At 47.1% G+C, this 57,671-nt stretch carries 55 protein-coding genes and 2 tRNA genes (1 of these 57 running past the window's edge); 44 read left to right on the plus strand and 13 right to left on the minus strand.

Features of this window, described 5'->3' with window-relative positions; genetic code table 11:
- Positions 1-126 precede the first annotated feature (126 nt).
- Entirely contained in the window at positions 127-1,023 is an 897-nt protein-coding gene (locus ABOC97_RS07930; protein ID WP_349596072.1) for an N-acetylmuramic acid 6-phosphate etherase, read from the minus strand.
- Positions 1,024-1,191: 168 nt separating this feature from the next.
- Here ABOC97_RS07930 and ABOC97_RS07935 point away from each other — a divergent pair, with 168 nt between their 5' ends.
- Together ABOC97_RS07935 and dcuR are read left to right on the plus strand one after the other, a co-directional pair.
- On the plus strand, positions 1,192-2,814 hold the full coding sequence (locus ABOC97_RS07935) for a sensor histidine kinase (RefSeq protein WP_349596075.1): 1,623 nt from the start codon (positions 1,192-1,194) through the stop codon (positions 2,812-2,814).
- Positions 2,807-3,526, plus strand: coding sequence for a two-component system response regulator DcuR (gene dcuR, locus ABOC97_RS07940; RefSeq protein WP_349596078.1), 720 nt, complete (start codon positions 2,807-2,809; stop codon positions 3,524-3,526). The genes ABOC97_RS07935 and dcuR overlap by 8 nt, the downstream gene beginning before the upstream one ends.
- Here dcuR and ABOC97_RS07945 read toward each other — a convergent pair.
- Positions 3,507-4,472, minus strand: coding sequence for an FAD:protein FMN transferase (locus ABOC97_RS07945; protein WP_349596081.1), 966 nt, complete (start codon positions 4,470-4,472; stop codon positions 3,507-3,509). The two genes, dcuR and ABOC97_RS07945, sit on opposite strands and share 20 nt — an antisense overlap.
- 66 nt (positions 4,473-4,538) lie before the next feature.
- Positions 4,539-7,343, minus strand: coding sequence for a flavocytochrome c (locus ABOC97_RS07950; RefSeq protein WP_349596084.1), 2,805 nt, complete (start codon positions 7,341-7,343; stop codon positions 4,539-4,541).
- A gap of 627 nt (positions 7,344-7,970) precedes the next feature.
- Here ABOC97_RS07950 and ABOC97_RS07955 point away from each other — a divergent pair.
- From ABOC97_RS07955 to ABOC97_RS07985, 7 genes are all read left to right on the plus strand, one after another.
- A complete protein-coding gene (locus ABOC97_RS07955; protein ID WP_349596086.1) occupies positions 7,971-9,485 on the plus strand; it encodes an anion permease in 1,515 nt (504 codons plus the stop codon).
- Positions 9,486-9,541: 56 nt separating this feature from the next.
- On the plus strand, positions 9,542-11,191 hold the full coding sequence (fumA, locus tag ABOC97_RS07960) for a class I fumarate hydratase FumA (protein ID WP_349596089.1): 1,650 nt from the start codon (positions 9,542-9,544) through the stop codon (positions 11,189-11,191).
- A 605-nt stretch (positions 11,192-11,796) separates the two neighbouring features.
- Positions 11,797-14,229, plus strand: coding sequence for an autotransporter domain-containing protein (locus ABOC97_RS07965; RefSeq protein WP_349596092.1), 2,433 nt, complete (start codon positions 11,797-11,799; stop codon positions 14,227-14,229).
- Between the two features lie 222 nt (positions 14,230-14,451).
- Positions 14,452-15,012, plus strand: a complete 561-nt coding sequence (locus ABOC97_RS07970; RefSeq protein WP_349596095.1) for an Ail/Lom family outer membrane beta-barrel protein — start codon at positions 14,452-14,454, stop codon at positions 15,010-15,012.
- 195 nt (positions 15,013-15,207) lie between these two features.
- On the plus strand, positions 15,208-16,107 hold the full coding sequence (locus ABOC97_RS07975) for an ROK family protein (RefSeq protein ID WP_349596098.1): 900 nt from the start codon (positions 15,208-15,210) through the stop codon (positions 16,105-16,107).
- 19 nt (positions 16,108-16,126) lie between these two features.
- Entirely contained in the window at positions 16,127-17,113 is a 987-nt protein-coding gene (locus ABOC97_RS07980) for a LacI family DNA-binding transcriptional regulator (RefSeq protein WP_349596100.1), read from the plus strand.
- A 329-nt stretch (positions 17,114-17,442) separates the two neighbouring features.
- A complete protein-coding gene (locus ABOC97_RS07985) occupies positions 17,443-17,829 on the plus strand; it encodes a hypothetical protein (RefSeq protein WP_349596103.1) in 387 nt (128 codons plus the stop codon).
- Between the two features lie 48 nt (positions 17,830-17,877).
- Here the strand turns inward: ABOC97_RS07985 and ABOC97_RS07990 are convergent, their stop codons facing one another.
- The 3 genes from ABOC97_RS07990 to ABOC97_RS08000 form a co-directional block, all read right to left on the minus strand.
- Positions 17,878-18,459, minus strand: a complete 582-nt coding sequence (locus ABOC97_RS07990) for an outer membrane beta-barrel protein (RefSeq protein ID WP_349596106.1) — start codon at positions 18,457-18,459, stop codon at positions 17,878-17,880.
- Positions 18,460-18,584: 125 nt separating this feature from the next.
- Positions 18,585-19,214: a winged helix-turn-helix transcriptional regulator gene (locus ABOC97_RS07995; RefSeq protein ID WP_349596109.1), complete on the minus strand. Its 630-nt coding sequence runs from the start codon at positions 19,212-19,214 to the stop codon at positions 18,585-18,587.
- Between the two features lie 506 nt (positions 19,215-19,720).
- Positions 19,721-19,810, minus strand: a tRNA-Ser gene (locus ABOC97_RS08000).
- Between the two features lie 93 nt (positions 19,811-19,903).
- On the opposite strand from ABOC97_RS08000, the gene mtfA reads away from it, so the two are divergent.
- From mtfA to ABOC97_RS08025, 5 genes are all read left to right on the plus strand, one after another.
- Positions 19,904-20,698, plus strand: a complete 795-nt coding sequence (gene mtfA, locus ABOC97_RS08005; RefSeq protein ID WP_349596112.1) for a DgsA anti-repressor MtfA — start codon at positions 19,904-19,906, stop codon at positions 20,696-20,698.
- A 100-nt stretch (positions 20,699-20,798) separates the two neighbouring features.
- Positions 20,799-20,874, plus strand: a tRNA-Asn gene (locus tag ABOC97_RS08010).
- Positions 20,875-21,034: 160 nt separating this feature from the next.
- Entirely contained in the window at positions 21,035-22,306 is a 1,272-nt protein-coding gene (locus ABOC97_RS08015) for a tyrosine-type recombinase/integrase (protein WP_349596115.1), read from the plus strand.
- Between the two features lie 264 nt (positions 22,307-22,570).
- A complete protein-coding gene (locus tag ABOC97_RS08020) occupies positions 22,571-23,845 on the plus strand; it encodes a porin (RefSeq protein ID WP_349596118.1) in 1,275 nt (424 codons plus the stop codon).
- A gap of 255 nt (positions 23,846-24,100) precedes the next feature.
- Positions 24,101-24,361 carry a hypothetical protein gene (locus tag ABOC97_RS08025; RefSeq protein WP_349596121.1) on the plus strand — a complete coding sequence of 87 codons (261 nt, stop codon included), beginning with the start codon at positions 24,101-24,103 and terminating at the stop codon, positions 24,359-24,361.
- 332 nt (positions 24,362-24,693) lie between these two features.
- Here ABOC97_RS08025 and ABOC97_RS08030 read toward each other — a convergent pair whose 3' ends face one another.
- Complete coding sequence (locus ABOC97_RS08030; RefSeq protein ID WP_100194252.1) at positions 24,694-25,209, minus strand: GNAT family N-acetyltransferase; 516 nt, start codon at positions 25,207-25,209, stop codon at positions 24,694-24,696.
- 650 nt (positions 25,210-25,859) lie between these two features.
- Between ABOC97_RS08030 and ABOC97_RS08035 the strand changes: the two genes are divergently transcribed.
- Genes ABOC97_RS08035 through ABOC97_RS08065 form a run of 7 tightly spaced genes read left to right on the plus strand, consistent with a single transcriptional unit; the run spans position 25,860 to position 31,730 of the window.
- Positions 25,860-26,753: an AfsA-related hotdog domain-containing protein gene (locus tag ABOC97_RS08035; protein ID WP_057095138.1), complete on the plus strand. Its 894-nt coding sequence runs from the start codon at positions 25,860-25,862 to the stop codon at positions 26,751-26,753.
- Positions 26,746-26,985, plus strand: coding sequence for an acyl carrier protein (locus ABOC97_RS08040; protein ID WP_057069159.1), 240 nt, complete (start codon positions 26,746-26,748; stop codon positions 26,983-26,985). The genes ABOC97_RS08035 and ABOC97_RS08040 overlap by 8 nt, the downstream gene beginning before the upstream one ends.
- Before the next feature lie 2 nt (positions 26,986-26,987).
- Entirely contained in the window at positions 26,988-28,220 is a 1,233-nt protein-coding gene (locus ABOC97_RS08045; protein WP_057069160.1) for a beta-ketoacyl-[acyl-carrier-protein] synthase family protein, read from the plus strand.
- Entirely contained in the window at positions 28,217-28,912 is a 696-nt protein-coding gene (locus ABOC97_RS08050; RefSeq protein WP_057069162.1) for an HAD family hydrolase, read from the plus strand. The genes ABOC97_RS08045 and ABOC97_RS08050 overlap by 4 nt, the downstream gene beginning before the upstream one ends.
- Before the next feature lie 13 nt (positions 28,913-28,925).
- Positions 28,926-30,086, plus strand: coding sequence for an MFS transporter (locus tag ABOC97_RS08055; protein ID WP_349596127.1), 1,161 nt, complete (start codon positions 28,926-28,928; stop codon positions 30,084-30,086).
- Positions 30,073-30,804, plus strand: coding sequence for a thiamine pyrophosphate-dependent enzyme (locus tag ABOC97_RS08060; RefSeq protein WP_057069166.1), 732 nt, complete (start codon positions 30,073-30,075; stop codon positions 30,802-30,804). The genes ABOC97_RS08055 and ABOC97_RS08060 overlap by 14 nt, the downstream gene beginning before the upstream one ends.
- Positions 30,801-31,730, plus strand: a complete 930-nt coding sequence (locus tag ABOC97_RS08065) for a transketolase family protein (RefSeq protein WP_100194248.1) — start codon at positions 30,801-30,803, stop codon at positions 31,728-31,730. Before ABOC97_RS08060 ends, ABOC97_RS08065 begins: the two co-directional genes overlap by 4 nt.
- A gap of 26 nt (positions 31,731-31,756) precedes the next feature.
- Here ABOC97_RS08065 and ABOC97_RS08070 read toward each other — a convergent pair whose 3' ends face one another.
- The 5 genes from ABOC97_RS08070 to ABOC97_RS08090 all read right to left on the minus strand — a co-directional run bounded on the left by ABOC97_RS08070 (position 31,757) and on the right by ABOC97_RS08090 (position 36,897).
- Entirely contained in the window at positions 31,757-32,374 is a 618-nt protein-coding gene (locus tag ABOC97_RS08070; RefSeq protein WP_188093464.1) for a helix-turn-helix transcriptional regulator, read from the minus strand.
- 196 nt (positions 32,375-32,570) lie between these two features.
- Positions 32,571-33,326, minus strand: coding sequence for an ABC transporter ATP-binding protein (locus ABOC97_RS08075; protein WP_057069108.1), 756 nt, complete (start codon positions 33,324-33,326; stop codon positions 32,571-32,573).
- The gene (locus ABOC97_RS08080) at positions 33,310-34,323 is read right to left on the minus strand and encodes a FecCD family ABC transporter permease (protein WP_057069105.1); all 1,014 of its coding nucleotides are present in this window, start codon (positions 34,321-34,323) and stop codon (positions 33,310-33,312) included. The genes ABOC97_RS08075 and ABOC97_RS08080 overlap by 17 nt, the downstream gene beginning before the upstream one ends.
- Before the next feature lie 43 nt (positions 34,324-34,366).
- Positions 34,367-35,446 (minus strand): ABC transporter substrate-binding protein, encoded by a 1,080-nt coding sequence (locus ABOC97_RS08085; RefSeq protein WP_349596134.1) that lies wholly within the window; start codon positions 35,444-35,446, stop codon positions 34,367-34,369.
- 68 nt (positions 35,447-35,514) lie between these two features.
- Positions 35,515-36,897, minus strand: a complete 1,383-nt coding sequence (locus ABOC97_RS08090; protein ID WP_349596137.1) for an MFS transporter — start codon at positions 36,895-36,897, stop codon at positions 35,515-35,517.
- A gap of 424 nt (positions 36,898-37,321) precedes the next feature.
- On the opposite strand from ABOC97_RS08090, the gene amiA reads away from it, so the two are divergent.
- From amiA to ABOC97_RS08175, 17 genes are all read left to right on the plus strand, one after another.
- Positions 37,322-38,176 carry an N-acetylmuramoyl-L-alanine amidase AmiA gene (gene amiA, locus ABOC97_RS08095; RefSeq protein WP_045379335.1) on the plus strand — a complete coding sequence of 285 codons (855 nt, stop codon included), beginning with the start codon at positions 37,322-37,324 and terminating at the stop codon, positions 38,174-38,176.
- Positions 38,177-38,281: 105 nt separating this feature from the next.
- The gene (locus ABOC97_RS08100; RefSeq protein ID WP_199963909.1) at positions 38,282-39,322 is read left to right on the plus strand and encodes a porin; all 1,041 of its coding nucleotides are present in this window, start codon (positions 38,282-38,284) and stop codon (positions 39,320-39,322) included.
- A gap of 267 nt (positions 39,323-39,589) precedes the next feature.
- Complete coding sequence (locus ABOC97_RS08105) at positions 39,590-40,510, plus strand: hypothetical protein (RefSeq protein WP_057067590.1); 921 nt, start codon at positions 39,590-39,592, stop codon at positions 40,508-40,510.
- A 134-nt stretch (positions 40,511-40,644) separates the two neighbouring features.
- Positions 40,645-40,830, plus strand: coding sequence for an AlpA family transcriptional regulator (locus ABOC97_RS08110; protein WP_057067591.1), 186 nt, complete (start codon positions 40,645-40,647; stop codon positions 40,828-40,830).
- 17 nt (positions 40,831-40,847) lie between these two features.
- Positions 40,848-41,420 (plus strand): DUF2857 domain-containing protein, encoded by a 573-nt coding sequence (locus ABOC97_RS08115; protein WP_057067592.1) that lies wholly within the window; start codon positions 40,848-40,850, stop codon positions 41,418-41,420.
- Between the two features lies 1 nt (position 41,421).
- On the plus strand, positions 41,422-41,631 hold the full coding sequence (locus ABOC97_RS08120; RefSeq protein ID WP_044711713.1) for a TraR/DksA family transcriptional regulator: 210 nt from the start codon (positions 41,422-41,424) through the stop codon (positions 41,629-41,631).
- A 641-nt stretch (positions 41,632-42,272) separates the two neighbouring features.
- Complete coding sequence (locus ABOC97_RS08125; RefSeq protein ID WP_349596144.1) at positions 42,273-42,974, plus strand: lytic transglycosylase domain-containing protein; 702 nt, start codon at positions 42,273-42,275, stop codon at positions 42,972-42,974.
- 5 nt (positions 42,975-42,979) lie between these two features.
- Entirely contained in the window at positions 42,980-43,273 is a 294-nt protein-coding gene (locus ABOC97_RS08130; RefSeq protein WP_149227865.1) for a TrbC/VirB2 family protein, read from the plus strand.
- 10 nt (positions 43,274-43,283) lie between these two features.
- On the plus strand, positions 43,284-46,028 hold the full coding sequence (locus ABOC97_RS08135) for a VirB4 family type IV secretion/conjugal transfer ATPase (protein WP_349596147.1): 2,745 nt from the start codon (positions 43,284-43,286) through the stop codon (positions 46,026-46,028).
- 20 nt (positions 46,029-46,048) lie between these two features.
- Positions 46,049-46,753 (plus strand): TrbJ/VirB5 family protein, encoded by a 705-nt coding sequence (locus ABOC97_RS08140; protein ID WP_349596518.1) that lies wholly within the window; start codon positions 46,049-46,051, stop codon positions 46,751-46,753.
- A gap of 11 nt (positions 46,754-46,764) precedes the next feature.
- Entirely contained in the window at positions 46,765-46,992 is a 228-nt protein-coding gene (locus ABOC97_RS08145) for an EexN family lipoprotein (protein WP_057067596.1), read from the plus strand.
- A 10-nt stretch (positions 46,993-47,002) separates the two neighbouring features.
- Complete coding sequence (locus ABOC97_RS08150) at positions 47,003-48,067, plus strand: TrbL/VirB6 family protein (protein ID WP_349596151.1); 1,065 nt, start codon at positions 47,003-47,005, stop codon at positions 48,065-48,067.
- An 83-nt stretch (positions 48,068-48,150) separates the two neighbouring features.
- Positions 48,151-48,288, plus strand: a complete 138-nt coding sequence (locus ABOC97_RS08155; protein ID WP_172408797.1) for a hypothetical protein — start codon at positions 48,151-48,153, stop codon at positions 48,286-48,288.
- Positions 48,281-48,964: a VirB8 family type IV secretion system protein gene (locus tag ABOC97_RS08160; protein ID WP_172408796.1), complete on the plus strand. Its 684-nt coding sequence runs from the start codon at positions 48,281-48,283 to the stop codon at positions 48,962-48,964. The genes ABOC97_RS08155 and ABOC97_RS08160 overlap by 8 nt, the downstream gene beginning before the upstream one ends.
- Positions 48,964-49,863 (plus strand): P-type conjugative transfer protein VirB9, encoded by a 900-nt coding sequence (virB9, locus tag ABOC97_RS08165; protein WP_459253819.1) that lies wholly within the window; start codon positions 48,964-48,966, stop codon positions 49,861-49,863. The genes ABOC97_RS08160 and virB9 overlap by 1 nt, the downstream gene beginning before the upstream one ends.
- A 19-nt stretch (positions 49,864-49,882) precedes the next feature.
- Positions 49,883-51,133, plus strand: coding sequence for a VirB10/TraB/TrbI family type IV secretion system protein (gene virB10, locus ABOC97_RS08170; RefSeq protein ID WP_349596155.1), 1,251 nt, complete (start codon positions 49,883-49,885; stop codon positions 51,131-51,133).
- Positions 51,126-51,512, plus strand: coding sequence for a hypothetical protein (locus tag ABOC97_RS08175; RefSeq protein ID WP_349596158.1), 387 nt, complete (start codon positions 51,126-51,128; stop codon positions 51,510-51,512). Before virB10 ends, ABOC97_RS08175 begins: the two co-directional genes overlap by 8 nt.
- On the opposite strand, the gene ABOC97_RS08180 is transcribed toward ABOC97_RS08175, so the two are convergent.
- A complete protein-coding gene (locus tag ABOC97_RS08180) occupies positions 51,443-52,450 on the minus strand; it encodes a hypothetical protein (protein WP_349596160.1) in 1,008 nt (335 codons plus the stop codon). The genes ABOC97_RS08175 and ABOC97_RS08180 overlap by 70 nt on opposite strands.
- A gap of 37 nt (positions 52,451-52,487) precedes the next feature.
- On the opposite strand from ABOC97_RS08180, the gene virB11 reads away from it, so the two are divergent.
- The 6 genes from virB11 to mobC form a co-directional block, all read left to right on the plus strand.
- Positions 52,488-53,507 carry a P-type DNA transfer ATPase VirB11 gene (gene virB11, locus ABOC97_RS08185; protein ID WP_349596163.1) on the plus strand — a complete coding sequence of 340 codons (1,020 nt, stop codon included), beginning with the start codon at positions 52,488-52,490 and terminating at the stop codon, positions 53,505-53,507.
- Positions 53,504-53,902: a cag pathogenicity island Cag12 family protein gene (locus ABOC97_RS08190; RefSeq protein WP_172408852.1), complete on the plus strand. Its 399-nt coding sequence runs from the start codon at positions 53,504-53,506 to the stop codon at positions 53,900-53,902. Before virB11 ends, ABOC97_RS08190 begins: the two co-directional genes overlap by 4 nt.
- 44 nt (positions 53,903-53,946) lie before the next feature.
- Positions 53,947-54,249 carry a TrbM/KikA/MpfK family conjugal transfer protein gene (locus ABOC97_RS08195; protein ID WP_172408792.1) on the plus strand — a complete coding sequence of 101 codons (303 nt, stop codon included), beginning with the start codon at positions 53,947-53,949 and terminating at the stop codon, positions 54,247-54,249.
- A gap of 48 nt (positions 54,250-54,297) precedes the next feature.
- Positions 54,298-54,603: a hypothetical protein gene (locus ABOC97_RS08200; RefSeq protein ID WP_044711683.1), complete on the plus strand. Its 306-nt coding sequence runs from the start codon at positions 54,298-54,300 to the stop codon at positions 54,601-54,603.
- A 707-nt stretch (positions 54,604-55,310) separates the two neighbouring features.
- Complete coding sequence (locus ABOC97_RS08205) at positions 55,311-57,206, plus strand: type IV secretory system conjugative DNA transfer family protein (protein WP_349596524.1); 1,896 nt, start codon at positions 55,311-55,313, stop codon at positions 57,204-57,206.
- A gap of 11 nt (positions 57,207-57,217) precedes the next feature.
- Positions 57,218-57,671, plus strand: partial view of a MobC family replication-relaxation protein gene (gene mobC, locus ABOC97_RS08210; protein ID WP_172408850.1) — the 5' portion only. It continues 299 nt past the right edge of the window; 454 of the gene's 753 nt are visible here — the first part of the coding sequence; the start codon lies at positions 57,218-57,220; its stop codon lies beyond the right edge, outside the window.

Raw genomic sequence — 57,671 nt, forward strand, 5'->3', positions numbered from 1 at the left:
AGAAGTGGCATAAGAAAACGGCTCCCTGTTATGGAAGCCGTTATAGTGCCGCAGATTAAGGATCGGTCAACCGATCCTTAACTGATCGACATTGCCGCATTATGCGGGCTTTTTTTATTTTCACTGTTACGGCGCTTCTTGCAGCGCCATACGCACAAATCCGTTGTTTTGCGCCAGCAGTTCATGTGCTTTCCATGCATCCAAACCGGTCAAAACCATCAGAACCGCCGTTTTACAATTATGATCGCAGCTTTCCAGCGCCGCTTTTGCCGCCGCTCGCGTGCAGTTCCCTGCGGCCATCACGATAGCAATTTGCCGTTCTATCATATGCATATTGGTCCCACGGATATCCACGCGCATATTGCTATATACACGCCCACTGCGGATAGCCAGCGCGGTCGTCAGCATCGACAGCACCATTTTCTGCGCGGCAATCGCCTTCGGATTACCATAACCGGCAACGGCTTCGGGTCCGGTTTGTGGCGCAATAACGATATCGGCGAGTTCCGTCGCTTCGCTCACCGCATACCGAGTAATCACCGCACGCGGTGCGCCCAATGACCAGGCGTGACGTAGTGCGCCCCACAGCCACGGAGTTTTCCCTCCAACCGTCAGCGCCACCAGCATATCTTTTTGGCTGAACCCTATTGCCTGAAGATCGAGCACGCCGCGATTATAGTCCTGAGCGGCCTCACTCATGCTGTGCAGCATTGCCAACGCCCCGCCGGCAATCAGCCCCATCAGCGGATGTTTTTCATCCGGCGCATACTCATTCGCGGTAATGATAGCGTTCCGCCCGGAAGCACCCGCACCGGCAAGCACGACGCGACCGCCGCTGCTTAAGGTCGCCACCGCACAGTCAACCAGGCGAGTGATATCATCAAGACAGGAGGAAACTGCTTCAGATATGCATTTATCTTCTTGATTGATAACGCTTAACATATCGCGGGTGGATAATCGGTCAATCTCAGCCGTCGTCGAGCTACGTCGTTCCATGACTGAACCTGCAAGCTTAGTGCTCATAAACGGACTCCTTATTATGGGTTCTTCGGTAATACTAAAGTGTTTTGTATGGATATCTCTGCGAGTGAGGTCACAAAGAGGCGTTAGTTTTTGTAAGGGAGTGACCGCTTTATGTATTGAGTGACATCGGCGATAATGTGTTTTTGCTATTGATAAGTGAAGGTTTTAATGCGCAACAAGCAACAACCTCAGCCCCATCCGAAGCGCCCAATGAAGCTGAGTACGCTGGTCACGCTGATGGTTTGTAGCGTCATTTTCTCCGTATTACTGGTGGTCTACGCCTTCTACTTTATTCAAATAACCAAAGCCACCCGAGCGGGCGTGGAAGATACAGCCTTTGCTATCGCGCGTACCCTGGCCGACTCTCCTGAAATCAAAAGAGGGCTAAGTTTCCCGCCAGACCAGAATATTATTGAGCCTATCGCCACCGCCGTGCAGCAGCGCAACGGCCTGCTTTACGCCGTCGTGACCAATATGGACGGAGTACGATACTCTCACCCGAATACCCGACTTATCGGCCAGCACTTTATCGGTGTCGATCTGCAGCCGGCGTTAAAAGGTCAGGAAAACCTATCGATTAACCACGGCGTATTGGCCGAAGCGCTCCGCGTCTTCACCCCTATCTATAACGACCGCAGCCAGCAAATCGGTGTGGTTATCGTGGGGATTTCTCTGCAAAAGGTCGATGAGCAGCTAAGTCGCGCTCGCTGGAACGCCATCTGGTTCGTGTTGTTTAGCGCAATCGTCGGGACGCTGGGCATCTGGGGGCTGGTGCGAGTGCTGAAAAACATTCTCTTTGGCCTGGAGCCGCATGAAATCTCCAGCCTGTTTGAACAGCGCCAGGCCATGTTGCAATCGCTGCGTGAAGGGGTAATTGCCGTTGATGATAAGGGCCGGGTGACGTTGATTAACCAGGCAGCACGAGAGTTTCTCTTTTCGGCCGACGACGCCGCACTGGGTGCCGCTCAACGCGCCCCGCTGCTGGCAAACCTCAAAGACGTGCTGACCAGCGGCAGCGCCATTGAGGATCGCGAGATTGGCTGCAACGGTCGCCTGTTGCTGTGCAATACCGTTCCAGTATTGAATAACAAACGGATAATTGGCGCTATCAGCACCTTCCGCGATAAAACAGAAATCAGCCAGTTGATGCAACGAATGGACGGCCTGGTAAACTATGTCGATGCCCTGCGCAGCCATTCTCACGAGTTTATGAATAAGCTGCACGTAATCCTCGGGTTACTGCATATGAAGCGCTATGACAAACTCGAAGAGTACATTCTGCAAACCGCCCAGAACTATCAGGCGGACATTGGCGCACTCCAGCATAAGATTAAATCGCCGATTATCGCCGGGTTTCTGCTGGGAAAAATCAACCGCGCGGGCTCTCTCGGCGTTAACCTGACGCTGGCTGAGGAGAGTCTTATCCCCGACAATCCGAATGAAGCGCAGGTTGCGGTGCTGGTCACTGTGCTCGGTAATTTGATTGAGAATGCGCTGGATGCCATGACGGCCCAGGGAGAAGGTGAAATTAGTCTGTTGCTGCATTATCAAAATGGCTGGTTAAGCGGCGAAGTCAGCGATGACGGCCCCGGTATCGAAGCGCAGCAAATAGACGCTATCTTTAATAAAGGCTTTTCAACCAAAGGCGAAAACCGAGGCGTGGGTTTATTCCTGGCCCGCCAACAAACGGAGAACCTTGGCGGCACCCTTTCCGTCGAGTCAGAGCCGGGCGTTTTTACACAATTTTTTGTTCATATTCCCTGGGATTCGAGAGGAACAACGCGTGATTAATGTTTTGATTGTCGATGATGATGCCATGGTGGCCGACCTTAACCGTTGCTATATCGAGCGAGTTGACGGTTTCGCCTGCATCGGAATTGCCTCGACGCTGCAACAGGCTAAAGACAACGTTCTGGATCGCGCCCAACCTATCGATCTGATTTTGTTAGATGTCTATATGCAGCAGGACAGCGGGCTGGATCTGCTTCCGGTCGTGCGCAATTCCGGACGGGCTATCGACGTTATCATGATCTCGTCGGCTTCCGATGCAGCTACCGTGCAGACCTCAATGCGCTATGGTGTCGTTGACTACCTGATAAAGCCGTTCCAGTTCCCCCGGTTTGAAGAGGCGCTGCTGAGCTGGCGTGAGAAGAAACAACTGATGGGCAGTCACTCTTACTACGAGCAGGCTGATGTTGACCGGTTGATACACGGTGGGACCCCGGAACTGGCCGATACCAAGCGCCTGCCAAAGGGGTTAACACCGCAAACGCTACGCACGCTATGCCAGTGGATAGACGCCCATCCGGATACAGAATTCTCCACCGACGATCTGGCGCAGGCGGTGAATATCTCCCGCGTATCATGCCGCAAATATCTGATCTGGCTGGCGCAGGTGAATATTCTGTTCACCAGTATTCACTATGGTGCTACCGGCCGACCGGTCTATCGCTACCGCCTGCTGCCTGAACAGTACGGCCTGCTTAAACAGTACTGCCAGTAAGGCGATAGTTATTATCCAGCAGGGTAAAGCGATAGTGGTGGCTCGATGACAACACCACCTCTTTCGCTTTGGTGACGAAAATGGCCTCAATATCCGGGCGAGCTCGCAGCGCAGCGCAGCCCTTTTCCACCCCCATGCCGTACATCAGCGTGGTCCAGATATCACCGTCAATCGAGTCTTCGCTGATGATCGTCACACTGTCCAGTTCATTATTCAGCGGGTAGCCGGTGCGAGGATCAAGGATATGGTGATAAATCTGACCATTGTGCTCAAAAAATCGCTCATACACGCCAGAAGTCACCACCGACTTATTGGCGATATCCAGCGTACCAATCATCGCTCCGGAAGTTGAAAATGGTTTTTTCAGGCCAATAGACCAACCGCCTTCCGGTGTTCCCAGCGTCTGCACGTTTCCCCCGAGGTTAATCAGCCCCTGCACGACCCCTTCTTTGCGCAGAAAATCCCGCACCCGGTCGGCGATATAGCCTTTGGCAATGGCGCCAAGGTCGATCTCCACTCCGGGCTGAGTCAGGTATACGCTCTGTTCAGCGTCGTTAAGCAAAACCTGTTCTGGGTTAGTCAACGCCAGCAGACGGACAATATCCTCCATGGGAGGCACGGTATCGCCGCGAAAGCCAATACGCCAGCGCTTAACCAATGGGCCGATAGCCAGGTTAAAAGCGCTATCGGGTAGCATACTCGCCGCTTTCGCGCATTTGATTAAGGCGTAAACCGGGCCGCTGACGCTGACCGGATGTTGGCCTGCGGCATGGTTGATATCCATAACCTGCGACTGGGCGCGGTTAACGGTGAGCAGGTCTTCATACTGTTTGATAAGGCGGAAAACGCGAGCGGCGAGCGCTTCGTCGTGGGAAAAAAGCTTGAGCAGGATGGGGGAGCCCATCAGGACGGCGGAATAACTGTAAACCCTGGTAGTGTCTGACATTCAATTCCCCTTTCGATTGATGGTAATAACCCGGCATCGCGAACGAAGCCGGGTTACGGGGCTTAATTATGCTGATTCAAGCATGGCCCAGGGTGTCTGCTGTGCACGCTGCGCAGCCTGATGACCGGCAAGCGTACCAAAGATAATGATATCTGCCACGGCATTCCCGCCAATGCGGTTTCCACCGTGGATCCCCCCAACGACTTCACCCGCCGCGTAGACTCCAGGGATCGCCTGTTTCTGCGCGTTGAGAACACAAGTTTCAGTATTGATCGTCACGCCCCCCATCGTATGGTGAACGCCTGGCGCAATCTGAATGGCGTGGTACGGGCCTTCATTAAGCGGTGCGCGCAGCGCGGTTTTACGACCAAATTCTGTATCGTCCTGTTTTTCCACCGCCTCATTGTAACGGGCAAGCGTCGCCAGGAAGGCTGATTCATCCAGGCCCAACTTCGCGGCCAGCTCACTCGGCGTGCTGGCGCTAGTCACCAGACCTTTTGCAATGTATTCATCTGCCGCTTTGTTTTTAGTGCGTACATGTTCATCAAACACGATGTAAGCATAGTGCTCCGGCAGAGCAATGATCGCCGCCGACACTTTGTCGCGGGTATCCATTTCATTGAAGAAGCGCTTACCGCTCTGGCTCACCAGAATCGCCCCGCCGCCGCGAATAGATTCGGACACCAGATAAGATGTTTTCTGCTCTACCGTCGGGTGAATCTGAATTTCGCCCATATCCACCGTGCCCGCACCGATACGCTCCAACAGTGCGATACCGCCGCCGGTAGCGCCTTTGTGGTTGGTGGTGACAAAGCCAGCGAGGTCTGGGCGATATTTCACTACCATCTCACTGTTGGCACTAAAGCCACCGGTTGCCACGATGATGCTGCGAGTCTGAACGGTCAGGGTCTCTTGCTCATCGGTCAGCAGACGAACGGCGGAAACTTCGCCACCCTCCATCACAATATCGACCACGGAGGTGTCGAGCATGACATCAATCTGACGTTTTGTGACGTTACGCACGAGACCGCTAATCAGGTAGCCGCCCACCGCAGAACCATCTTTTGGACGGTGCGTACGGTCAATACTCATCCCACCGGTGGTGGTAATGTCGTTGAGCATAATGCCGCGGTCAGCCAGCCATTCGATGGCCTGCGGTGCAGTTTCCACAAAACGACGCAGCAGCGCTGGGTTGTTTTTGTTGTGGCCACCTTTGAGCGTTTCGGCATAAAACAGCTCTTTGCTGTCCTGAATACCTTTTACCCGCTGGAAGCGCGTTTCAGCAGCATTCATCCCGGCAGAGGCTTTAATCGTGTTACCGCCGATGGTCGGCATTTTTTCAACGATCAATACACGAGCACCGTCGTCGTGCGCCTGAATTGCGGCCGCCAGACCGGCACCACCGCTGCCCACCACCACCACGTCATAGGCCTGAGGAGCTGACGCTTCGCTACCCTCTTCTGCCTGCAGCGCTTTGCTGGATTTAACCATTGCTTTCGAGACGGCTTTTTTCACCGCTTCACTCTGGCTGGTCGCCCCGGAAATGGCATCAACGTGCGGGGTGTTAGCATCAAGAATACGTGAACGAATCTCTTCGAAGCTGGTGACAAACTCGACGTCCTGATCGACACCGCCGGTCAGTTCAATATCGGCAATACGGTCGGTTTCGAGACTAACGTTAATGACCAGCTCGCCCGCTTCGTCCTGTACCTTCTCGATAAACACGCCCGGCTTAAATTTCGACACGGTCATGCTCATGTCGCGAATCATCGCTTCCACCAGCGAGAAGCGCCACAGTGGTTCGGGGATATTCAGCGCTTCACGTTGGGTACTGTCGATAAACAGGTCCAGCGTTTGATCGTCGGCAATACGCTCGGCCCAGTCAGGATAAGCAATACAGGCGCGACCAACGGCAACCAGGTCGTAGCCATGTGCCATGGCGGTATCGACATCGCTTTCATTCACCACGCCGCCCACGCCCATCACCGGCACCTGCGCAAGCGTTTCAGAACGCATCGCCACATATTTTTCAATCAGTGGAGTAGGATCGGTCGTTTCAACGATCGATGGACGCAGCGTTGCGCCGACGGAGAAGTGCAGATAGTCCAGCCCGCGTGCAGCCAGTTTTTCCAGCAGATACAGCGTGTCGTCAAAGCGGATGCCCGGGACTTCCATCTCTTCCGGCGAGAAACGATAGCCGATAATGAAGGCATCATCCGCGTACTGGCGTACCATTTTGTGGGTGATTTCCAGTACCGCTAATGGGAATTTCGCGCGGTTGTCGCGGCTGCCGCCCCACTCGTCATCACGCTGATTTGAGTTCGGGGAGTAAAACTGTTGGATTAGATAGGTATTTGCGCCGTGGATTTCCACACCGTCAAAGCCCGCTTGAATGGCACGACGGACGGCGTCGCCAAACTTGCCGACCATACCTTCCACTTCCTGAGCAGTAAGCGCGGCTGGCGTAGCTGCGCCATCACGCGGCGCGGCAACGGCGCTTGGCCCAACCGGTGTACGGCCACCGATAAGTTTAGGATCGACCATGCGGCCGCCATGGTAAATCTGCAGCAGCGCTTTTGAACCTTTGGATTTAATGGCGTCGGCGATTTTCGCCAGACCGGCGATTTTATCATCGCTGTCGATACCCAGTGCGCCCGGGAATGCCAGACCTAAATCATCAACAAAGCAACATTCAACGATGATAGTGCCGATGCTCCCGGCACGCGCACGGTAGTACTCCACCAGCTCGCTGCTGACGGAACCGTCGTAATAACCCGCACATGTCGTCATTGGCGCCATAAACAAACGGTTTTTGAGCTCGGTGCCATTGGGTAATGTGAAGGAGCTGAATACGCGATGATCAGTTTTCATAATAGTTACTCCAAACTTTAAAAATTAAATTTAAGAATTCGGGATCGGGCTGCGTTTGAGTTATTTGTTATGCCGATATCATGCTATTAATATATCGATTTTTTTAGTTACCAAAGTCATTACGTTAGTTATAAAACTATTTAATCCCATTAATAACACTCATACCTCCATAGCGTTATTAATTAACTTATCTTTATTCACAATTATTTAATATAAAGCAATCTATTTGCAACCTTATCTCAAGTGGTAAAACCAGTTAAAGTAAAAAATTAAATTTAATACAATCAATGCGTTAAATATAAAAACATCGTTATAAAAAGGCGCAAAATAGACCATTTAATAAACTTATGACTCATAATAACCCCATAATCCAATAGGGTTAATCGGCTATGTTTAAAAATAACACCACATCTGAATTTTTTTGATCGTGATCAATTGCATTGGCTTCTAAAAGCGCATTATATGAATATAAGATTTTTTCTAATTAGCGCTAAATAAAATAGCGCTGATAGCTTTTACAAAAAATTGCCAGCTTCACTTTTGAAATCTAAATAAAGTAAAAAAACTAAAAAAAGCAGAGCGGCGATTTTAGCAAACCGAATTATTAACTACTTATAGAAGCGTAATATGAACGAGAAATCTGCGACATCGCACTCGCCGACTCCGGTGAGCAAACCGAAGGATGGTAAGAAAAACCGCCTTCTCATGATGGCACTGCCCGTTATCGTTGCCGTGCTGTTACTTTTTGTTCCGGTACCTGACGGGCTTCCTCCTTACGCATGGCACTACTTCGCCATCTTTGTCGGCGTCATTGTCGGTCTCATTTTCGAACCTTTGCCTGGCGCCGTTATCGGTCTGACCGGCGTTATCGCCATTGCCCTGTGCAGCCAATGGGTGCTGTTCAGCCCTGAACAACTGGCTGATGAAAAATTCAAGCTGGCGGGTGCTTCCTTTAAATGGGCGGTCAGCGGCTTCGGTAACTCCACCGTCTGGCTAATCTTCGGCGCCTTTATGTTTGCCGCCGGTTATGACAAAACTCGTTTTGGCCGCCGCCTGGCCTTAATCCTGGTGAAATATCTGGGCCGTCGCAGCCTGACGCTGGGTTACGCGATTACCCTCGCCGACCTGCTGCTGGCACCGTTCACGCCGTCCAACACCGCGCGTAGCGGCGGGACTATCTACCCAATCATTGCCAACCTGCCGCCGCTGTACGGTTCAAAACCGAACGATCCTAGCGCACGTAAAATTGGTTCATATCTGATGTGGGTGGCCATTACCGCCGCCTGTATCACCAGCTCAATGTTCCTCTCCGCCCTCGCCCCTAACCTGCTGGCGCTGGCGCTGGTGAAAAGCATCGTTGGCCTCAACATCTCCTGGGGCACCTGGTTTATCGCCTTCCTGCCAATGGGTGTGCTGTTGATTCTTGCTATGCCGCTGCTGGCTTACTGGTTATATCCACCGGAAGTGAAAGTGAACGACGAAGTGCCGCTGTGGGCCGCGCGTGAACTGGAAAAACTGGGCAAACTGTCGCGTAACGAAATCCTGCTGCTGATCTTCGTCTGCTGCGCGCTGATGATGTGGATCTTCGCTGCCGCCTGGATTGAACCAGCAATGGCCGCACTGCTGATAATCGGCCTGATGCTGTGGACCGGCGTACTGGAATGGAACGACATCACCGGCAACAAAGCGGCATGGAACACCTTCGTGTGGTTTGCCACCCTGGTTGCACTGGCCGACGGCCTCTCCTCTACCGGCTTTATCGGCTGGCTGGGTAAAGAAGGCGGACTGCTGATGAGCGGTATCTCTCCGGGCGTGGCGACTATCGTACTGCTACTGGCGTTCTATCTGCTGCACTATCTGTTTGCCAGCACCACCGCGCACACCACCGCGCTGCTGCCAGCGATGCTGACCATCGCCTCTACCATTCCGGGCATGAACATGAACGTCTTCGTGCTGTTGATGGTGACTTCGCTGGGTATCATGGGGATCATCACCCCGTACGGTACCGGCCCAAGCCCGATTTACTACGGCAGTGGCTATCTGCCAACCAAAGATTACTGGCGCCTTGGCACCATCTTTGGCGGCATCTTCCTGGCGGTCCTGATATTTATCGGCTACCCGTGGATGTCCATGATGTTCTGATTCATAACCGTCGGAGGGTAACTTCCGGCGGTTTTATTTTTATGGAGTGAAGAGCTATGTCGAATAAACCCTTTTTCTACCAGAACCCCTTCCCACTGGCCCATGATGATACCGAATATTATCTGCTGAGCCGTGAGCACGTCAGCGTGGCGCAGTTTGACGGTCAGGATGTTTTGAAAGTGGAACCTGAAGCACTCACCCTGCTCGCTCAACAGGCGTTCCACGATGCGGCCTTTATGCTGCGTCCTTCCCACCAGAAACAGGTTGCCGCGATCCTCACCGACCCGGAAGCCAGCGAAAATGATAAATACGTCGCGCTGCAGTTCCTGCGTAACTCAGAGATTGCCGCCAAGGGCATTCTGCCAACCTGCCAGGATACCGGCACCGCAATTATCATGGGTAAAAAAGGCCAGCGAGTCTGGACCGGCGGCGGCGATGAAGCTGCACTGTCTCAAGGGGTCTACAACACCTATATCTCCGACAACCTGCGCTACTCGCAGAATGCCGCGCTGGATATGTATAAAGAGGTCAACACCGGCACCAACCTGCCAGCGCAGATCGACCTGTATAGCGTGGACGGCGACGAATACAAATTCCTGTGCATCGCCAAAGGCGGCGGTTCGGCCAACAAAACCTATCTGTATCAGGAAACCAAAGCGCTGATCACCCCGGCCAAATTGAAAAACTATCTGGTCGAAAAAATGCGCACGCTCGGCACCGCAGCCTGCCCTCCGTATCACATTGCTTTTGTTATCGGCGGCACCTCAGCGGAAGTGACACTGAAAACAGTGAAATTGGCCTCGACCCGTTACTACGATGGTCTGCCAACGGAAGGTAACGAGCACGGTCAGGCATTCCGTGACGTGAATCTGGAACAAGAACTGATGACCGAGGCGCAAAATCTTGGCCTCGGCGCACAGTTTGGCGGGAAGTACTTTGCCCACGATATTCGCGTCATTCGTCTGCCGCGCCACGGCGCGTCTTGCCCAATCGGCATGGGGGTTTCCTGCTCCGCTGACCGTAATATCAAGGCCAAAATTAACCGCGACGGTATTTGGATCGAGAAGCTCGAACACAACCCAGCGCAGTACATTCCACAAGAACTGCGTCAGCAAGGCGAAGGGAATGCGGTCAGCATCAACCTTAACCAGCCAATGAGCGATATTTTAGCTCAGCTTTCGGCGCATCCGGTTTCAACCCGCCTGTCGCTGAACGGTACGATTATTGTTGCCCGCGATATTGCCCACGCCAAGCTTAAAGAACTCATCGATAACGGTGAGGAATTACCGCAGTACGTCAAAGATCATCCGATCTATTATGCGGGACCGGCCAAAACACCTGAAGGTTACGCCTCAGGTTCATTAGGCCCAACCACCGCAGGCCGTATGGACTCATACGTTGATTTGCTCCAGTCGCACGGCGCAAGCATGGTGATGCTGGCCAAAGGCAACCGCAGCCAGCAAGTCACCGACGCATGCCATAAGCACGGTGGATTCTACCTCGGCAGCATCGGCGGCCCGGCGGCGGTACTGGCACAATCCAGTATTAAGAGTCTGGAATGCGTGGCCTACCCAGAACTGGGGATGGAAGCTATCTGGAAAATCGAAGTCGAAAACTTCCCGGCATTTGTGCTGGTAGATGATAAAGGCAACGATTTCTTCCAGCAGATTCAGAATACGCAGTGTGCGGGTTGTACTAAGCGCTAAGCTAGCAATGGGTCTGCAATAATAATTTATAAGCCAGCATAGCATTTATGCTGGCTTTTTTACCCTCTCCCTATGTAAAAAATCATGACCAATAACTTCAATTAATCTCTGAACGAAATCATATATTTCATAAGAATATTCCAATTTTGGACAGTAAATACATCTGGTAATTTGCCAGAAAGATCAATCCGCTTTAAACATTCAATTATTGTTCACTTAATGATCGTTAACATTCATCGCAATGATCATTCCCTACCTACCTATTTTATTGTCCATAGCCAGTTCGTGATTTAATTCAAAAAATAGAGTTAAAATCACATTACACTTATTGAATTAAGGATTTCCTTATTTCCAATAGTATGAGCGCGGTCATTCCTCAGAATAATTTATTAAGGATTTTCACGATGCGCCATACAGCTCGATTGACACTGCTTTCACAGTGCATTCTTCTGTCTTTCACGGCTATTTCAGGCAGTGCGCTAGCCTCTCAAACGGACCCTTGCACCAGCACGTCCACAGCAACTTGCGGTTTTCAAACCACCACCAGTCCCGGCCCAGATAACCAATCGGTCGTCATGTTCGTTAATGACAACGGCTCTGCGATTATGAGTGATGCGCAGAATAGCAATGCCCTTTATCTTTGGGATCAGACTGCGGGGAACACGCAATCCTTAACGGTAAACGGCACCGACATGTCCGGGACGTATATTCAGGCGGGGTTAATCGGCACCAAGAACGTGACCCTCAATGACGCCACCACCGACATGATTGAAGGCGGTAAAAAAGATGAAGGTGACGCCACAAATATTAACTTCGTGGTGAATCACTCTACGCTTAATGGTGAAGACGACGCCTCCGCTTATGGTTATGAGGGCACGGCTGGCAATAAATCCTATATGGACGGCGCTACCATATATATCGACTCCGGTGCGAACATTGGCACAAACAAAATCGCCATCGAAAATAATAGCACCTTAAATGGTGCTATCTACGCAGAGACCGGCGGCGATAATAATATCTCTATTTCCGGTAACAGCACCGTTAACGGAGCTATTTATACGACGAGCGCGGCGGGCAATAACAGTATTGCAGTAACCGATAGCACCATCATCGGCGAAGCGGGTGATAGCACTTTACTGAGCAAGTTCGAAGACAGCTACGCCACTAACGATAATGCAGCCGATATTAACGCTCTGCTTGACGGCAAAATCATCGCCATGGCTGCCTATGGGACCCAGTCCTCATCTATCGCGCTAAGCAACAGCGCTATCACCGGCGATATTGCAATGGTGGGTGACGGGACTACCGCATCGTCTACCGCCAGTCTGAGCCTTAATGACAACACCACCCTCACCGGCGATATTATTCTCGCAGACCACAGTGCCGCCACGGTGTCATTGAGTGATAGCACCGTAACGGGAGATATTGATGCCACCAATGAAGGTAATACCGCAATCGTACTGAGCAATGCTACCGTAGACGGCAGCATTACCACCGGCGCGGGCGATGATAACCTGACGCTGGCCAATAACTCAGAGGTTACGGGGAATGTTGATGGCGGCGCTGGCACCAACTCGCTGTCGCTGGATAGCGGTAGTTCCATTGATGGCAGCATCAACAACTTCGATACCATCAATATGGCGGGTAACAACAACGTTGACGTCAATACCATTGATGATGGTACAACCTTAAACGTCGACGATAATTCAACGCTGGACGTGAAATATACCACCGGCAGCGACGTTCAGGTCAATATGTCCAGCGACAGCCAGGCACACCTGGGAGTCGTAAACGCCGATGCCGGTAACACATTAGTCGTCACCAACACGGCACTCAGCACCGCCAACCAGCAAGATGTTGAAGTCGCCTCCTTCACCACCACGGATGATACGCCCTCTGACGCGGTCTCCGTCGAATTCAGCAACGGCTCCCAGCAGGTCGAAAGCCGTAATGGCGCCTACAACTACGATGACAGTCTGAGCGTACAGGAACAAGCAACTGCGGATAACCTGCAGGCGTCCGGCGTAACCACCTCCAGCGTGCTTTTCAGTAGCTCCCGCCGCGATCTTGCCAGCGATGTACAAGGCATGATTGCCGGTCTGGATGCGGCAAAACAAGCAGGCCGCATGATCACCGACGATCTGGCGAACCGCTTAACTCAGGTACATCTGCAAAACCTGCTCGGTCACGGCGTAGACGGCGCACAGTTGTGGGGCGATTTCCTCTACCAGAACGGTGACTATAGCGAGGACGTCGATTACAAAGATGTCACTCAAGGGGTTCAGGGCGGCGTTGACTGGACATCACATTTGAATAACGGCGATAGCCTGACCGGCGGTATCGCGCTGGGCTGGACTCGCAGCCGCGATCGCAGCACTAACGGCGGCAGCAACAACTTTAGCGACAGCGTATACGGCAACTACTACAGCGTTTACGGCGGCTGGCAGCAGTCCTTACACAACAATCTGTGGGGGATGTTCGTCGACGGTAGCTTCAGCTATGGAGATATGCGCTACTCCACCACGGCCAACAACGTTAGCAACAGTACCACGGGGATGTCGCAGGCACTGGATGGTTCTTCTGATGGCAATCTGTACACCACTCAGGGTCGCGTTGGTGTTAACGTCCTGCTGCCAGCAGAAACCGTGCTTCAACCCTATGCGACCATTGGCTGGGATAAGGCGCAGGAAAACGGCTTCTCTGACCAGGAGATTACCTTTGGCGATAGCCAGGTTTCAGAGTACAACGCCGGCGTGGGGATGCGCATCACCACCAAACTGGCCGATCTGAATAAAGACGTTGAGCTGTATCCATGGCTGGATGCACGTTATCAGACCGAGTTTAGTGATAATACCGATATTAAAGCGGCTGATTATCACAACACCAACGGCCACGATACGAAGATGGGGATCTTCGGTGCGGGTATTAATACCAACATCGGCAAAGATTTTTCCCTTAACACCGGCGTGTACTTCGGTACCGGCGATGTCGATAACGATGCCAGCGTACAGGCAGGTATGAGCTACCACTTCAAATAAACACAATGGCCCTGGACTAGCAGGGCCATTTTTTAAAAAATATATTCCACCATTGTTTGAATCAGATTATTCCGAGCATCATCGTTTTCTTTTTAATAATACTCACCCACTCCTCCCCATAAATTCAGGTAGTTCATCGTGAATTATAATGCCGATATACTCCCTCTTGTAGTTCTCTGGTCACAACAACTCTAACAAAATGATTTATAAAGGTTATTAAAAGTGAAAAAGCTATCCCTGGCAGTTTTAGTCATTGCAGGTTTAACAAGTGGAATGGCGTTTGCAGATAATCAGAGCGTTTCCATAGGTTATGCGCAAAGCAAAGTTCAGGACTTTAAAAATATTCGCGGCGTAAACCTACAATATCGCTATGAATTTGATTCTCCATTAAGCGTAGTAGGTTCATTCACCTATATGAGCGGTAGCGAAGACCGTAATTATTTTGTTGATTCCGATGCGGTTAATACCAATATCGACGTCAAATACTACTCACTGATGGCAGGCCCTGCCTATCGCATTAACGACTATGTTTCGCTATATGCACTGGGTGGCGCTGCGCGCACCAAGGCCGATGCGGATGTGAAATGGCTCAACGCGGGTACTAACGACATTATGCGTGCGAGCGAATCCTATAAATCGACTTCTTTCGCCTACGGCGCAGGCATCATCATCAACCCAATCGAGAACCTGACCGTCAACGTCGGTTACGAAGGGACAACCGCCGATCTGGACGACAACTACAGCATTAACGGCTTCAACATTGGCGTCGGCTACCGCTTCTAATTGTTCCCTGTTAACGGTTTCTTTCTCCGACGAGAGAAACCGTTAATAATTTACTAAACAGTTACCCCGCCTTTCCACGCTAAATAGCCATCAATTATCGCTATTTTCATCACACTTTCCGATCTCAACTCATATGTATAGTAAACAAAAGGCATAAGCTGCTCTCAGGATAGAACTGTTAACCGGGAGACAACCATGCAATTAGGCCTCGATATTGGCGGTACTAAAATTGAAGCCGTCGTACTCAACGATGACGGAGAGACCGTTTATCGCCAGCGCTATACCACACCAAAACAGCGGTATGATTTGTTTTTTCAGGCCGTTATTGATGCCATTACCCACGCCAGAGAAGCCACGACGCACGATCTCACCATTGGTCTTGGGATCCCCGGAGCCGCCGGCAGAGATGGGCTTATCAAGAACTCCAATATTCTGGTTCTCAACCAACAGCCCTTTGTACAACAGCTTGAACAGCACTTTGCTATGCCGATTCCAGTGACCAATGATGCCAACTGCTTTACCCTCTCCGAGGCAATCGACGGCGGCGGTAAAGGCTATGGTGTCGTTTTTGGCGTGATCCTCGGCACCGGATGCGGCGGCGGACTGTGCGTGAGTAATCGGCTGATTACTGGCCCCAACGCCTGTGCCGGTGAATGGGGGCACAATGCCCTCCCCCACTACCGGGTGGATCTAGACGGCGCGTCGGCGCAGTGCTACTGCGGTCAGATGAACTGCATTGAAAGCTTTATCTCCGGCAGCGGGCTGGAGCGGCAGTATTTCCAGAAATTTAGTGAACATGTTAGGGTTCCGCGCATTATTGAGCAGCTGAATGTAGGTAATCCACAGGCAGCGCAGATGTGGGATCTTTATCGGGATCAGCTGGCGCGCGCGCTGGCAGGCGTGGTTAACATGCTCGATCCTGATGTCATCGTGTTGGGTGGCGGCGTATCAAACATTGAACAGCTGTATCCTGATCTGCAGGAGCGTATTGCGCAGTATGTGTTTGGTAAACAGTGCTGTACTCCCGTCGTTCAGGCTCGTCACGGCGACAGCAGCGGTGTGCGTGGCGCAGCCTGGCTTGGTGCCCAGCGTTAATCGTAGTCCGGGGAAATAAATGACTAAAGCAGTCCGAATCAGAGATATCGCCGCAGCCTGCGGCGTATCGCCCGGTGCGGTGTCTCGTGCCCTCAAGGGCCAACCGGGCCTGCGGGAAGAGACCCGCCTGCGCATCATTGCCGTCGCCGAGCAGCAAGGATATGACTTCTCCCGGTTGCGCAGCGATAAAATCAAACGCGTGCTCTTCTTGCTGCATCGTCAGCATAATATCAGCCGCGCAATGCCATTCTACTCGCCGCTGTTTTTAGGTCTCGAATCATCCTGCCGCGAGCAGGGCATCGCACTGAGCTTTTTATCTATCGGCCCCGGCGATGTGGTTGCCGACCAGGTGATGCTGCATCAGCCCGATGCGCTTATCTGCGCGGGCTTCTTTGAGCCTGAACTGCTGGCGCTCCTCGAACAGCTCAAGCTACCGATGGCGCTTATCGATCTGTGGGCCCCCGGTCTACCGTGCATTAACCCGGACAACTTACAGGGCGGTTATCTGGCCACTCGCCATTTGCTGGAACAGGGCCGGACGCGTATTGCTTTTCTCGCCAGCACCCTCTCTCATTACAGCATCCATCAGCGTGAAAAAGGCTACCGTAAGGCGCTCTATGAGGCCAGGTTGCTCATGCCGCCGGAATATGAGGCCATCGCGACTCCTCAACTGGACACCGAACGCTCGTTGCTACAGGCGGTGAATGAACTGCTTGAACTTGCACAACCGCCAGATGCCATATTTGCCTACAACGACGCCACCGCCTTGCTGGTATTGCAGGCCTGCACTCAACGCGGGTTACGGGTTCCGGAGGATATTGCGATTGTTGGGTTCGATGATATTGAAACGGCGGCCTGGTCACAGCCGGCGTTAACCACCATTGCGGTTGATAAAGAGAGATTGGGACGCGAAGCGCTGGCCCTGCTGCTCGCCGGGGAAGCACCGGTAAGTACATTGCTACCGGTAGAATTGGTGATTCGTGGCAGCTCGGTTCTCTGCGCATAACCCCGTCGCTGCTGCTAAACCAACTTGTCCGTACGACGCTGCTCCTATACGCGTCGCGCGGATAAGCATCCCAACACAACGCCTTACCGTCCAGAATAGCCAGGCAAACTTTTTCATGCCGCAGTCATATCCCACTAGCCATATTATAAGAGGAAAATCTCGATGCCCTCAGACCTGAATGATTCATTTTCATAAAGAACATAACCCTACCGTAAATTTTCTCTGCGGCACAAGAATCCATAATTTAAATTTAAATTAATTAGCCCTCGCCGTACCACCGGCAAAAAAGATAATAGGCATAATTATTGTTATCTTCATCAGGGAAAATTATGTACAAATTGGCTCTTTCGACGCTGGTTATGGCAACACTTACCGCCTGTAACTCTTCACCGTCCGACCAACTGGTCAAAATAGATTCATTACGAATCCCCGTAGTACAGAATGAAAAATCATCGGTACCCGTTGCGGAAATGGCTTCTTTGCATCAGAAAAATAAGCAGATAATTGACAACCTTACGCTGAACTTAAAATCTGAATATTTGTTAGATGTCAAAACCGCTGAAATATTCGACATTCACAGTCAGGCCCATCAGGTTTATCAGTCGCTGTCCAGGCTGGATCAAATGCGGATGGTGAACAATTTTTATTTGAAAGAACACAATTTCACCGGTTTGCAGCGCGTAAATATTTCACTTCAACCGCTGACCCAGGGATAAAAAAAGCCCCCTCATTTATCATGAGGGGGCCATTTACAATATTTTGGGTTATTGACCAAAGCGGTAGCTGATACCGGCCATGACAGAACTGATGTCGCTGCTGACGCCAATCTGATTCTCATTACCAACATTACTAACCCACTGATATTCCAGGCGCCCTGCCCAGTTTTCATTAAAGGCATATTCCGTACCGACCGCCAGTACCGGACGAATACCGGTATCAAAGTCGTTATGGCCTTTAATATCCGATTCGGCGCGATACCCCATGACTCCAGCACGTCCATACAGATCCCAGTCGTTGCTCAGACCGTAGCTGGCTTTCAATGAAACCTGTAGCCCCTGACTTTTCATCTGCGAGCCAGATGCTCCGTGATTCCCGTTGGCGCCCATATTACCTAAATAGTCATACCCGCCTTCAACCGCCAGCCATGGATTAATTTGATATCCGGTAAAAATTCCGCCGCCGACATTATCACGATCGAAATCAGCATCATGCTGGGAATTAGTGTCACCATAATGTGACCAGCCAAATTTAGAACCAGCGTACCAACTCCCGGCATCTGCGGCTGCAAATGCGGTAGTGGCCGTAAAGGTGCTTGCGATAATTAGCGTAATAAGTGTCTTCTTCATAACAGTCCTATTGTCAACCCGTTATTAAATAAATGAGAGTGATACTATTAAAGTGGGCTTACAATAAGATATAAAATCATCGCTGATAATCGTTTTATTATTTATTTTTGGACAAACGACAGGTGTTAAAAATGCTCGGGTAATTTATTCAACTCAGTCAGATAGCCGCCCCGTTTGAATTCAATATAGTGTCCATTTTTTAACGCCGACAATACATTCAGCACGCTACTGCGCGATAAATGGGTGCGTTCCTGGATGTAATCAAGGATAGAAACCCGCATTCTCGTCTCTTCCGGCAACTGGCTCATTTCCTGTAAATGATTGCGGATAACCGAGTAGGTTTTCTGTTGCACCACTAAAGCATCGCGATAGAAAAGATAGGCCGTATGGTACGACAGTAAGGAGACGACATCTTCCATTACGCCATGCTGGCGAAAGGTATCCATCGCCGTTTTGGCATCCACCCGCAGTATGGTTGATTCCGTTTCTGCGCGCAGCAGATGCCCACGTACCGGCTGGATCATTTCGGCAATCCCAAACAGGTGCGGATCGTAGACGGTCACAATCAATAAGCCATCAGAAGCACGTAAAATAGAGAGTTCGCCAGCTAAAAAAAGATACAGCTTCGGCTGATGTTTATACGTCCACGTCATGCGTTTACGTGGCACCACTTTGATTTTTTCGGCAATCGGTTCAAGCAACGCCGTCAAACGCTGAATACTCTGCTCTGGACGAATGGGCGGTAAAATATGCATAGCAGTACCTGGTCATTAACAATCAACATAATTATAGAGCGCAACAAGGTTTCCGTAAAAAATTCGCAACTCAGTATTTACTCATGCCAATGGACATAAAAAAACCACATTCTTGTTTAAAAATAAACGATACGTCACTGTCCAGGCCACCAGTACAGGCCAGAATCCGCCGTGCATTTAGTGAAAAAGTCTAATCGATTTTGGACACAGCAATAAGTCACCCAGGCCTGCCTCCCCTCATGATTTAAGCTCTGGCTACGGTTGATTGTGTCGTTGCTGATGTTTTTTTAGGCGTTAAGCCGACAATGCGGGAAAAGTCTTGTTGCCGAGAAAATGTACATAACCACGGGTTCTATGACATAAATGCGACAAACACGGAGTATTCCTGTGTTCAATATCACAATTGCAGACAGAATGAAGTGACGGTTGGGGGTTACGAAAATATTCTACAAACGTTTTGATAAGGGAATAGTCAATAGCGACTGAGGGGTGTAACTTGTTGAAATTGGCGGAGAGAGGGGGATTTGAACCCCCGGTAGAGTTGCCCCTACTCTAGTTTTCGAGACTAGTCCGTTCAGCCGCTCCGGCATCTCTCCGTTTTGATGGTTGCCATCATGCCAGGTTATTTGGCATTTTAACAGTCCCAGTCTCTTCAATTGCGTTCAAGTGACGAGTTTGCGAGCAAAACGATGATTAAATGGCCCTGGAAAGCAAGCGATACCGCTGAGAAAACAGATATGCCGTGGGCGCACGCCCTGGCGATACCTCTGTTAGCCACGTTATCTACCGATGAACAGGTGAAGCTGGTTCAGCTTGCCGAGCGTTTTCTACAACAAAAACGGCTGGTGTTCTTGCAGGGATTGGCCGTTGAACCCGTAACCGAAGCGCGCATTGCGCTCCTGTTCTGCCTCCCCATTATGGAACTTGGTCTCGAGTGGCTCGATGGTTTTCATGAAATACTGATCTACCCTGCCCCGTTTGTCGTCGATGACGAATGGGAAGATGATATTGGTCTGGTTCACAATCAGCGCGTGGTGCAGTCCGGACAAAGCTGGCAGCAGGGTCCTATCGTTCTGAACTGGCTGGACATTCAGGATTCCTTCGATGCCTCCGGCTTCAACCTGATTATTCATGAAGTGGCGCATAAACTGGATACTCGCAACGGTGACCGCGCCAGCGGCGTTCCGTTTATTCCGCTGCGTGACGTTGCGGGATGGGAGCACGATCTGCACGCCGCCATGAATAACATTCAGGATGAGATTGATTTGGTAGGCGAAAATGCGGCCAGTATCGATGCTTATGCTGCAACCGACCCCGCTGAATGTTTTGCGGTGCTCTCTGAGTATTTTTTCAGCGCCCCCGAGCTTTTCGCCCCGCGCTTCCCGGCGCTGTGGCAGCGTTTCTGTGGCTTCTATCGCCAGGACCCACTCCAGCGGTTACGCGATAATAGCCAACAGGATGAAAATCCATCGACAGTACACTAAAACAACAGGCTGAGTTAAATTCAGCCAATTGAATCAGCAAGTTAAATTTAGTGTTGACACAAATATCGAGGAACAGTAGTATTCGCCTCGTTCACACGATTCCTCTGTAGTTCAGTCGGTAGAACGGCGGACTGTTAATCCGTATGTCACTGGTTCGAGTCCAGTCAGAGGAGCCAAATTCTCGTTTTCGTGCAGCTTCATTAATGCCTGTCCGGTTTTGATACAACAGCTTAGCGTGAAAACTTCTTCCGATGCATTTTGATTTTATCCTCCGCATCGGGAAAAATTGGTGGTCAAATCTGGGGTCCGGTTAGTTTTACTATGGAGTGACCCCATATGTCTCTTACTGACACCAAAATCCGCAGTCTCAAGCCATCTAATAAACCCTTTAAAATTTCCGATTCACACGGTCTGTACCTCCTGGTCAAACCGAGCGGTTCACGTCACTGGTATCTCAAGTACCGTATTAAGGGCAAAGAATCCCGCATTGCACTCGGAGCCTACCCAGTTATCTCCCTCTCAGACGCCCGTAGTCAACGTGAAGTTATTCGCAAAATGCTGGTACTGAACATCAATCCAGCAGAGCAGCGAGCAGCTGAACGCAGTTCTCGTATACCAAAGAAAGTGTTTAAAAACGTGGCACTGGCGTGGCATAAGAGCAATAAAAAATGGTCACAGAACACCGCCGACCGTCTGCTCGCCAGCATGAATAATCATATATTCCCGGTCATTGGTACGATGTCAGTTTCAGAACTGAAACCCCGTCACTTCATCACTTTATTAAAAGGAATTGAGGAAAAGGGTCTACTGGAAGTTGCATCCCGTACACGCCAGCACCTCCGGAATATCATGCGCTACGCCGTGCATCATGGATTAATCGATTCTAATCCGGCAGCAAACCTGGACGGAGTGACGGCTCCACCAGTAAAACGTCACTACCCCGCTCTACCGCTGGAGCGTCTTCCAGAATTGCTTGAGAGCATTGAGAGTTTTCAGCATTGCCGTGAACTCACCCGCCTTGCCATCCTGCTAACACTGCATCTATTCATTCGCTCGAGTGAATTGCGTTTTGCCCGCTGGCATGAAATTGATTTCGGAAATCAGGTCTGGATAATACCCGCCACGCGCGAAGCTATTGAAGGCGTGCGTTACTCTGGTCGTGGTGCCAAAATGCGCAGGCCTCATATCGTACCCCTCTCACAACAATCGATCGCGCTCCTGAAAAAGATTAAAGATATCTCAGGAGATAATGCACTCGTGTTCCCCGGGGACCATAACCCGTATAAACCGATGTGTGAAAATACAGTAAACAAGGCACTACGCCTGATGGGCTGGGACACGAAAGTGGAAATCTGCGGTCACGGTTTCAGGACAATGGCATGCAGCGCCCTTATGGAGTCCAGTATATGGTCACAGGATGCTGTTGAACGGCAAATGAGTCACCAGGAACGTAACTCCGTGCGCCAAGCATATATTCACAGGGCAGAGCATCTGGAAGCAAGAAAGGCAATGATGCAGTGGTGGTCGGATTATCTGGATACTTGCCGCAAAACCTATATACCGCCCTATATTTTGGGGAGAGAAAGAGCGACTCTTCAACCAGCCTAATGAATCAATCGTCCTGACACATCAAAGCCGCATCTGTGCAGACTGATGCGGCTTTTTACTTTGTCCAAACTTCATGGAAAACCGTTTCGCTAATACCGTGTAATAAATCCACATCTCTGAAAAAATGCTTAATAATTTAATTAAAAATAAAGAAAACTCCTGTCAGAACTGACAGTTTTATTTTATATTCAAAAGCTTTTAATAGACTCTCCATCTTTAAAAAACACTCTAAAAATAAACTTAAACAATGATCATGGGGTTTCTATGCACGTAAAATACATACGACTTAAACCATTTATTGTTGCTCCACTTATTACTGCAGCGATAGTCGCACCTGCCTGTGCACAGGCGAGTAGCGGGGATCATGCGGCTCCAGCATATACCGCTACACAGACGAAGGGGGATATGATTTATCAAAATGATGATACAGCCATTTCAGTTATGGGATCCTTACGTCTCATGGCAAAGGACGATTCAGCGCACAGTGTAGAACATAATATACAAAACAACGACTCACGTCTGGGTGTCGCACTACGACACAATATTAATGACAAAGGCTATTACGCGGCAGGTTATTATGAAACTGGCATACACGGTCTGGATTCCGCAACTGATAATCAGGGTAACGATGTTTATACCCGTCAGGCGTATGCGGGGATAGGTAATGATAAATATGGGGTGGTGACTTTCGGTAAGCAATATGCCCCAACCGACTGGGGGCTGGGAATTGATACCACCTATGCATACGGTGGCAAAGCCAAACATGATACCACTGGTATGTCGACCGATATTATTAACTCGGCTGTTATTTATTATTACAACACCAAGGCCTTCACGGTGGGTGTAATGGGCCAAGGGAATGACGATGTCGATAAAATTGGCTTTGGCAGCGGTTACGGCAACGGACCGGATATGCATGATGCGTACCACGATGGTTCCGCGACTGTTCACGGCGGCGCTGCGTTAGCAGCACAATATCGCTTCGATAATGGTTTCTCACTTTCCGGTACGGCAGCTTATAACAACTATTCTGTAAATCAGGGTACCATAACCACGGATGTGCCCATAGGTCCACACGGTGGTACTGTTCCAGTCACAACGGTGACCGGCCCTTCTTATAACGGTAATACCTATTCGATGGGGATGAACGCTAAGTACACAACCAGCTTTAATAGTTTCACCTGGTATAACGGCGTGCAAGCGACTTACTATATCAACAAAGTTGATGACGTTCAGGCAGCAACCAGCGGTGCCAGCAAACAGACTAACGACCAAGAAACGATTCTGGGTCTGGAATATGCCTCACAGTTCAAAATTACCCCTGAGTGGAGCGTCTATGCCAACTTTGACTGGACCGAAGGCGGTGATGCGATGGACGGTCAACACTTCCAGTCCACCACGCTGGGTACCGATTACTGGCTGGGGAAAAACGCAGTGACCTATATTGAATACGGTTATGAGAAAGCAAGCGGTAACACTGATGCGTCATATAATGTATCAGATCATCTGGCGGCGGTTGGCCTACGTATCTTCATTTAATGTGATTTGACCCAGTTCTATATTAGTAAAGTTCAAAAAATATTTGGGCTATCATTTCCTCCGTTGATGTTGTAACAATAAGTAGTCATAAATCTGCCGCAACGGACAGAACAAATTATGTTTTCAACAATAAATTAGCCGCACCAGTTTCAGGAGAGGAGGAAAATAGGTGACCATAGGTTTCCTCTGAAGGCTAACATTTATTTTGTCGGTGCACTCCATGCTTAACAAATATACTTCATGAGGGGAACTCACGTGAAGAATTACATCTACACTATCCCATTGTTGTCAGCAATTTATTCCGTGGGATGTTATGCCTATGATGATTTATCATCATACTCACAATTCATACCAGATAATCATAATTATCATGTTATTGTAAAATACGATTTTATTAACAAGAAGGAAATAAATAGGTTTGTTGGCATCACTGATAAAAATGCAACTGAATTATCTACCCTGCAAAAACAAACAGTTAAGCCATTTGTCGATTGCATAAAAGACAAACTGAAATAAATTATCAATCAGGGCTGAACTAAATATTTCGAAAATAGTTCGAGCACGGTCCTTCCATAAGACATCTCTTAATCTCTGGCTCACTCAATAGCTGAACATTTTAGTTTCAAAAGAAAAGTTGTAGAGTTTGCCTCCCGTGCTTATCGGCAAAAATAAAGTGAGATAAAAAATTAATTTAACATTCGAACTATTTTCAAGCGACAGACCTGCAGAGTTTTTTCTGTGAAGAAAAAAGGAGACCATGACTTAGTTTTCTGTAATTAATCATCATCGATAAACTTGTTTTGCCCCATAACCACAAAGAGTCAAATATAACACATGAATATATCTCTTCATCTAAACCTCACATAGGTAACGATTTTAACTTCTCGGTTTTTAATATTTGCAACCCCCTGATTTTCATTGACATAGTGCATACCACAACGAATCATAACTTTCTGAGACGCTATATTATCCTTTTCACACCTAGCAATTATCTGAGTTACATTTTGTGTTGTAAATGAAAAATCGATAAGCGCACCTAAAGCTTCTGTACAATATCCTTTACGCCAAAATGGCACACCTAACCAATACCCAACCTCTGCCTTTAGCATGTCTTTTTTTTGAAAAGAAACAGCACCAATTAAATTACCACCATGTTTCAAATGAATAGATAGCGTAACATTTTCACCTAACTTCGTTTTCTGGATAGTTTTGTTCAACCAGTCGACAGATTCCTCGATTGAAAAAGGAGAACTAAAGCAACGAGTCCATTGTGCGAGTTTAGGATCACAGACCAGTCGCTGTAACTCTGGAGCATCACTTAATCTAAATGGATTTAGAATCAATCGTTTAGTTAGTAACTCCATCACTACATCCCTATTTAAAAAATAATAGCATTAAAGCCACATAAAAACACAGTGTACACCACTTACTGGCAGGTAGTGCTCCCTGAAATCTGCATGGCTAAATCGAAACACTTTCATCTTTTCACCAAGTGACATATCAATCCTCATCTATTTTTGGAATTAAATTTATCGATTAGCTTGACGCTGACGATCCAATAAAGTGACGTTATACAGAAATAAAAGTGAACTAGCAGAATATAAAAGATTATTAATTTAATTTTAGTACACTTGCCCACATTTCTGACTCAACTAGAATTCTGGTAGGAGTCGCACCAACATGGCTTGTGCAATCCGGAACTACTAAGCTCCGAATCAGGATTGACTAACGGTGTGGTGTCCGCCCTATCCCTGTAATTTCTGGAAAAAACGGTCTTCAGCAAAACCGGTGCAGTGACCGTAGTACGAACAGAGCACTTCATCACCGCTTGTTGACGGTAACGAACTGACGCAATAAGAAGAACAGTAGTTAGGATAGTGTGCAAAAGTCCAACCTCTAATGTTAAACATGCTTTATAACTTCATTGATAAACCCCTCCCTGTCAGAACTGACAGTTTCATCTCATATTCAAAAGTGTTTAATAGTTTGATGTTTTTAAGGGTTCTGTGAAAAAATGGAAAATATTAAGTTATATACGCATAAGAAAAACAAAAGTGAGATATTCCTAAAAAACACCTCACGCCTTTCCAATAATCGCTTCCAGGCTACTTTTAAGTTAGTCCCTGAGCATCACTTTTACTCTGACTTTCTCGCCTGTGCAAATGGGATAAACCCTTTATTTCTACTGGAATGTGCAAGACAGGTTGAAACATATTTGTCGCATACTGAGTTTGGTATCAAGTTAGGTAATAAATTCTTGCTCAATAACTGGTCCCTAACATGTTACCCATCTAAAGCCGTAGTTACTGAAGACCTTATAGCAGATATTCACACCAAGTACCCGATTACAATTAAAACAATAAAAAATGAGTTTAATTTTTCTTTTAAATTACAAGACATAGTCATAGGCACCGTAATAATAGGTGTAAGATATATAACAAGTCATTGTTATAAACTCATTCGCAAAACACCAGTTGAAACCACAAATTCATCAATCGCAATCCCTCTATCGCCTAAATGTGTTTGTTACACAAAACTTGATAATGTCATTCTGGCAGATTTGAATGATAACGGACCGTATATCAATGCAAGAATAAAGATTGATGAAAATAACAAATCGCTGAATGATCATGAGCAAGATCACATCACAGGTTTGAACATAACTGAATCAGCAAAACAAATATGTTATTGTTACCTATCGATATACATGCATGAAGAAACCGAACAATTTATTCTTGTGAGTATGGAAGCACATTTCATGTGCTATGTGGAAAAACTCATTCCTGCAATCGTTTCAATCAAAAAGATTACATTCCAAAACAATACCTATTCATTCGATATTGATATAACCCAGAATAAAAAAACATTGGCAACCGTTAGCTTAGTACTGAGAGGTGAATATGAATAGATTAAGAAGTTTACTGACAGATGTCTTCGGTGTTTCTGAAAAAGACCTTCAGGATGACAGAACTCTTGATGATATGGGGCTAGATTCTATAAGCATAGTGGAATTTCAGATTGAAATCGAAAGAACTTTTAATATTGAAAGTGGCCAATTAGCTCTGGTCAATAAAGATACGTTGCAAAGTATTATGGAAAGGATCAGAGGATTACAACATGCAAAATTAAAAGGCGCATGATTATGAAAAGTAAAGTCGTGGTTACAGGGATGGGAATTATCTCCTCCGCTGGCCATTCCCCAGAGGCATGCCACTCGACCCTGCTTCAGGGACTGGGAATGGCAAAACCTGATCCCCGCCTGAGAAGGCTTGAAGTCTCATGGTCATGCCCTATTCAGGATTTCATACCCGATCAGCATATGAGTAAATCATTGATCTGGCGGAGCGACCCTTTTATTCAGTATGCATTATATGCTGCGCGTAGCGCTGTCGAGGATGCAGGTTTAGGCAAAGCTTACAGAGGGCCGAAAACAGGTATCGTACTCGGTAATTCGCTTGCAGGTATAACCTATCTAGAAGCACTGAACAAAAGAGCAATACAGGAAGACGTCGGGACTATTGGATCTCGCTATCTCTTGTCTACAATGGGAAGTATGGCGATTGGTAATATAGCAATTGAACTCGGTATTAATGGTCCAACATACCTGATTGGTACAGCATGCTCATCCGGTACCGATGCAATTGGAACAGCCAAAAGCCTTATTGAAAGCGGACAATGCGACAATGTTCTTGCCGGAGGCAGCGAGGCACCGATCACATCATTGGTTGTGTCCTCTTTCACAAAAATAGGCGCACTTTCGAAAAATAGTAACTTGTCGCTAGCATCACGTCCGTTTGATAAAGAAAGGGATGGCTTTGTTATCTCTGAAGGGGCAGCGATCATGGTATTAGAAAATGAGAAAAATGCGCTAGCTCGCGGAGCCAGGATCTATGCGACGTTATCCGGATATGGTTCAGCAAATGATGCACATCATATTACATCGCCCTCACCTGATGGTTTCGGATTATCTCAATCAATTTATAAGGCTCTAGAAGATGCTTCTTTAACTCCGAGCGATATTCAATGCATTAATGCACATGGTTCGTCTACGCCATTGAATGACTCCCTTGAGGGATGTGTTATATCCAATATATTCGGAGACTATCCTTGGGTGACATCAACTAAAGGCGTTACCGGGCATAGTCTCGCCGCAACAGGAGCTATGGAAGCCGTCTTTTCTGTACTCACGATGCTAAATGATGAAATTCCGCCTGTTGCCGGGTTACAAAATGTTGATGAAGCAATAAAAGTAAATATCGCAACAGGTATTATCCGGGGGGCAGGTATTAAAAATATACTCAGCACATCCCTTGGGTTTGGCGGGCAAAATTCTGCGCTTATTTTTTCCCAATACAGTAGAGGGGAAATGATATGAACCTCAAAAAAATCAAATTATTTGCGATAGATAGTGATGGTGTTGTTCTGAATGACACCTACAGCCCGGCAATTAAAATTTTTGTTGAATCACTTGGTGTGAATTACTCCTCACTGATCGAACGTAGCGTCTGGGGTTCACCACAAGCAACTGCCGGCCATAACCTCGCACTAGCCTGTAAACTGCCCTATTCAGGTGAAAAAGTCATTAAGGATTTTTTCAAAACAAGAGAGGATTACTTGAAAGATCACCCAGTTGAAGTCCTCCCGGGTATCGAATCAACATTGGCATTGCTGAACAATACAGGTTCACGCATTACATGCTATGGGGGAAGAAATAAGGAATATAGCTTCGACACGTATTTAAAATCCTATGAAAATTACTTTGATAAAAAGATTCCATATATTGACATTAATGCTTTCCGCCCCGGGATGTATGAAATCATAAAAGAAATATTTGGTCTGGATTTTGATGAGGTTGTTTTCATTGATGATATTAATAGGGTCGCTGAAGTATGTAAGTCACTCGGAGCAGGGTTTATCGGCGTTCCTGCATCGATGCCACATAACTACCAGCGTGAAGAAATGGTCGCTACTGGTGTGAAGTATATGGTGAATAAATTCACCGATATTAATGAAGAACTCATATATGAGGCCGACAATAATCTGCTCTCTGCAGATTATTGGAAATGACATAAGGTGCAGCATGGAAAAGCGAAATTGCTTAATGATAAATTACATTATACCAATAATATGTGGCTTTACCGCAGCCAATATGTATTACGTTCAACCACTGGCCCCTATGATTAGTAATGAACTTATGATTCCTTATGTAAAAGCATCCATGCTGTATTCATTTTCTCTTATCGGTAATGCATTATCATTATTCTTTATAATTCCGCTGGGTGATTTCTATAACAAAAAACTGTTAATCACATTACTGTACACAGTTTCGACGCTTGCTCTATTGATATTTTCCATAACAAAAAGCTATTATATTTTATCTACCACTGCACTTTTAATTGGAATAGGTACATCCGCAATCCCTTTAATTACGGCAGGGTTGAGCAAACAAAATGACGGGACACGAATTATAGGTCGAATAATGGCATGTGTATTAACAGGAATTCTTTTCTCCCGTTTCCTGTCAAGTTTATTGAGTGAAATGTGGGGTTGGAAGTCGATATATGCTATTGCGACAATACTGATGCTTCTGTCAAGTTTATTACTTTTCTTCAATTACTCCGAACCACAAAATAGAAAATATCAAGTTCAAGAATCTTATAACCATATTTTATATCTAAATATAAGCAGCTTATCACAGAATACTATTATTATGCATTATTGTCTGAGTGCGTTTTTCATTATGTTCTTATTTTCTGCATTCTGGAGCAACGTATCAATTTATTTATCAACCGTATTTCATCTTAGCCAATCCCAAATTGGATTTTTTTCCCTTACAGGAGTTGCAGGGGCCTCGTCTGCCTTATTCTCCCCCGCAATTCTGAAAAGCATAAACTATAAAGATAATGCACTATATTTTTTAATTGTGGTATCTTTGGTGATAATGGGATTCTTTAGAAGTTTATTAGCAATTGCAGTAATAGGTGCATTATTAATTGATGCACTTATTCAGTTAATACATATAAATAACCAACGAGGGCTATTTCTTGCCTGTAATGGAAACGAAGCTCGGGCCGCAAGTTGCTATATGACGAGTTTCGTTACGGGGGGCGCAGTTGGCGGATTTATATCTTCTTATCTGTATACCCTATACGGATGGAACGTGGTATTGATTAGCTGCGCAATCATTACTTTAATTCCGATGTTCATAAAATCGCGAGAAAATGTTAATGAAAAATACTGAAGCTGCGCTTAGCAATAGAGAACTTCTGAATCATTATTTATCTTTGATGACAGGAGATGAAAAACATGAACCTTCTTCTATCTCCACGCTTGATGTCATCCAGGTGTTGTATGACAAAGTGCTTAATTGTTCTCCCGATAAGACACAAGATGAGTATAGGGATCGCTTCTTTTTATCTAAAGGCCATGGACCGATGGCCTTTTATGCCGTACTGGCATTAAAAGGTTTCATTTCTAAGGAATTACTGGAAACCTACGGTGAATACAACAGCAAACTTGGGTATCACCCGGACAGGACAAAACTAGACTGTGTAGAAATTTCCAGCGGTTCCTTAGGGCACGGCCTACCTATGGCTATTGGCTCAGCTTTAGCACTGCGGGCCAGAGGAATTATAGGCCCAAAACATTGGGTTCTCATGGGGGATGCGGAACTCGATGAAGGTTCAAATTTTGAGGCGATTCCTTTTGCAGGCAGACATGGGCTATCAGAGCTGAATGTCGTAGTCATAGACAATGACTCATCCACTTTGGGTTGGCCGGGAGGGATCTCACGTCGTTTTTCCAATGAGGGCTGGAAGGCCACCTGTGTCAATGGCAGAGATCATGAGGAACTGTACCAGGCGTTTATAAGAGAACATCCCCATAAGCCTCACGCTATCATTGCCACTGTAGATACAAAATCAGGTAAACCTCGTAGACAATTCAGGGGCATAAGATGAAAACAGTTCTAACCTGGGATCAACGATTTGCAGAAATAAACGCAATGCGACAGCGTTTTGCTGTAGTCATGTCAGACTTGATAAGAGAAAATGACAATATTGCGTTGGTACTTGCTGATATTACCGCAGAGAGATTCACAAATGTTCTAAGCGATTTTCCCCATAGGGTTATCAATGTCGGGATTAGGGAACAACTGATGATTGATATTGCAGGTGGTCTGGCGATGTCAGGCATGCGCCCATTTGTACATACCTTTGCTAGTTTCCTGATAGAACGTCCCTTCGAGCAGATTAAAATTGCACTGAATCATCAGAATATCGGTGCGGTGCTGGTCAGCGCCGGAGCCTCTTATGATTTGTCGGTTGATGGGCGCACGCATCAGTCACCGGCAGATGTGTCTCTGCTGAGTACACTTGCAGACTGGAAAATCATCATTCCAGGAAATGCCGAGGAAGCTGAATTCGCGCTTCGTATGGCTGCAAATGATATTGGTCTGTTTTACATCCGGCTTTCGACTGAAACAAACCAGCGTACATACTGGTCTGGTGAAAACAGTTTTATAGTGCTGAAAACAGGACATATAGGCACTGTAATCGCAGTGGGACCAGTTGCTGAAAATGTCTTAGCAGCTACAGAGAATCTAGACTTAACAGTATTGTATGCGCCTGTGATCACACCTTTCGACACTGTAACTTTGCTGAATACTCTTTCAGTTCCTGATGTCGCAATCGTAGAACCATACCTTGAAGGAACGACAACTCATGCTATAGCTGAGGCATTGTCCGATATACCAAACAGAATCTTGTCCATTGGTGTAAAACTAAAGGAGCTCAGACAATTTGGGACACCAGAAGAGCACATGCGGGCTCATGGACTAGATACCGATGGCTTGAGATTACGCCTTTCAGAATTCTATCGTCACTGATAGATGATCTGGCAAGGAACACCTTGTCAGATCAAACCTTCGGAAGTCGCTTTAAAGATCGCATAACGAACTGATGTCACATTCAATTTATCGAGAATATTATTGATATGAAATCTGACGGTCCTTTCACTGACACCTAGAATTAATGCTATTTCAATATAAGTTTTCCCAAACTTCAGCAAATTCATAACTTCCTTTTCTCGTACAGTGAATACATATTTTGGTGCTTGTTCATAATGGGCTTCAAAAAGACTCATAACATCATACAATATCTTATATTTCTTTCTAGAGTAGCATCTTATGAAATTCTCATCACCCTCATTATAGTACATTGTAAAAATAACCACGTCATGATTAATTTTTATAACAAAAGTCACCCCGTTGCGGATATTATACTTATTGGATAAAACCTTAATATCTTCATTATTACTATTTACAGAAGACCACTTGAAAGGAGTTATTTTATCTCTAGCTTTCATCACAATATTACTTCGAAGATGCATCTCTCTTTTTAGAAAATCCCGTTCCCAACAATGAGGCATGTTAGATATGATGGAAACCTCATCAAGAGAATTAATGGTAATAATTGAGTATCTTTTTATGTATATCTGATTAAGATATTCTTCAACGATTTTTTTAATCATAGTTACACCTTGAGCATTATTCATAACAACATGAAGCTGCTATTTCATGCGTCGAGCACAGCTATTTTATCGCATATATATAGTTGGGCAATTGCTCAATCGCAAGTTATATGTCTACCAAAATTTCTACCTACCTCAAACTTTTTCGCAATAAAAACCCCTCAACTCTTATTTTCGCTTCGACATTGGTTCTCTTTCACAATGCAACAATAAATGATTCTTTCTGTATTCCGTTGTGTTCAAAATGACAGCGTTTAACGGGGACGTGGAAATAATCGGCGAGGAGAGATTCTTGTAAGACACTCTGTGTAGTTCCAAAACAGTAACTATCTTTGCCCATCAGCAGACATTTATCTGCAATGTTATTTGCATGATTGATGAAGTGCGTATTCAGGATAATAGTAACATTTTTCTCCCGCGACAACGTGTGCAACCAATTGATAATGAGAGACTGATTATTAAAATCAAGATTTGATTCAGGTTCATCAAGCACAAGGATGTCCGGCTCTGAGACCAGCGCCTTCGCGATATAACACATCTGTAGCTCACCACCACTGATCTGGTTAACATCTTTGGTTGCAAGATATGAAGCACCAAGTTCCGACAATATTTGCCCCGCTTTTTCGATATCCCTCGCCCCAGGAGATGCCAGCATTCCGCCCCGTAATGGGCACCCAAAGGAGATGAAATCGAGTACATTGTAAGAAAAGTGAACACGTTTGGCCTGCGGGACATACGCCATACGAGCTTTCCGGTTTCCCACTCGGCCAATATGACATGAGCCACTAACCGGTTGATACAGACCGGTAACCGTTTTAAGCAATGTTGTTTTGCCAACACCATTCGGTCCTAATACGCACAGTACCTCACCTTCATCAATGGAGAAGCTGATATTGTTAAAGGCAGTTTTACTCTTTTTGAACGCGAACGTAAGATTATTCACTTCGATCATATCGGTTACTCATGATGAACAGTACAGCAAATAAAGGCGCACCAACCAGAGCAGTAAGTATTCCAATGGGGATCTCTGCGTAAGTCAGGGTCCTGGCAATATTGTCGATGACCAATAAAAACAACGCACCACATACAGCCGAAGCCGGGATCAGCTTGCTATGGTTGTACCCGACCAGCGTTCTAACCAGATGCGGGATAACCAGACCAACCCAGCCCACCACGCCAGCGATGGTGACTGATGCTGCCACCAAAATTGAGGCTGTGATTAGCAAAACTGCATTCAACAATTGTGGGTTCATTCCAGCAATTTTGGCCTCATCATTTCCCAAAGACAACACATTGATTTTCCATCGAAGTTTGTAGATAACCAGATAACAAATGATGTATAGCGGGATGAGTCCATAAACCTGCTCTTTGACCAGAGAAGCGAAACTCCCCATAAGCCAGAAGACGATAGCCGGGAGTTCGTCCTGTGGATCGGCAACATATTTAATGATTGATACAAAAGACATAAACACCGAAGCCACTATGATGCCCGACAGGATAGTCGTGAGCTCCCCATTGTTTTTCTTGAAATGGCAAAGTCCCATCACGCATAAAAGGCTGACAATGCCAAAGAAGAAAGAGGAAAAAGCGCTGAGTTGTAGTGGAAAACCTAGCAGTATCCCAAGTGCTGCGCCGAACGCTGCGGCGGAAGATGTACCGAGCACATCCGGGCTCGCCAGCGCATTTCGCAACACCGCTTGATACGTCACGCCTGCTACTGATAGCCCTGCCCCTACCATCATGACGGCAATAATCCTTGGCAACCGTAGATTGCATATAACCGAGAATCCTGCGCTCAAACAACGGCGACCATTATCATGTAATACCTCCGTCATTATTTCGGGGAAAGATAATGTATAGCGACCTATGAACAAAGAAATCATAGCCACAATCAGTAACAATACGATTGAAATCCACATTAGCATGCGGTATTTTTGTCTTTCCTGCATAACTAACCTTTCAAAATTAAAACCTATGCGCCGAATTATTTTATTACCGCTGTCTTAACTCATCGGTTAATAGCGCGTCCGGAATTTCATAATCAAATACTTTTTTATAGTGTAACCGTGTTGCAACTTTCAATTCTGCATCTGTTATATAGTCAGGGTTAAATTTATTAATCATAAACAATGGTAATAGCGCAGTCTCAGCAGACAATCCTCCCCAATTATGTAGCCCCACGGGTGTAGAAAATATTTTCCCATCTTTAAATGCTTTTACATTATGCCAGTCTTGCCCGGGATTTTTATTATTGAGAATATCCTTCGCGCTACCAAAGACCACAAATACAACATCGGGATCCCACTGAATTATTTGCTCCATTGAAACATTAATGTACCTGCCAGCATCCCCTTTTACTACCAGATCACTTGCTACGTTTTCCATCCCCGCCATCTTAAGATAGGTATCACCATATGTTTTCGGCCCACTCACCTTGAGTTCTTTCCCATCACTCTGCTCAAGATACAATGCCCGAATATGTTGTGATTTGATCTTCTCGGCATAGGGTTTTGCCTCATTGAGGCTTATCTTCCATGCATCCGAAAATTTGTGACTGTGAGGTAAACCAAGGGTCTGGTTAAATTCGTTTTCCCAATAAGTCTGCGTTACTACTGGCTCAAATTTAGTGTCACCTCCAGCATCAAGATTAATAGTGGGGATCCCTGCCCGCTCCAGATTATCATTCTGACTTTTACCATAATAGTAAATAATATCTGGTTGTAAATTTAGTAAGGACTCCATATTTACAACATAGTCTTTATTAATAAAGTCAGTAGTGATACGGTCGATATCTGGCTTCATATCCTTGAGAAGTTTCATGTTTGAATGCAGAAAAGCCCAAGGTCCAACGCCCACTACATGTTTATATGCCAAATCACTTGCCATAATTACACCAAAGGGACAATTTCCGGTGATAATAATACGGTTGAATTTTATGGGTATTTCTTCAGAATTTTTCATACTTTGGTCATTTATCGTCTTACTCACCTCACTACTATTGGCATAGCTTGCCGTTGATAATAATATCATCGATGATATGAATAATGAGAATAATATTTTTCCATTAAGCATACTTAGCACCTCAATGTTTTAAATGAATTGTAATTTAATAGCATCACGTGATTATTTTATTGACTAATTCATATTACCTTCTTTAAAAAACCGACGTCATGAGATGAAGATTTAAAGCGGAGATAACTCACCGCCAGAGACATAAATGAGAACAATGCCCCGGCGAAAAGACTAATATTCGTTACATTACGCCCAAACATATTAAAGAAAAACGCCACCAGCACAGAACCAATAATCTGCCCAATCAGACGTGAACTGCCTAATAATCCGCTGGCAATACCGCTATTTTCATGTGGGACCGAAGTCATAATGAGAAAATTATTAGGGGACTGGAATAGTCCAAAACCAAAACCACAGATAGCGATCCGCCAGAGGATCTGCATATTCGAGGGTTGTACGGGTAGCCATGTCATTAACAGAGTACCTATCAGAAGTAGTAATAGTCCGGTGAATGCTACCAGGTTGGGCTCGTACTTTTTGATTAGTTCACCCGCGACCAGAGAGGTCAACATTGTCGCCAGCGGCCATGCCGTTAACAGCATGCCTATTTCAACGACATTGCGGTTTAATACATTATGAAAATAAAATGGTAAGGAGACATATGCCAGTAACTGCGTACTATATGATAACAAAGACATTAATAACGATAGAGAAAATGTCCTGTTGCGAAATATCGCAACCGGGATCAAAGCATCAGTAACCTTTCTTTTTTGGTTCAAATACAAAGTGATTGCCAGCACGACAAGAATAATCGAGCTTGGGATAACGTCTAACACGTTGTTCCTCGCCAAACCCAGCATCATCGTTGAAAACGAAGCGAACGTCAGGAAAACCAGCAACGCACCCGCTTTATCAAACCGGTTTTCGGTACGTTGTGTCGGTTTGAACGATACAATACAGAGAAGCAATGAAATACAAGCGATCGGTACATTAATAGAAAACAACCAGTTCCAGTTTGCAACTGATAGAATAGCTGAAGCAATTGACGGACCCGCCGCTGCGGAAACAGACACCACCATTACATTAATCCCCAATCCACGACCTAACAGCCGAGCAGGATAGATCTCTTTAATCAACACCGCATTCACACTTAGAATGGCCGCAGCCCCAAAGCCCTGAATGACGCGAAAAGCCGTTAGCATCATCAGCGTTTCAGAAAGTGCACATCCTAACGAGGAAAGCGCAAAAAAAATCACCCCAAGAATAAAAATACGTTTGTTACCTATTTTGCCTCCCAATGCAGCGAATACCAGCAATGAAGCGACCACAGCAAACTGGTAAGCATTGATTATCAGGATAGATGCAGCTTCTGAGACGGCAAAATCTTTGCCAATAAGAGGTAAGGCAACATTTGCGATAGTGCTGTCCAGCATCGCAATCACTGTACTAAGTGATACAGCCAGCACGGCACCGATGTTGAGTTTTTCTTCTTTGATATGTTCAGTTGACATAATTCCTCCCCAGAATAAGTCATCGAACAATGGATAGACTCATTCTATATTTCGGCACACCTTTAGTTGTTACGTTATAACATAACCAACAGTAATGAGAATAATTATCTTTTGAAAAGATCTATATCAATATGTTTCCAGCAGGAGTCCATCGTCCTGATTGATAATTCAGGATTTTAAGTAAACACGACGGGGCAAGAGCTAATCAGCAGTACTCTTGCAGATTGCGATCATTGTTGGACGCCTGATGTCATCATGATTCAAGCGATAAGAGGCAGTGATAGTATTAAAAATCCAATTTATCAATACATTGGGAGCCTCCTGTTTTTCCAGTGATTAATATTAAGTAACTCGAAGCAACAAAAAATAACATTCAAGTCCTCGACCTCAAATAATTCATAACGTTATAACATAACAAATTCATCTGTATGAGGCGGCTGCATTGAACACCAACATTACCCGACGAAAACTGATTCTTACTGGTTTAGCGGCTCTCGCAACCAATACACTGGCTATACCGCTTACATACGCACATATACGACCTCAGCTAAATCATAAGCATACCTCCCTCCCAATAAATGGGCGCAGGAAATTTACGATAATGCTAGATCCTGGACACGGGGGGATTGATTCTGGCGCAGTGGGTTGTGAAGGTTCTCTGGAAAAACATGTTGTACTGGATATTACCTTTAAGATAAAAGCCATTCTCAATAGTCACGGTATAAATGCACTACAGACGCGATCGGATGACACTTTTATTCCACTATACGATCGCGTACAGATTGCTCATGCACACAAAGCCGATCTATTTATGTCCATTCACGCCGATGGTTTCGCTAGTCCTGCAGCCCATGGAGCTTCCGTTTTTGCACTTTCAACACGGGGAGCCAGCAGCGCTATGGCAAGGTATCTATCCAAAAGTGAGAATGCTGCTGATAATATTGCTGGAAAACAAATCATTCACAGGGACAAGTATCTCGACAAAATCATCTTCGATCTTGAACAGACTGAAACCATCAGGGAAAGTCTTTTACTGGGATCACATATAGTTCACCACATTTCTCCAGTCCACCATATGCATTCAAACCATACAGAACAGGCAGCTTTTGCAGTACTTAAATCACCCTATATTCCATCTGTCCTGGTTGAAACCTCTTTTATCACCAACCCACAGGAGGAGAAATTATTAGGCACAACGGCATTCCGCAACAAAATTGCATCCGCCATTTCTAATGGCATCATCAGTTATTTTAGCCACAAACAAAACGTTTCAGCATAACGATAATAATCTCATTCTATTGGATTTAAGCAATGAGCATATGTCTCGGTAAGTTGTCCACCCTACCACCATTCAGATGCTGAGCCATCTTTAGGGATGTTTATCATGACATTGCATGACCTACGCTATTATTTTATATCAATCACACTACTCTTCTCACCGTACTCTTTTGCGGTCAACGTTCTGAACCAAGACGGTAAAAGTCTCGATTTTTATGGCACTATCATTGCGAGACGTTTTACCAGTAATAACATCAAAGATGATGGCGATCGTAGCTATCTCTATTTTGGGTTGATTGGAAAGCATGACCTTACCCACAACTGGCAAACCTACGCTCACTGGGAATATACGGTTAGTGCATCAGATGCCAGCAGAAATGCAACCCGGCTCGCGTTTCTGGGTGTAGACAACCCGTACTGGGGAAGCCTGGATATCGGCCGGAACTGGGGGGTACTGTACGACGTTACCTCAATAACAGACCGCTCTCCCTTATTCAGGGAAATGTCCTATAACTACATTGACAACTTCATGCGTGGCCGAGCCCTTAATCTTATGACGTGGCGCAAAAAATTATCGGTCTTTCAACAGACTGTGAAATTAGCGATGCAATACCAGTTCAAAAGTAACAACGAAAATCGAGCCTTAAGACAACAGAACGGCAATGGTATTGGTACTTCCCTGTCCTGGTTCTTTACGCCAAAGCTCAGTGCAATTTTTGCTGCGTCATCTTCCGAGACCACATTTTCACAGCAACAAAATGCCGGTTACAAAAAAAACATTCGGACTTTCGCAGAGGGGCTTAAGTACCAGAGCAAAAAACTTTATCTGGCCACTGTTTTCACGCAGAGTAATGATGCCATCAACCCCCAACCTCACAATAATAATACCAACGCCTTCAGCTATGAAGCCCTGGGTAAATATACGCTGACCGACAAATTTCAGCCCAGCATTGGTTACACTCACCTGACGCAAACAATCGCTGGCCAACGAACCCGAGTACTGGATTATGAAGAAATAGGCTTTAGCTACTACTTCAACAAAAATATGCAGATCTTTTTAGATTATAAATTTAATAACATCAGAAATAGCCCTGCCGGGATTGACTGTGCAGATAAACTTGATACAGGGATAAGTTATCACTGGTGAAAACGTATCCAGAGTTAGATGGATTCTGACTCTGGACAACAGAGCATGGCTGAAATTAACGGATATGATATATACCGATAAAGACCCTTTCCCTTGCACCATTGGTGACAGCCACTTACAAGCTATAAAGAAGAAACATCAATAAGATAATTTATTTTTCTGAACCTCGCATGCCTATAAACACTGGAGTATGCCCCACATTGATAGCAATCAATTAACATATAGCATCAGATAATACCAAAAAAAACAAATAAAGGAAAATTATTCATGTCCTGGAATAGCAATCTCAAGCTTATGGCAAAAAACTGGTTAACAATACACGAAGCTGTGCAAGTGATTAATGAGACATTCGACACTTCAATTACAGAAAGTACCATATATCGATGTGCACTTTATGGGCAAATCAATCTATCCATTTACTTCCAGTCTCCGGTAATATTACGAAAAATAGCTAAAAATGGAGAAAAGGTAAAAATATCTATTTTGGACAATTCAGAACTAAAGAGACTCTGCTTTCTTGATAAGCAGTGTTTCATAAATAATAGGAATCTTATCATATCTACTGAAGGTGATTACTTTTCATCTCGCAGAAATATTTTTGATACTAACCTATTTGGATTTGAATACATTATCATTCAAAGATATCTAGCAGACTCACTCAGAATATCACCACCTATTAACAATCCTGACGCCATTAATTTTGGCATTACTGTTACGAATGCAAATGATCTATTTTTGCTTTTCAATAAAATATCATGGGAAGAACAAATTCAGAGCAAGATAAAATACTTATCGGATGAGGCCACCTCTATAATCAAAGAGTCTTCCTGGCGGAATGAAAAGCGGGAATATACGGCTCCATGCTACTTCCCAATGCATGACTTGCCACAAGATGCTTGTTTCGTTATCAAATGTGTTGAAATTGAGAGATTAATAGAAAAGCTAACCATTGACAAAAACTCCACGTTATCTCCGACGAGAATATCTACGCCCTTATCCCGGCTTTTCTGGTTAGCCTGTCATCATAATGAGGTTATACGCCCTCTGGTGAAACAACCTTACAAACTCTTGTCTATATTTGAGGAATGGGCAATTGCTGATGGCATCACCGATCATCTCAGCGGTGATACGCTAAAAACGGCGCTGGAGCGTGGCTCCCCTTTATCGTATAAAACTACAGTGAAGTAGTACATCCTCAGTGTATATATCGCTCAGATCCGTATTACGAGTCAATATTTTCGTGATACGGGTTCACGGTCTTTATCTAAACATCATTCTGTGTTCCTTTATGATAGCAATGCCATAAGCCCCTGGAGGAACAAATGCCATCTCATCAATTATTACGCCTCAGACAAGTCGAGCAAAAAACAGGTCTTAAACGTTCACAAATCTATCTGTATATGAAAGACAAGCGTTTCCCACTTTCAATAAAAATCGGCCCAGCCAGCGTAGCCTGGCTCGAGTCGGAGATTGACGAATGGATTAATCGTAAATTAGCTAACCGCTAAGACAAGAGAGATAACTTATGTTTCCCTCGCTGAATTATTACGTACTCACGGATGTAATATATGCATTGAAGGAAGGTGACTTATCTTACGCTGAAACACTTGGATTTACCCTTGAAGAAATCAACGAAATCAGTCAGTTACCCTTTGATTCATTATTTTCTATCTGCCACTCTCCCGTATCATTTATTGCGGTAAAAATTCACCATGACATTTTACGCAAACGGTTGGAAAGAGTACGTACTGAAACCCAGTATCATCAGCAAATTAATCGGGCGATCCGGTTAGGTGGATCTATAGCATTACTAAAGCATTATTTCGGTCTTACTTCTAACGATGTCTGTCTCAACCGCAGATTACAAGGCATATCTGTACCGTATGGGCGCACACCTCTTCCTGATGAAACCATGGATGCCACAATATGGTGTCGATGGAAGGCGTTAAAAGGAAAAAGCCCTGATGCTAATGAAGCACTTAATATCATGATGCAGATCACCGAAGAATTAGCCTCGGAGCCCAATCCCCCCTCACTCACTGTTGTCTGTAACCGAATCACATTTTGCGAGCAGGGAAGGACAGACAGGAGGACATGATATGCCTGACGAAGTTGATCGCGACCAGGAATTCAATGAGCAACGTCTGGAGGAAATGATTGAACAAAGCCGTTTCAAACCAGCAGCAACGCCTTCCCTGTATCACTGTCAGTTCTGCGGCAGACCAATTCCTGAAAAGCGGAGGCGCACTCTCCCAGGAGTAACAACGTGTAGAGAATGCCAGGAAATGCTTGAGCGACGCAAACGATAATTTTAACAGCAAGACGTGCAGGGAATTAAAACCCCGCACGTCTTTATATTTCACTATTAGTAAAAATACAATCACCGATTATATCTCCCCTCCCCCCTACACTACTAAAATTCATCCCCAAAAAACTCTTAGCATTTCATTTTCACTTTATCATTCCAATTTATATTAATTAAATCCATCCTGATAGTGTTTCTGCTCATCGACCTGACAGTAAGGAATTTATTCAGCCTTGGTCGAGCACCGTTCTTTAATAATTTATATCAGGCTATCACACAACCTTAATTCAGTGTGCCGCTGAATGTTCTCGCTGACCCGTTGAAATCGGAATGCAGAATTGGGACGTGAACCGTTTATTATTATTTTGATTAGAGAACTATCCAAATAAAACCAAGTGACATATTTTTGTCGGTCTGGAATTTTCAACAGATACGCTGAAATCAAACATCTACCGCAAAACAATAGTGCAGCATTTATCCGAATCAAAAGCCCTGTAGATAATATCTCATGACACACTTTATTATGATTTCGGCAATCCGGCGCAAAGCGCTCACAATCTCGAAACCACACATTTAACCCTTCAAATTTCCCTCAGCATGCATGGTTCTTTAGCTATGTACGCTGCCCGCATTCCCGAGGCTACTATGCTTTCCTCATCTGCCTTTCTGGCGGTGGCCATGCAGTGTGCCACCAGCATTCATCCGTCCACAGCACTCGACGTCGTAAGGGTGGAGTCCAATTTTAACCCTTATGCGATCGCCGAAATTATCCCAAAGGGCTCAGGCACCTTCGGTCACATTAAAATCATTTCTCATCAGCCCACCAGCCGGGAAAGAGCCGAGCGAATCATAGGTCGCCTTGTGGCGCAGAGCCGCCGTTATTCTGTGGGGCTGATGCAAATTACCAGCACCAATTTCCATCATTACGGTGTGACAGCCTCTGAGCTGCTTGATCCCTGTACCAATTTGTCTGTTTTCGAACACATCCTCAACGACTGTTACCGACGCGGCGGCTCGCTGAAAAGAGCACTGAGTTGCTACTACTCCGGCAATTTCCGTACCGGAGAACAGCCGGAAGCGGCTTTTTCCGGAACCAGCTATGTGCAACGAATCGGTTACGCTGCTGCTCCCCACTATGCCGTACCCGGAACCCACGAGGATAAATTGACACCCCCGTCGTTCCTGAAGCCTACGCCTGCAGGTGACCAGTTACGTCCCTGCGTGATCTGGCCAAAGGGCGTGGTTCGTGGCGTCCCCTCAAAATTCCGCCAGAAGAAAATTGCCATAGAAAAGATCTCTACGCCGTCATTGCGCCGGAGCCTCTCCCTGTCACCCCGTGAGGAGTAAGAATAATGACACTTTGCTGCAAACTTAAGGCCGCTTTCAGTCCTGTTTCCGCATTTGCACTCATCGTTTGTTCTGTACCTCCGGTTTTTGCCGATGGCTTTCAACGCGCAAATACCGTGATGGAAAAAGTCGCCACCGGCCTTAATGGCCTGGCGGCCATCACCATTACCGTGGCCGTGATCTGGGTAGGTTACAAGACACTCTGGAAAGGCGAAAGCCTGTCCCAGTGCGCCTACATCATCATTGGCGGCATTCTGATTGGTGGAGGCAGTGAAATCGGCGCACTGCTGATGAGCTGAGAGGTTATCTATGGCAAAGCTGCTTAAGGCAATGAGACGTCCGGCGGCACTATGGGGAGTGCCGATGGTGCCTCTACTGGCTGTCACGGGTATCACCATCATCATTGCTGTCTGGACCTCCGTCGCTTTCCTCGCCCTACTCCCGATTGAATTTCTGCTGATGAAATCGCTCACCAGGAATGAACCCATGCGGTTCAGCCTGATAGCCGTCTGGCTCAGGGCAAGAGGAAAACCTGCGGCAAACCGTCTATTTAGCGCAACAGCATTTATGCCCATTGAGCATGATGCTGTTGATATCACGGAGTTTCTCAACGTCATGAAATTGAATCAGAGTGCCACGCTCAGGAAATACATTCCGTATTCATCGCATATTCATCAACATGTCGTCCGCTCACCCAATAGTGACCTCTACTGTACCTGGGAACTGACGGGCACTCCGTTCGATTGTGAATCAGAAGAAACGATCAATATTGACCGTAACCAGTTGCACGGAATTATCCGCTCTTTCGAGGGGATGCCGGTCACCTTCTATATCCATAACGTAAGGGAGCCATTTACCGATTCGCTACATAAGGTATCCGGCAACCCTTACGCTGATGAAGTCAGCCGTCTGTATTATGCCTCGCTGGAGGCTAACCCGTTTCGCCGTAACCGCTTGTTCCTGACTGCCTGCTACCGCCCTTTTGCCAGTCTGGAAAAAGCCGGACACCGGCGTATGAAAGACGGCCAGAAACTGAAAGAGCTTGACGGTGCGTTGCAGGAGATGCTGGAAATTAAAGGTACCCTCGATACCGCTCTGTCACGCTACGCCGCACACTCTCTTGGTACTTTCAGCGAAGAACAGGCGGTATTCTCCTCCCAGTTATCCTTTTACGAGTATCTCTTGACGCACCAATGGCGCAGGATCCGCGTCACCCGTGCTCCTGCATATTCCGTCATGGGGTCGGCGGCGCTGTTTTTCTCCGGGGAGTCTGGACAGATAAACCATACCGGCGGCACCCAGTATTTCCGGGGTCTGGAAGTTAAAGAGTTCCCTGAAGAAACCGCGACTGGAATGATGGATTCGCTGCTTTATGCCCCCTGCGATTATGTCATCACACAGTCCTACACCTGCATGTCACGGGAAGAAGCACGGAAGGCCATCAAACGCACCCGACGTCTGTTAATGAGTTCAGATGATGATGCGGTGTCACAGCGGCTGGATCTGGATGTGGCGCTTGACCTGCTGACATCGGGAAAAATTGCGTATGGAAAACACCATTTTTCCATCATGGTGTTTTCCCACACGCTGGATAATCTGGTAGCCGATACCAGCGAAATCAGCAATGCTCTGAACAACCTCGGCATTATATCGGTTCCCGCCGCGCTTTCTCTTTCAGCCGGATATATGGCGCAACTACCCGGCAATTATCATCTGCGGCCCCGCAAGGGTGAGCTGAGTAGTCGTAATTTTGTCGAGCTGGCCTCGCTACACAATTTCTATCCAGGCAAGCGCGATAACGCGCCATGGGGGGATGCGATGGCCTTACTGCGTACTCCTTCAGGAGATGGCTACTATTTGAACCTTCACAATACGCTGGCGGACAAGGATGAATTCAACGAGAAGAATCCAGCCAGTACCTGCATTCTCGGTACCAACGGTTCGGGTAAAACCATGCTCATGACATTTCTGGAAAACATGCAGCAGAAATATAGCCATACGGAGAGTTTTTCTCCCGACGCAAAAACCAAACGACTGACAACCGTTTATCTGGATAAGGATCGTGGCGCTGAAATGAATATCCGGGCATTGCAAGGCCGTTATTACCGTATTGCACATGGCGAGCCCACCGGGTGGAACCCATTTTCGCTATCGCCCACGAAACGCAATATCAGTTTTATCAGTCAGCTGATGAAACTGCTGTGTACGCGTAACGGTGCGACCATCACGCCCCGCAATGAGCGACGTCTAAATAACGCCATACTGGCGGTGATCGATAATGAACCACAGTACCGTATTCATGGGATCACTCGTTTACTGGAGAATCTTCCGGAGCCTGCGACCCGAGAAGCTCAGGAGAATGGCCTGAGTATTCGCCTGTCGCAGTGGGCGCAGGGTGGCGAGTTTGGCTGGGTGTTTGATAACGCATCAGACACCTTCGATATCAGTCGCTGCGATAACTTTGGCATTGACGGCACAGAGTTTCTTGACGATGCGAACATCTGCGCGCCGATCTCCTTTTATCTGCTGTACCGCATTACCAGCCTACTCGACGGACGTCGACTGGTTATCTTCATGGATGAGTTCTGGAAATGGCTACGGGATCCGGTATTTAAGGATTTTGCCTATAACCGGCTGAAAACTATCCGCAAGCTAAACGGGATGCTGGTTGTAGGAACACAATCCCCGGCGGAGATCATCAGGGATGAAATTGCGCCTGCCGTGATTGAGCAGTGCGGGACGCAGATCCTGGCAGCTAACCCCAGTGCTGACTGGGCACACTATGTCGACGGAATGAAGTTTGAGCCGGAGGTGTTCGACGTCGTGAAAGCCCTGGATCCTCAGGCCCGTCAGTATGTAGTGGTAAAAAATCAATTTAGACGTGGCGACATAAAGCGTTTTGCTGCACGTGTGACGCTCGATCTTTCCGGGATCGGCAGGTACACAAAAGTCATGAGCGGCAGCGCCGACAACCTGGAAATCTTCGACTCTCTCTACCGGGAAGGAATGCAGCCCCATGAATGGCTGGATTCTTACCTGGCTCAGGCACTCTGAAAATCCACAGGAGATTCATGATGAAACGGCGTTTTCATACATTGATTATTGCGTGTGTGATTATCAGCCCGCTGGCACACGCAGGTATCCCTGTTCTGGTGGATGCTGACCCACTACGTGAGCTCGAATGGCTGAAAGAGGCACAACGCTGGATACAAACAGCGCAGCATTATGAGAGCCAAATTCAGGCATATAAAGACCAGTTAGCAACGGCCACCGGTGTCCGGAATATTGTTGATTTCGTTGATCAGGCGAAGAGTCTTAAATCAGATCTGGAAAAACTGCGTAAGCCGGGCCAGACACTCAACGACCTGCTACTTTCTGGTGGCACCGCCGGGCAGTTCGATGCGCTATACGCAAAGTACCGGGTTTTCGATACGTGCAACGCGGCGCAGTCCGGTAGCTATGCCGATATCTGCAAACAACAGGTCATCAATAAGGCAATTCAATTTGAGCAGACTAACGAGATCCAGGATCAGGTCAGCCAGGCACTGGGCGAGATCAACAACCTGTCGAACCGTATTGCACTCTCTAAAGACTCAAAGGAGTCGCAGGACCTTGCCAACAGTATTCAGTTGAAATCAGTGATGCTGAACACGCTCACTGATCAGTGGGAAATGAGTGTGAAGGCGGCAGAAAAACGCGGGAAAGTGCTGGAGGATGAGCGTCTCAAACAGTGGAACCAGCAGCAGTTAACTGCACCAACCCCCGATTTAAACCGCTAAAGGAGTTTCACATGCGTTTATTAACCCTTTCGTTCCTGTCCATTTTATTCCTCATCATTTGCGGCTGCAGAGACGAAACCAAAACGACCCAGTGGTACAAAGATCATCCCGATGAGCTGAAAACAGTATATGAAAAATGCCTGAAAACCGGCGATGCCTCTGAAAACTGTAAAAATGCCAATGAAGCTCATTTTCAGATTCAACAGTTAAATGCCCCCACTCCCAACCTGAATTCATAGTGAGGTTAATATGCCTGGTGGTGTATTTATCGGTGTTGAAAAACACCTGATAGGGGGAGTCACCGACGCAACAAAGGGACTGATGATGTCATACTCCGCCATGATGCTGGGACTGGCGGCAACGTCAGCGACACTTTATATCATGTGGCGTGGATACCAGAGCCTGGCAGGTAAGTTGTCCACACCCATGGAGGACGTCATGTGGGACATCATAAGAATGGCCATCATCCTGTCCTTTGTGGCCAATGTCAGCGGTTATCTCGACGGGGTCATTGACGCTATCAATGGCTTAAAAGACGGCTTTTCCGGCAACGATAATATATGGCAACTACTGGATAGCTTATGGGATAAAGCGAAGGTATTAGGCAAAACGTTACACGACATGGATAATTCAACGTACATAAAAGACGAGGGCATCACAGCTCAATTTTATGTGTGGCTTGGGATATTCGTTTTAATGACTATTACAGCCTTTGTTGCAATGATCGCAGAGGTCATGGTTTTGCTGCTCAGCATCACAGCCCCCGTTTTCATCTTTTGTCTCATGTATGGCTTTTTACGTCCCATGTTTAACAACTGGCTGCAAAATATTTTCGCAGCCATATTAACGGTTCTGTTTTCTGCATTGTCGCTACGAGTGGTCGTTAATTATTTAAACTCCCGCTTAGATATTGCCACACAAATATCTGCACAATCTAATATTGTGGAGCTAGGCGCTCAGGTCTGTCTCGCCGGGGTCTGCACGGCAATAATGGTATACCTTTCTGCAAAACTGGCCGGAGCACTAGCCGGGGCGGGAGCGACTGTCTCCATGCAGGGACTGTCCGCCGTGGGTATAGGCGCAGCGGCGTTTGGTGCAGGGAAATTAGCCGCAGGAGCCGGGAAGCAGACAAACCGCGCAATTCAGGACAATCTTCAGGGATGGAGAGATGCCAGTACAGATAAACCCGGCAGCGGCCCGGGATACAGAGCTGCTCAGGCACGTAAGTATGCCATTGAGCAAATGATCGCCAGGAACGAGGCCCGACGGCTGGCAAAATCAAGAGAAACAACCGTTCAGAAATTTCATCGTTAAACTTGTCATCCCTTGCATACTATTTCCGTCAATCCCCCCGGCGCTAACACTACCCTCTATCCAACCCACTGAGGAAACATCCCATGAAACGCTTGATTGCGCTGATTTTACTGTGCGCGCTTTACGGCTGTGCACAGTCACCCCATCCCCTGGCCTTTAGTGGGAATGGCATCCCGGTAAACACGCCTCAGATGATGGCGGAGTTAAACAATCATGAGTGAACAGTCAATCATTGCTGATTCCCGCACCTTTGAGCAGAAAATGATTGAGCGGGACAAACGCGCCACAAAGGCGGGATTTATGGTTGGCGGCGCGGGCTTACTCATTGCCATACTGGCACTCACCACTGTGGTGCTGATATTACCGCTGAAACAGACAGTTATTGAGCTGTATGCTGTTGATAATCATACCGGACGGTTGGAACACGTCACCCGAGCGTCACAAACGAGTCTGACAGCGGAAGAAGCTTATCAGAAGGCGATGACCTCAAGTTACGTCAGAGTGCGTGAACGTTACATTTACCCTGCCCTACAGGACGATTATTCAACGGTACAGGTCTATAACAGCCCTCAGGTTAATGATGATTATCTGGCACTTTATTCAGGAAAAGACGCCCCGGATAAGGTGTACCAGAATGAGGCCCACACCGTACATATCGACATCCTGTCTAATCAGATCACCGAAGGCACTGCCCCCGATAAAGTCGCCACCCTCCGTTACAAAAAAACTATCCGCCGCCTCGCTGATAGCAGTACGCGTACAGAATACTGGGATGCCCACCTGACATTCCACTCCGACCCAAGTAAGGAAATGAGCGATACAGAGCGGGAAGTTAACCCGTTCGGTTTTACGGTGACCAGTTGGCAGGCAGATCGTGAAATCAGAGGAGTTGAATAATGAAAATTATCATCCTTTTCGCACTGGCGATGTGCGGTATAGCCTGGGGTGCTGCAATACCACAAGCAAGCCGCTACGACGCCCGTCTCCAGCAGGTTGTCTATAACCCGTTTAACGTCACTGTCGTCAATACCCGACCCGGTTTCGTAACCACGCTCATCTTTGACAATGACGAAGCGGTTATCAGTGCTAAACCAGGTTTTGAGGACGCATGGGAAGCCACAACAGACGCAAACCGGGTCAGTATCCGCCCGGTAGCCCTGATTCAGGGTGCCCCCGGAGTGGACGGTAATACAGCGCAGGTGGTCATTCCTCCCAACAGTCACGACTGGCATACCAACATGCTAATCGTTACCACTCGGCGGCTGTATAACGTCGAGCTAAACGTCATCGATGAAAAATCATCGCAGCAGCCTGCTTTTCAGGTGAGTTATCGCTATCCCGATGAAGCACACGAAAAATCGGGCCGTGAAGTCACAACCAAAGCGCGGGAACGGGAGCAGAAACAACAGCAGGCCGATATCCAGCAGGCTCTTAACGCCGCGCAGACACCACGAAACTGGGACTATCTCAAATATCCGGGGAGCAATAGCACACGTATCGTTCCGGACTTCGCCTATGACGATGGTCGCTTTACGTTCGTGGGCTTCTCCCCAGCCAAATCCATTCCCTCTTTGACAAAAGAGCTAAACGGCCAGGAGCATGTGGTTAACAGCAGTGTCCGCAGGAAAGGCAACTTCACCGTACTGGTTATTCAGGAGGTCACGCCCCGTCTGGTCCTGCGTTCCGGTGGCGCTGTGGTCGGCCTGGAAAATCGTGGTTTCGGCAGGGTTCAGGTCGCAGATGGTGCCACAGTCTCCCCGCAGGTTGAGCGAGTGGAAAAAACCGCAACCCATTAACAGCTGAGGAACTGTACACATGAATGACGAACATCTACATCCTGTGCCAGATGAATCCAGGTCCTGTCCGACACAGAAGGATGATGATATTGCTGCGCTTGAGCGCGAGGCCCGCGCAAAGCGTGAAGCTGTGCTTCACACCTGGCAGGATGATGACAATAACGATCCCATACAGCCGACTGTCAATAAACTGAAAAAGCGCCAGCGGGGGAAAGCCACCGCTTTTCTGGCATTCGCTGCCGTTGCCCTGATTGCACTGGCGTGGGGGGGTAACTGGATATACCACAATCTTCTTTGGCAGCCCGGTGAAGAAAAACCTCAGGAAACAGTGGCCCCGACAGATCGGACCGATTCCCGACAGCGTACCGATCTGGGTACGCACTATATCGACGCGAAAACACCAGAACCGGCGGACAACAACCCTGGTAGTATGACACCCAACGGATCGGAGGCTCTACCCGACTTAGATAAAGCCCGTTTTCTGGTGCGCCGGGAGGGTTCAGGTTCGGCGGTACGAAATCCGGTACGGACCCGGCATCAGGAAATGGCGCAGGTATCCTCTACCGGGCAGCCGTCAGGGACACAATCTTCTGATACCGGTCAGCCGCTAAACACCTCGTCGCCACAGCCGGAATCGTCCCCGACAGCGGTCCGGCGAATTCCTTATAATCCCGATCTGTACGTGCCGGAAAATACCACTATTCCCTGCTCACTGGATTACCGTTTTGTCTCAGATCGGGCTGGGAAAATCCGCTGCACGATCGCCGAAGACATCTGGAGCGCCAGCGGTAATACAAAGCTGATTGAAAAAGGGACCACCGCCACCGGGATGTACCAGACTGGCGCAGAAACAGGAATGACACATGGACAGGGACGCGCATTCATCATCATCACGAAACTGCGTACCCGCCAGCCCCCTTTCCTTGATATTCCGCTGGTCGATACGAGTGCTGCCGGAGAGCTTGGCGAGGCTGGCGTTGATGGCTGGATCGACTCGCATTTCAGGGAGCGATTTGGAGGCGCATTACTGGTCGGTATGATCCCTGATATTGGGGCATGGGCATCCAACAGCGCCGGTCAGAAAGATCGGAATACCGACTATACAGAAAACAGCCGTCAGGCTATGGCGGATATGGCACGTACCACGCTGGAAAACAGCATTAATATCCCACCGACTCTCTACAAAAATCAGGGTGAAATCATCAACCTGGTCACAGGTCAGGATATTGATTTTTCAGGCATCTACACGCTGAGGATGAAGAGTGAATAATCGAAAGTTTTTGTTTGGTGTTACGGCGACAGACGTCATCGTAAGGGACGATTTCAGCAATGCTGTCGTCAACGACTTACTGTCACACCTTACCGGAATCAAAAGAATAGTCATGACATACTATCGTGCCGGGGGCGCATTGATAGAACTCAGTATTGACTCAGGAGAAGAGCAACCGTTCTGTATCACCATCAGTGAAGGCCCTTTGGATGCACCGCCTTTTTCCCCGGACGATATCCGGCTGGCACATAAGCAGATATCGCTGCCTGACGTCACCGATATACTCATTCTTGTGACAACATTAGCCCGCTACGCCGGACTTTCCCCCTCCGTCTCCACCGATGAAGATTCATCTTCTCTGCTGGAGTTCAGTTCGTAGTAAATAGCCAGTTGACGCAGCTTTGATATTTCAAGGTTGATAACGCTTTTTCCTGTGCTGTTTTCCCGTTCGGAAACAACCGGATTGAGTAAAAATATACGGAAATATCTGACGTTTTTAGTGTCCAGAATCTCATCGATATAATGACCAAACCGTCCTTTCGCCATCAGATCTTTACTGACATACAGGCGAACAGGCTTCCCCTCATGTTTATCAAAGAAATTAATCAGAAAACCCCGACCATACCGATGCATTAGGGTCCCACCACCATAGATGACGCCCGAATACGGATTAGCCAATCCACGCTGTATATGCGTTATATATTCATGTAGATAGACCTGATCGTGGTGCATGATCCTGAGTCTCAACGCCCGGAACTCATCCTGAGGCAGCGTTTCTTTCGCTTCCTGCCATGTGTCGATAAGTCGCTGAAGCTGGTTGGTTCGCGTGTAGCGACTCCAGCGGGGCTCTTCATTTGTACCCGTTTTATCATCATCCCCGACCGTTTTTCTTGTGTGAACAGGCGTAACAGGCTTCACGGGATCGGATGGTTCGCCATCAGGATCATCTATTGAAGGGTCAAAGCAGTTGATATAGTCCGTCAGCTTTTGCTTTGCTTTTCGTTCTGTGAAATCAGCCTCTGACTCATCTGGACGCCGGTCCTGATCCGCATCCTCGGTGAATTCGAGCCATTCACATCCGAACTTGTGAGGATGAGGTGAACGGAAGTGCGCAGCCTTGAATTTCTCACCATCTTCAGCTTTGACGTGATAGTTAACACCGCTAATGGTGACATCACAGTTGCGATCGCTACATGAAAAAGTGAACCGCTTCCTTTCTTCCGGCTTCCTGGAAAAAAATTCCGTTCGCGCTTCATCAATGGACAAACAGCGCCCGAGTTCATGGCAATAAGCGAACAGTACTTTCGTCTTCGACATACTCCCTCCATAAATGTATCCGATACAAGGATATCACATGAAAAACATCTCTCTCGATCGCTATACACAGCGATTTTTTGGCGATTTTATTGCTCATCCTGGACTAACAGAAATCGCCGTCAACCGCCCGGGCGAGCTATTTACCAAAATTGATGGTATCTGGGAGCTACACAGTGTTTCGCTGGATTATGAGGGGTGCTACAACTTCGCCAGATGCCTGGCAAAGCATCACGGCGACAATATTGAAGATATCAAACCGGGGCTGTCAGCCACGCTGGAATCCGGTGAACGTTGTCAGGTTATTGTCCCTCCGGCCTGTGAGCGCAACACCGTCTCCATAACTATCCGAAAGCCGTCACAGGTACAAATTCCCCACCAGAGCTACATTGATGCCGGTTTTTATAACAGGGTAACAGGCGCAGAAACCACTCAGACACACGACCAGGAATTATTGGGCCTGTATACCGCCAAAGATATCCCGCGTTTCATGGAGAAGTGCGTGGAGTACGGTAAAACTATCGCAGTGGCCGGGGAAACCAGTACCGGGAAGACAACCTACATGAAGATGCTGATTGGTTTTATTCCTCGCCATTTGCGTATTACGACCATTGAAGATAATCCGGAAATCACCTTTTTTGTTCATAAAAACTATGTCCACCTCTTCTATCCGTCCGAATCAGCAGATGAAAAAGGCTCGATTGTGACGCCAGCCAGTCTTCTGCGCTGGAATTATCGCATGAATCCCGACCGTATATTGTTAACCGAAGTGCGCGGTGGTGAAGCCTGGGATTTTCTCAAAATAACCGGCTCCGGCCATGAAGGCAGTATGACTTCCCTTCATGCGGGTTCAGCAATAGAAGCGGTAGACGGTTTTATTACTCGCTGTTATGAAAACCCACAATGCGCCCGGCTGCCCTACACGTTTATGTTACGCAAAGTGCTGGACAGTCTGGATGTTATTGTCAGTATTGATTTAGACGGCAACGTGCGCCGAATGAATGATATCTATTTCCGGCCACTGCACCGTAATGCCTTCTTCGAGGAGATGAAAGCATAATGAAAACCATCAATATACTGTTATTTTTAATGGTGCTTACCGGCTGTTCGTCACCACCCCCACCGGTATCTGTTGAATGGGATAAATCGGGCGAGTCAGTGAATATCAATTTATCGCAATGGAATGACACCCCCGTTATTAATCCTTCCCCAGTCGTTAATGGGAAGTGGTTATTGTCCGTTCACTCAACGCAGTTTAACGAGACACTTTGGACCCCCGACGTATTTTACGCAGTTGCGCATTCGACGCGTATTGTTGTTGCTGCACCATCAGGCACAGCATTCTTTACTGCAACAAGCTGGCTTCGCCAGCATGGCGCAAATGGTGTTATTGAATATCAACCTGCAACTCAGTGCCTGACGTGTAGCGATACCTATATTTATTTTTCACATTAAATATACCGATATCCTGGTACAGAAATTATGCTAAGGACTTCATCATGAAATACGCCTCCATTGCGACGGTAATGCTGTGCATTGCCATTGTGCTCCCTGTTTATTGCTTCGCCTCTGACCCATGCGAAGTCGTGCTTTGTATGTACGGGAAAGCGACCGGAAACAGTGGAGGGAGTGAGTGCCATTCAGCTGAAAAAACTTTCTTTAATATCGTCAAAAAGAATAAACACGGATTTTTACCCGGTCATACACTGAATGCCAGAAAAGCTTTCCTCGGAGAATGTGCCAGTGCCGACCCAGAGGCGGTGAATAAAATCCTGTCCAGATTTGGTAGGCTCAGAGGATAATAAACCCCCGGCCATTATGTTAGTACCTTTTTTTGGGGAGAAATAAATATGGATAAAGAAAACCTTTTTATTTCCAACATCCACTCAATGCATCATGACAGAATATCGGTCGGAGCCGTGTACAGAAAGTTCTCTGAGGAAGCGAATCAGGGATGCGGCCTTTACTATGAGATCTATGAAAGTAGACTGATCAGTTTATTGCGACATCATCTTTCGCGTCTTAATGAACAGGATGCTGACAAACTCAGACGATACGCCGAAAATCAGGGAACGAAAGTCGATGATGAAACCTACCGGGAGGTATTAAAGGCTGAACAGGAATGCCGGGCTGAAATATATCGCGAACAGGTGTGAACCACCGGACATTACACTATGCCTCACAGCGCCACAGACTGACAGACGGCGGGGTTGAGGCTGGCTAATTTCTGGCTTCAATTTCGGAGAAATTGTTAAGCCGTGAAATAAGCCAGTGGAACGCGGACAGAAAATTCAATTTCGCAGAAATTGTTAATTTTCAGGTACCGCATCCATCTGCGCACATTCGCCCACAGCGAATTAAGCAGGCCGGGGGAGCCGCAAAAATTTTGCCGCCCCAGCGAGCAAAAAGGCACGCCCACGTGCCGTTTTTTGTGGGGGGCTTGCCCCGCACACCGTCAAGCCAGGTAATATTTCCCGCCCCAGCGGGGATATTACCAATCAGGCGCGACCAACCCCTTTAAAGCAGCGTTCCCGTTTTTTGGAGCTTGCGAGAAAAAAACAGGCGAAACGCGCGTCTTAAAGGGGTTGGTCGCGCGTAGCGGGCGACGGTGTGCCGCCGTTGACCCTGGGGGTTTTGGCGCGGCGTACAGCCACGCCATTACCCCCATGCGCCAGGCAATAAGGGCGTCCAGCCCGCATGAACTGGTGCACGTCGTTTCGGGCCGGAAAGTCTATCTACCGGCACATGGCTGCACCGCAGCCACCTCTGTTTGCCCCTGCTTTCACCCCAGCTTTTCGCCCAACACCGTGGGGCGAATTGAGGGGGCGATGTCGTGGGGCGAATGGCCGATAAAGGAAGCATTATGGTGTTAAATAAGCTGATCGTTTCACTATCACCGATAGTGGACGGCATGCTGGGACTGCTCGTTTTTATGCACCAGCATCAACCTATTTTGGCGCTATTCTCAGGGCTGACCATGCCATTCTTCGCGTCGATGAAAAGCGATGAACGACTCAAAGCCCCTTTATGGAAAAAGCTGGTGATAGTTTTTTCCATACTGTGCTTTTTGTTTGGCACAATAGCGCCCGTGGTGAACGAATTATTTCAATGGATATACCGAATAAAGATAGCCACCAGCAATACTGTCCTCTCCTGGCTGATACTGATTACCTCTACCGCAGCCGGTTTTGTTTTCCATATTCTTCTGCGCAGGGTGTTAACACCTGAACTCGATAAAGTAAAAAGTCGGTTCGTCAGAAAAACCACTCTGGAAAGGGAATTACGTACTGATGTCCGAACGGTGAAATCGCTGCTACCGGAAACATTGCACTATAACCCGGAGGATTATATTAACCTGAGTAAAGGTATTTTTATCGGCATGAGCAGAATGAAACAGCCGATGTACCTGCCGTTAAAAGACTGGCAAAAACAACATGCCGATATCATCGGGACCACGGGGGCCGGTAAAGGGGTGGCCACCGGGATATTACTTTATCAGAGTATTTTGGCCGGTGAAGGCGTATTTGTTATGGATCCCAAAGATGATGAGTGGGCCCCACACCTTTACCGGAAAGCCTGCGAGGATGCAGGGAAATCCTTTGCCCTAATTGACCTGAGGAAACAGGCATACCAGCTAAACCTGATTAACGATATCACCGCTGATGAACTGGAAGAACTTTTTGTCGCGGGTTTCAGTCTGGCAGAGAAAGGACAAGAGTCTGACTTTTATCGCATTGACGATCGCAAAGCAGCCCGAATAGCTGCACAATTTGTCGCCCGTAATACGACCTCAACCATTCGGGATGTGTATAACGGGGAATACGTCCAAAGTATCGCTGATAAGATAAAAGCCTTTTTCGGGAAAATTGAGGAGCTGGCCTTACTCAATGCCATCAATGCACCGGCAGGATTTTCCCTCAATACAATATTTGATAACGGTGGTTGCTGCTATGTGATTGGCTCGATGCGCAACAGCAAAATTATTACCGCTCAGCGCATGCTGCTGGTTCGCCTGTACCAGCTGGCAGAAAGGCGCGATCGGGTAAACCACACACCCCGCCCTATTGCTATTTACCTTTCCGAACTGAAATACCATTTATCCAAGCCTGCGCTGGAAGGCTTAGGTGCGGCACGGGATAAAGGTGTACACATTATTATGGACCACCAATCCATTGCCGATTTAAAAGATTGCCCGGCGGATTTGAAAAGCGATGCCGTGGTGGGTGCAGTTGTGGAGAATGCCAAATTCAAGCTGGTTTATCGTGTCATGGACCCTGATACCGCTGACTGGGTGGCAAGAATGTCAGGCACCATATTAGTCGATGACGAAGTCCGCAAAGCCAAAACAGATGCGGTGCTGACAGAGACTATCGATAGTGAACGCACCATCAGGCAGGCCGAGCGTTTCTTTATCGACAGTAATATGGTGCTGAACCTGCCTGATTTTGTCAGTTTTATATTCACCACCAAAGCCCTCCCCTCTGCTTCACTAATTTCTCCCATCAGGGTTAAAAAAAGGGAACTGGCGATCTGTGCCGTATCGCCCGCTGTTGCCGCCACCGCCGCAAGAGTCAACATTGCCCTGAATTTTGACGAGGAAGAAATGTCATCCGGACCGTCATCAACATCAGTTATCACGACAACACAACCCGATCTCTTTTTTGACAAGCCGGACGAGAAACACACAACAACAAGTGCAGGTGCAGGTGCAGGTGCAGGTGCAGGTAAAGAGGATCATCCCTCGTTACTGAACTTTTAGAAGGGGAAATGATGCTTATCACCGCATACCGCGAGCGCCAGACCCGACATCGCGAGAAGATAATACGACTGCTGAATTTCCTGAAAGAAGAAACGTACAGTGATTTTACAACACTGATGCTGCTGTTCGGCTTCAGGGATCATAAATCACTGTATTCCCTGCTTTCAAAAGTTGAGGGAATGGGGTTAATACAAAAACACGTCCTGGTATCACGTACGAAGAAAATTTCATTGTGGGGAATAACCAACGACGGGCTGGCGGTCGTAATACAGCCTGATGATGAAATTTTCCCGGCCCGGTTTGAGCCTTCAAAACTCACAGGCTGGACGCTGGAACATCACCTTGATAATCAGATGGCGCGGATCATCCTCGAAAAAAAAGGCGCATGCGGCTGGATACATGGCGATCGCACAACTTTCCTGAGTCGTTATCAGGTCAGTCACCGCCCGGACGGGCTAATTGCCC

It is taken from the genome of Kluyvera huaxiensis (genome assembly GCF_040149365.1).
Classification (GTDB): Bacteria; Pseudomonadota; Gammaproteobacteria; order Enterobacterales; family Enterobacteriaceae; genus Kluyvera; species Kluyvera intermedia_A.

Coding starts and splice junctions, on each gene's coding strand:
- ABOC97_RS07930 (WP_349596072.1), bottom strand. CDS start 1,023: ATGAGCACTAAGCTTGCAGGTTCAGTCATGGAACGACGTAGCTCGACG.
- ABOC97_RS08090 (WP_349596137.1), bottom strand. CDS start 36,897: ATGTCAACTGAACATATCAAAGAAGAAAAACTCAACATCGGTGCCGTG.
- virB9 (WP_459253819.1), top strand. CDS start 48,964: ATGAAAATTATCATCCTTTTCGCACTGGCGATGTGCGGTATAGCCTGG.
- ABOC97_RS08140 (WP_349596518.1), top strand. CDS start 46,049: ATGAAACGGCGTTTTCATACATTGATTATTGCGTGTGTGATTATCAGC.
- ABOC97_RS08125 (WP_349596144.1), top strand. CDS start 42,273: ATGCTTTCCTCATCTGCCTTTCTGGCGGTGGCCATGCAGTGTGCCACC.
- ABOC97_RS08035 (WP_057095138.1), top strand. CDS start 25,860: ATGGAAAATATTAAGTTATATACGCATAAGAAAAACAAAAGTGAGATA.
- ABOC97_RS08180 (WP_349596160.1), bottom strand. CDS start 52,450: ATGTCGAAGACGAAAGTACTGTTCGCTTATTGCCATGAACTCGGGCGC.
- ABOC97_RS08105 (WP_057067590.1), top strand. CDS start 39,590: ATGTCCTGGAATAGCAATCTCAAGCTTATGGCAAAAAACTGGTTAACA.
- ABOC97_RS08055 (WP_349596127.1), top strand. CDS start 28,926: ATGGAAAAGCGAAATTGCTTAATGATAAATTACATTATACCAATAATA.
- ABOC97_RS08200 (WP_044711683.1), top strand. CDS start 54,298: ATGGATAAAGAAAACCTTTTTATTTCCAACATCCACTCAATGCATCAT.
- ABOC97_RS08020 (WP_349596118.1), top strand. CDS start 22,571: ATGCACGTAAAATACATACGACTTAAACCATTTATTGTTGCTCCACTT.
- ABOC97_RS08145 (WP_057067596.1), top strand. CDS start 46,765: ATGCGTTTATTAACCCTTTCGTTCCTGTCCATTTTATTCCTCATCATT.
- ABOC97_RS08045 (WP_057069160.1), top strand. CDS start 26,988: ATGAAAAGTAAAGTCGTGGTTACAGGGATGGGAATTATCTCCTCCGCT.
- virB10 (WP_349596155.1), top strand. CDS start 49,883: ATGAATGACGAACATCTACATCCTGTGCCAGATGAATCCAGGTCCTGT.
- fumA (WP_349596089.1), top strand. CDS start 9,542: ATGTCGAATAAACCCTTTTTCTACCAGAACCCCTTCCCACTGGCCCAT.
- ABOC97_RS08115 (WP_057067592.1), top strand. CDS start 40,848: ATGTTTCCCTCGCTGAATTATTACGTACTCACGGATGTAATATATGCA.
- ABOC97_RS07985 (WP_349596103.1), top strand. CDS start 17,443: ATGTACAAATTGGCTCTTTCGACGCTGGTTATGGCAACACTTACCGCC.
- ABOC97_RS08040 (WP_057069159.1), top strand. CDS start 26,746: ATGAATAGATTAAGAAGTTTACTGACAGATGTCTTCGGTGTTTCTGAA.
- ABOC97_RS07955 (WP_349596086.1), top strand. CDS start 7,971: ATGAACGAGAAATCTGCGACATCGCACTCGCCGACTCCGGTGAGCAAA.
- ABOC97_RS07975 (WP_349596098.1), top strand. CDS start 15,208: ATGCAATTAGGCCTCGATATTGGCGGTACTAAAATTGAAGCCGTCGTA.
- ABOC97_RS08110 (WP_057067591.1), top strand. CDS start 40,645: ATGCCATCTCATCAATTATTACGCCTCAGACAAGTCGAGCAAAAAACA.
- ABOC97_RS08130 (WP_149227865.1), top strand. CDS start 42,980: ATGACACTTTGCTGCAAACTTAAGGCCGCTTTCAGTCCTGTTTCCGCA.
- ABOC97_RS07990 (WP_349596106.1), bottom strand. CDS start 18,459: ATGAAGAAGACACTTATTACGCTAATTATCGCAAGCACCTTTACGGCC.
- ABOC97_RS08065 (WP_100194248.1), top strand. CDS start 30,801: ATGAAAACAGTTCTAACCTGGGATCAACGATTTGCAGAAATAAACGCA.
- ABOC97_RS08060 (WP_057069166.1), top strand. CDS start 30,073: ATGAAAAATACTGAAGCTGCGCTTAGCAATAGAGAACTTCTGAATCAT.
- ABOC97_RS07945 (WP_349596081.1), bottom strand. CDS start 4,472: ATGTCAGACACTACCAGGGTTTACAGTTATTCCGCCGTCCTGATGGGC.
- ABOC97_RS08030 (WP_100194252.1), bottom strand. CDS start 25,209: ATGGAGTTACTAACTAAACGATTGATTCTAAATCCATTTAGATTAAGT.
- ABOC97_RS08150 (WP_349596151.1), top strand. CDS start 47,003: ATGCCTGGTGGTGTATTTATCGGTGTTGAAAAACACCTGATAGGGGGA.
- ABOC97_RS08085 (WP_349596134.1), bottom strand. CDS start 35,446: ATGCTTAATGGAAAAATATTATTCTCATTATTCATATCATCGATGATA.
- mtfA (WP_349596112.1), top strand. CDS start 19,904: ATGATTAAATGGCCCTGGAAAGCAAGCGATACCGCTGAGAAAACAGAT.
- ABOC97_RS07965 (WP_349596092.1), top strand. CDS start 11,797: ATGAGTGATGCGCAGAATAGCAATGCCCTTTATCTTTGGGATCAGACT.
- ABOC97_RS07935 (WP_349596075.1), top strand. CDS start 1,192: ATGCGCAACAAGCAACAACCTCAGCCCCATCCGAAGCGCCCAATGAAG.
- ABOC97_RS08120 (WP_044711713.1), top strand. CDS start 41,422: ATGCCTGACGAAGTTGATCGCGACCAGGAATTCAATGAGCAACGTCTG.
- ABOC97_RS08070 (WP_188093464.1), bottom strand. CDS start 32,374: ATGATTAAAAAAATCGTTGAAGAATATCTTAATCAGATATACATAAAA.
- ABOC97_RS08195 (WP_172408792.1), top strand. CDS start 53,947: ATGAAATACGCCTCCATTGCGACGGTAATGCTGTGCATTGCCATTGTG.
- ABOC97_RS08205 (WP_349596524.1), top strand. CDS start 55,311: ATGGTGTTAAATAAGCTGATCGTTTCACTATCACCGATAGTGGACGGC.
- ABOC97_RS08080 (WP_057069105.1), bottom strand. CDS start 34,323: ATGCAGGAAAGACAAAAATACCGCATGCTAATGTGGATTTCAATCGTA.
- ABOC97_RS07980 (WP_349596100.1), top strand. CDS start 16,127: ATGACTAAAGCAGTCCGAATCAGAGATATCGCCGCAGCCTGCGGCGTA.
- virB11 (WP_349596163.1), top strand. CDS start 52,488: ATGAAAAACATCTCTCTCGATCGCTATACACAGCGATTTTTTGGCGAT.
- ABOC97_RS08015 (WP_349596115.1), top strand. CDS start 21,035: ATGTCTCTTACTGACACCAAAATCCGCAGTCTCAAGCCATCTAATAAA.
- ABOC97_RS08135 (WP_349596147.1), top strand. CDS start 43,284: ATGGCAAAGCTGCTTAAGGCAATGAGACGTCCGGCGGCACTATGGGGA.
- ABOC97_RS08160 (WP_172408796.1), top strand. CDS start 48,281: ATGAGTGAACAGTCAATCATTGCTGATTCCCGCACCTTTGAGCAGAAA.
- ABOC97_RS08050 (WP_057069162.1), top strand. CDS start 28,217: ATGAACCTCAAAAAAATCAAATTATTTGCGATAGATAGTGATGGTGTT.
- ABOC97_RS07995 (WP_349596109.1), bottom strand. CDS start 19,214: ATGCATATTTTACCGCCCATTCGTCCAGAGCAGAGTATTCAGCGTTTG.
- ABOC97_RS07950 (WP_349596084.1), bottom strand. CDS start 7,343: ATGAAAACTGATCATCGCGTATTCAGCTCCTTCACATTACCCAATGGC.
- ABOC97_RS08075 (WP_057069108.1), bottom strand. CDS start 33,326: ATGATCGAAGTGAATAATCTTACGTTCGCGTTCAAAAAGAGTAAAACT.
- ABOC97_RS08100 (WP_199963909.1), top strand. CDS start 38,282: ATGACATTGCATGACCTACGCTATTATTTTATATCAATCACACTACTC.
- ABOC97_RS08155 (WP_172408797.1), top strand. CDS start 48,151: ATGAAACGCTTGATTGCGCTGATTTTACTGTGCGCGCTTTACGGCTGT.